Source organism: Pseudomonas sp. LBUM1660 (assembly GCF_059695935.1).
In genome coordinates this window covers 5,590,768-5,647,388 of record NZ_CP166795.1, presented here as the reverse complement: position 1 = coordinate 5,647,388, position 56,621 = coordinate 5,590,768, and the positions used below count along the sequence as shown (strand labels likewise).

Sequence of the window (56,621 nt, the reverse complement as noted above, 5' to 3'; positions counted from 1 at the left end):
TCAGGTCGTCTGAATGGGTTCGCACCAGAACGCGTTCGGCACCCGGAACACCGGCGCGCAGCAACAAGGCCACGGAGGACAGGCTTTCACCTTTGATGAAGCTCGCTTTGCCCGGCATCGGGTTTTCTTCGAGGGTGCAATCGCAAATGACGATCAGGTTGTCGTTCGAGGTTTCGTCCTGAAGCAACAACTCAATGACCCGTTCGCTGGACGCGCCTTCCCAGCCGATGAGAACCGTATGGCCGACCTTGCCGGTGAAATCGCCTTTGCCCTTCATGCCTTTTCTCCATGCATCGATGACGCTGCTGGTGGTTTTGCCGATGGCTGCCGTCAGCAGCGCAATGCCCCCGAGCATGACCCAGGTGGCCACGAAAATCCGTCCCGCCGCTGTCTGCGGCGCGAGATCGCCATAGCCGACGGTGAGTGTGGTGGTCAGATAGAAGTAAGTAAACGTGGCGGGGGCGGTGAGGTGTTGTTCGCCCAGTAACACCAGGCCCAGATACGCCGTGATCAGGTGTACGCCCAAGGCAATGACCAGGCCTGCCCAGCCGAAACGGTGGAAGAGGGACGAGGCATACATGCGCAATAAAAGGAAAATCGACATTTCGTCCCTGACTCCGTGGGTACTTGTTCCTGGCGACTTCATCGCCTCGGCGTCTGAATGCGCAAGTGCGTTCAACCGGCGGCATTAAACCTGCTGCGCGGCGCCGAGAAAAGTACCTTGGCTGCAATTAATCCGGCGAGTGCACCAAACAGATGGCCTTCGAAGGAAACACCCTGGCGAGGCAGGAAGCCAAAAATCAGACCGCCGTAGAGCAGGGCCACGACGCCGGCCGTTATCAGGTTGCCCCAGCTCCTGTGGAACCAGGCGCGGGACAGGAGGTACGCCCATAGCCCGAATACCCAGCCGCTGGCGCCGATGTGTACGCCTGTAAAACCGAACAGCCAGACCAGCGAGCCGCCCAGCAGAATAATGATCGCACTGACGGCAATGAACCGGTTGAGCCCTTCGACAATGACCAGGGTGCCCAGGATCAAAAAGGCAACCAGGTTCGCGCTCAGGTGTGCAAAAGAAGCGTGCAGGAAAGGCGAAGTGATGATGCCGAGCAGTCCGTGCACGGTTCTCGGGATCAGTCCGAAGGACATAAGGCTGTAGCCGGTCGCGACGTTGAACAGTTGCAACGCGACCATGAAAAGCGCCAGGCCTGCGATTGTCTTGAAACCCTTCAGGGCATCCATCCTTGACCTCGATTCACTGAAAACTGAAACGCAATCTATTGTGGGAGCGAGCCTGCTCGCGATGGGGGAGTGTCAGTCGACATCAATGTTGTCTGACAAACCGCAATCGCTAGCAGGCTAGCTCCCACAGGTTATGCGTTCGACCCGAGAGTCGGTTATTCGGCCGATTTTTGCTTCAGGCGTTCCAGGATTGCATTGGCGCTGCCTTCGTTCGGCGTGATGCCGGCATCGCGCAGTTTGCGTTCCAGGTCAGTTCCCGTCGACGCATCGGCCAATTGGTCCTGGGCTTCCAGTTCAGCCGCGCGTTGCTGCTGCTTGGCCTGCAGGCGGTTCAATGTACCGACGGCGGTTTCCAGCTTGCCGTTGGCGCCGCCACTGGCGATCGAAGCGCTGACCTGGGCTTTCTGCACGCTTTCGCGGGCCTTGGCCATGTCCACTTGCTGGCGCAGGCTTTTGATGCGGTTTTCGGCCTTGGTGATGTCTTTGCGCATGTTTTCCGCATAGCCGCCAAATTCGGTGGCCTGCTTTTGCTCGACGTCCAGCTCGTTGGTCAGGGTCGAAATGGCTTCGGCCACTTCCAGGGCCAGGTCTTCGCGGTTGGCCTGGATGGCGGCAAGAGCCTTGGATTCCAGGTCCTTGATCTTGGCGTTGTACTCGCTGACGCGATCAGCCGACAGTTTGTGCTTGGCCATGATGGTGACCAGCTCACGCTTGGCGTTGGCCAGGGCGCTGTCAGCATCGCGAATTTCCTGGTCGAGGATGCGCAGGGCCTGTTGGTCGACGATCGATTCGCCGACTTCGTTGGCACCGCCACGCAGCGCGGTGAACAATTTGCTCCAGATGGACTGAGTCATTGGATATTTCCTGTTACCGAATAATTAATTGAAGAAACGTTCGAAGGCTTCGCTGGCGCGCTGGACGTTGTCGACCAGGGTTTTCACCTCGGTCACGATGTTCGTCAGGCTGGAGTCGGAGCTCAGGGCGCCGAACATGTTGTAGACAATCTGCCCGTTCGGCATGGACTCGATACCGATCGAGGACAGCGGGAACATTTCCCGGCTGCGCAGCACGGCGTCGTTGAAGGCCGGTACATCGTTGATGGACTCGATGTCGACCAGAACGGTATCGACGATGATCTGTTCACCCACCACCGCGATGTAAATCGGCAAGCCACCGAAGTCGTTCATTTCCAGCTTGATGCTGGACTCGGAGCCTTGAACGAGAGAAAGCGTGATGTCGTTTGAAACCACTTCGTCCAGGGCTTGAAGGGCGCTGAAGAGGCGATCGATGTTCCAGTTTGTACCTGCGCTCATGTAATTCTCCGACATGAATGAGCCAGCCAGAATCGGTTGGCGAAGCTGTTTCTCCATCTGCTTGAGCAGGCTTCGGTTTTCGGGAAGCACCCAAGTCTCGTGTTTCACATAACCGGCGGCACCCAGGCCCGCGCGCATCTGCTTCATGTAGAAGCTCGATGGTTTTTTCGCGGACGGTTTCGAGCGCTCTCCCTTGCGGCTTGCTGAATCGTTATCGAGCCCCGTGGGAGGACTCGATGGAGAGCTGCTTTTCATGGGGCTGACCTCGTTGTGAAAAACTCACGCGTGAGAAACACTACAGGCAATTTTTGCCATGCTCAATAGCTCACGCGTGAGATTTTTTGTCATACATTTTTCGCTCCACGAAAAAGGCCCGCGGCGCTCAAGCGCGGCGGGCCCTTTTTGGAATTTGATCAATACGTTACGTGGTTAGCGGTTAGCCGCCAGGAATTCGTCAGTGGAAATCACGCTCGCGTAGGCGAAACCCAGGGCCGACATGAAGGCGGCGTGAACGTGGGCGGCGGGTACCGTGACGCCGTTGAATTCCAGATCGCGTGAGGCACAGGCGTCGTGGATCACGGTGACGGTGTAGCCGAAATCAGCTGCGGCGCGGGTAATGCCGTCGACGCACATATGGCTCATGCTGCCGACGACCACCAGTTCCTCGATGCCTTGCTCGTCGAGGATCGATTTCAGTTCAGTTTCACGAAACGAGTTGACGAAGTGCTTGAGCACCACCGGCTCATCGGCACGGTTCAGAACTTTGGGGTGCAGCTTCGCGCCTTCGGAACCCGGGGTGAAGAAGGGGGCTTCTTCGGAGGTGAACTCGTGGCGGATGTGCACCACCGAATCACCGGCGTCGCGAAAGGCTTTGAGCAGACGGACGGCGTTGTCGGCAGCGGCATCTGCGCCGACCAGCGGCCACTTGCCTTGAGGGAAGTAGTCGTTTTGGATATCGACTACGATGAGTGCTTGCTTGGCCATGACTGTTTCCTCGAAATAGGTGTGTTGGGTGTGGAACGAAGTATTGGCTGTGGCGGGCCTTCCGAGGATTGGCTGCACCGACAATAGAAGGGGGAAAACTGACAATGGATGCAGAAAGGGCAATCGTCGAACTCGGCGTGCTGATTTATCCCGGCGCGCAGATGGCAGCGGTGCATGGGCTGACGGACTTGTTCGGGGTGGCGAACCGGATAGCCGCCGAGCATCAGGCCGCGCAGTTGCCGCTGCTACGGATCAGCCATTGGCAGGTTGAGGGCGAGCAGACGCCCGAGCGGGTGTACGACAGTCATCCGGGGCCAGACCGCGCCTTGGTGGCGGTGTTGATTCCGCCATCGATTGTCGGATTCTCCGAGGGCCAGGCACCCCGGGGGTTGATCCACTGGATGCGTCAGCAACATGCGCAGGGCGCGACCCTCGGCGGGGTCTGCGTGGGCTCGATTCTGCTGGCGGAAAGCGGCTTGCTCGACGGCCGCAGCGCCACCACCCACTGGACCTCGGCCAAAACCTTCGCCGAGCGTTACCCGGCAATCAAGTTAAAAGCCGATACCCCCATCGTCGACGACGGCGACCTGATCACCACCGCCGGGCTGATGGCCTGGTCCGAGCTGGGGTTGCGCCTGGTAGACCGTCTGCTCGGCCCGAGTATCGCCACCGGCACCGCGCGTTTTCTGGTGGTGGAGCACAGCGACAGCGCGAGTGAATGCGGCAGCAATTTTTCACCGATTCTCAGCCACGGCGATGCGTCGATTCTCAAGGTTCAACATTGGCTGCAAAGCACCGGGGCCACCGATGTATCGCTGACGGCGATGGCCGAGCGGGCAGGGTTGGAAGAGCGCACGTTCCTGCGCCGATTCCGCGCGGCGACCGGGTTGAAACCCACCGAGTACTGCCAGCACCTGCGGGTCGGCAAGGCGCGGGAAATGCTTGAGTTCACCAACGGCACCATCGATCACATTGCGTGGACGGTGGGGTATCACGATCCGGGCGCGTTCCGCGCGACGTTCAAGAAAATCACCGGGCTGGCGCCGAGTGATTACCGCTCACGGTTTGGCGTGACGCCCACTGCCGCCGTCGCGCGGTAGCTGAATCGACACAGCCCGCGCCCCCAGTGGATCTGAGTCAGTCGTGCAAAATGCATGGAGTTAGTACTCTGTCGTGCAGAATCAAGCAGGCCTGGAGCCATCACGCTTTCCATAACTGACTGATTTGGAAACCGTTTCATACCAGCGCTCCTTGGCTTGATCTCTGCAGCCCTCTAACGACATTCATCAAATGCAGATTGAAGGGGGACGCATGACCCCAACAAACCGCAAGAAACTGGTAGTCGCCCACTCGGTCCGCCCCGAGGCGCCCCAGCACGAAGTCGAAACCAATCGCGCGCTGGCCCGCTGGCTGGCGCAAATCCTGGGGCTCAAGTTCGGCGGCAGTTACGACCGAGAACTTCATAACGGCCGGGACCTTTATCTATTGCCGACTCAGACCTTGGTCGGCGTCGCTGCCGCCCAGGCTTTGGGCGTCACAGGGCCAGAGGATCTGTGGGGCGGTTACGTCGACCACGATTTCATCTGCACCAAAGCCATCAGCCACGGGTTGCGCAACAAAAATGCGCACGCCCCGCAAGGTTGGTCACCATTGTTTTCCGAACGCGTGCGCGACGTCGTGCTCGATGGCCTCAGCGTGTTCTCGCTCGACGATGCGCGGCCGGCCGCAGAGCATTTGCTCTACACCGGCCCGATCCGCATCAAGCCGATTCATGCCTGCGCCGGACGCGGGCAGGAAGTGATCAAAAGCCTCGACCAGTTCGACGCCGTTCTGGCGCGCCCCGATGCCAAGGCACTGTTCACTGAAGGCGTGGTGCTCGAGCAGGATCTCGACAAAGTGATCACCCACAGCGTCGGCCAGAGCTTTATCGGCGGCAAGGTGCTGAGTTATTGCGGTGATCAATACTTGACCGAAGACAGTCAGGGCGAGCAGGTTTATGGAGGTTCCAATCTGTTGGTGGTGCAGGGGTATTACGAAGACCTGCTGAAACTGGACCTGCCTGACGACGTGCAACTGGCGATCCGGCAGGCGCAAGTGTTCGACAGCGCAGCGGACGAGGCCTATCCCGGTTTCTACGCCTCGCGCCGCAACTACGACATCGCCCAAGGCCTGGACAGCAGCGGCAAACAGCGCAGCGGGGTGCTCGAACAGTCCTGGCGCATGGGCGGTGCCAGCAGTGCCGAAGTGGCCGCGTTGCAGAGCTTCGTCAACGATCCGGGGATGCGCGCGATTTGCGTGTCTTCGGTGGAAACCTACATCGACCAGCCGCTGCCGCCGGACGCCATCGAGGTGTATCGCGGGCCGGCGGAGAACAGCGATTTTCTTCTCAAGTACGTAACGGTCAAATCCTATGACGGCTAGAAGCGAAACCATTCAGATCGACATCGACGATGAACAGATGATCGGGACCTTTCTGAGCCCCAAATCGAAAGTCCCCGGCGTGTTGTTTGTGCACGGTTGGGGCGGCAGCCAGGAGCGGGACCTGGAACGGGCCAAAGGCATCGCCGGTTTGGGGTGCGTGTGCCTGACATTTGACTTGCGCGGGCACACCGGCGGGACCGGCATCCCGCTGACTCGGGTGACGCGTGAAGACAACCTGCGCGACCTGCTGGCGGCATACGACCGCTTGCTAGCCCACCCGGCACTCGACACCTCCGCCGTTGCGGTGGTCGGCACCAGTTATGGCGGTTATCTGGCCTCGATTCTGACTTCATTGCGTCCGGTGCGCTGGCTGGCGCTGCGGGTGCCGGCGTTGTATCGCGACGATCAATGGCATACGCCCAAGCGTGAACTGGACAAGGCTGATTTGCGCGATTACCGCAACACGCTGGTGCGCGCCGACAGCAATCGCGCCCTGCATGCGTGCTCGCAATTCACTGGGGATGTGCTGCTCGTGGAGTCCGAGACCGACGACTATGTGCCTCACTCGACGATCATGAGCTACCGCGCTGCGTGCCAGCAGACACATTCGCTGACGCACCGGATTATCGATGGTGCTGATCACGCGTTGAGCGAGCCGGTTTCGCAGCAGGCCTACACCTCGATTCTGGTGGACTGGATTACCGAGATGGTGGTGGGTGAGCGGTTGAGCATTATTCAATCGAAGTAGATCGGCGTTGAATTCTTCGCGGGCAAGCCTCGCTCCTACGGATTTATGTGTGTCGCAATATCGTGGTCGACGCCCAATCTGTAGGCGCGAGGCTTGCCCGCGAAAGCGTCATCAGCCTCACCAAAAATCTCAAGAAGGTTTCTTGGCAATCCGCAGCGACTTCGCCTTGGCCTCCACCACCAAATACATCACCAACGTAATCAGCAACGGCAAGATGAAATAGATCGCGCGATAAGCCAGCAATCCCGCCACCAGGCTCCCCCGCGAAGCCTCGTGCTGCAGCAACGCCACAAACACCGCCTCCAGGACCCCAAGCCCGGCAGGAATGTGGGTAATCACCCCGGCAATCGCACTGATCAACAACACGCCCAGTACCAGCGGGTAATCCAGCTTGCTCGGCAGCAACGTGAAAATCACCGCCGCCATCAGCGACCAGTTCAGCGCCCCGAGGGCCAGTTGCAGTACCGCCATGCGCAAGGACGGCAGGTTGATTTCCACCCCGCGTATCGCCCATTCCCGACGCTTGGAGAACTGGCATGCCGCCAGATACCCCGCGCTCACCAGCAGCAACAACACCCCCACACCTTGCAAGGCACCGCTGCTCAACTTCCAGCCCGGTGGCATTCTGACCATTCCGCTGCTGAACACGGCGCCCGCAATGACCATGTAGCCGAACCAGTTGGTCGCCAGGCTCAGCCCGAGGATTTTCGCGATGTTGCTTTTGCTCACGCCGAGTCGCGAATACAGGCGATATCGCATGGCAATGCCGCCGACCCAGGCACTCAGGTTGAGGTTGAAGGCGTAGCTGATGATTCCTACCGGCAGGATCTGTTTCCAGGTCAGGTCCTGGCGGATGTAGGTGCGGCCGATCAGGTCAAAACAGGCGTAGACCAGAAAACTCAACAGCGTCAGACCGGACGCAATGATCAGCGTGCGCACCTTGAAATTGGCCAGGGTGTGGAACACTTCATCCCATTCGATGCGCTGGGCAAGCATCGTCAACAGCACGATCAACGCCAGGAAAAACAGCATCGTCAGCGGTTTTTTCCAGCGATTCCAGCGTGTTTTATCTACCGGGGCGGGTGTTGCACTGTCGTCGTGAGGTGCCGAGTGCGTTTCAACGCGGTCCATGGTGGTCGCTCCCGGCGGGATGAGTGAAGGGTTTCAGACGAGGTTTATGCGCCGGCAGCCAACCGGCCCATGCCGGGAAGTGACTCAGGAAGTGAAACACCAGAAAGCCGACGGTCATGTGCCAGATCCGTCCGCGTGGTGACTTGTCCACTGACATGGCCTTGCAGTGGTTATTGCTCAGCACCTCAAGCCGTTCGAACAGATCGTGGTTGAAGGCTCGGTCGCGGATCAGCACATTGGCTTCCAGGTTCATGGACAGGCTCAAGGGGTCGAGATTGCTCGAACCGACAGTGCTCCAGTCCTCATCCACCAGGGCGACTTTGCCGTGCAAGGGACGGTCGCAATATTCGTAAATCTTGACCCCGGACTTGAGCAAATAATCGTAAGTCATGCGCGCCGCAAGTTTGGCCACCAGCATGTCCGGCTGACCTTGCAGAATCAGCCGCACGTCCACGCCACGGCGAGCGGCATTGCGGATTTCGCGCAGCAAGCGGTAACCCGGAAAGAAGTAGGCATTGGCGATTACGACGCGGCGCCGGGCACTGCGCAGCACCTGGCGGTAAACCTCTTCGATATCCGTCTGATGGTCGCCGTTGTCGCGGTACACCAGCCGAACCTGGCCGTCGTGGTCGCTGAACGCCATTTCCGAACGCCGCTGCCGGCGGCGCTGCCACCAGTACTTGGCGCGGGCCGGGCGGCCACTTTGCAGCAGCGCGAAGTGGTGAATGTCGGCCACCGCAGGGCCTTGCACTTCAACGGAGTAATCCTGCTTGGCCTCGGGGCCGAAGTCGGCCAGGTGGTCGGCGGAAAAGTTGATCCCGCCGATGAACGCAATCGTACCGTCCACCACCACGATCTTGCGGTGCAGACGGCGGAACCAGTTGGTGCGGATGCCCAGGTGCTTGGGTGCAGGATCGAACATTTGCAGGCGCACGCCGGCCTGGCTCAACGCAGTGAGGTACCCGTTGCTCAACTCGCCGCAGCCAAACCCGTCGAGACTGGCGCTGACCCGCACACCGCGTTGGGCGGCTTCGATCAGCACTTGTTGCAGCTCATTGCCGACCTTGTCTTCGAACACAATGAAGGTTTCCAGGAGGATTTCAGTCTTGGCCTGGCGCATGGCCTCGAACACCCGCGGGAAATAGGCTTCGCCGTTTTCCAGCATTGCCACAAGATTGTTGCCCTGCCAGCCGTATTCGACGTCGACCACGCCGGGTTCACGCACCGGAGGGGTGGTGGACAGGTGTTCAACGGATTTTTCCATCGGGGCGCTGCTCATAGCTCGATCTCCACCGATAGCGGTGCGTGGTCGGAAAGGTGTGACCAGGGGCGCGCCGCCAGCACTTGTGGACGGCTGGCCTTGAGGTTGCGCACATAGATGCGGTCCAGGCGTAACGCCGGCAACCGCGCTGGAAAACTGCGCGCTGGTTTACCCAGATGCTCGGCAAACACCTCGCGCAGGCCACAGGGTTTGAGCAATGCATCGGCCCGCAGGCGCCAATCGTTGAAATCGCCGGCGACAATCACCGGGGCGTCGGCCGGAAGGTCTTCGAGGCGCCGCGCCAGCAACTTCAGCTGCTCCGTCCGGTGGCTTTCACGCAGCCCCAGATGCACGCAAATGGCGTGCACTTCACGGCCATCGCCCGGCAGGCGAAGCACGCAGTGCAGGAGGCCGCGGTTCTCATGGCCGCTGATCGAGACGTCGAGGTTCTCATGGCGAATGATCTGGAATTTCGACAACAGCGCATTACCGTGATCACCCGCGGGGTACACCGCGTTGCGACCGTAGGCAAACTGCGGCCACAGGGTGTCCGCGAGGAATTCGTATTGCGGCATCGTCGGCCAGTTGCTGTAACGCTGCGGATGATGCTCGTGGGTGCCGTGGACTTCCTGCAAAAACACCACATCGGCAGACACGCTGCGCACCGCTTCGCGCAATTCCGGCAGGATGAAGCGCCGGTTGAGCGCGGTGAAACCCTTGTGGGTATTGACCGTCAGCACGGTGAAACGGCGCACGGCGGTGATGATGGATTGCTGTTCGTCGGTACGGCCGACCGGTTCGGAAATGCTCATGACAGCACGCCTTCGGCGACTGGTTCACCGGGACAGGTGGCTTTGACGCTGAACATGAAGTCCGCTGGGGTTTCGGCATGCCACTGGGCATAACGTTCAGGCCGTTGCAGGGCATAAAACGATCCATTGATTTCGATGCTGTTGACCGCCCGTGACGCGAATTCCAGTTCGCACTTCTGGGTCAGCCCCTTCGGGTAGAAACCTCCCCACCAGGGTGTGTAGCACCAGCCTGAAATACCGATGTGAATCGTCGCCATGTCGCCTCCCGTCTAATGGTCCTCGGTTACCCCTGTCTTTTGATGACCGTGGGGCAACCGAGAAAGTTTCGACGGGGCTACGGATGGTCTGCGCTCCGGAAAACAACACCGACCTACTGTGGGAGCGGGCTTGCTCGCGAAGAGGGAGTGTCAGTCGACATTAATGCCGCTGACACACCGCTTTCGCGAGCAAGCCCGCTCCCACAGGGTTTAGTGTCCGGCGACGATGCGGGTTGAGCTCTCGGCGTAGACCGGGCCGAGTCGATCAAGGCGCCCACTCCACGCGGTCAGACCCAGCGCCACCAACACCACCAGTCCGCCAATCCACGCCGTGTGGATCAAACCCATATGCGCAACGATCAAGCCACCACCCCACGCACCACCGGCGATGCCGAGGTTGAACGCCGCGATGTTCAGTCCCGACGCCACGTCCACCGCGTGCGGGGTGTGATGCTCGGCCTGACGCACCACATACACTTGCAGCCCCGGCACGTTACCGAATGCCACTGCGCCCCAGACCAGCACGGTGGCCAGCGCCAGCCATGGGTTGCCGGCGGTAAAGGTCAGCACGAATAGCACGGCAGCGAGTAGGGCGAAGATGATTTTCAGGGCGCTGATCGGGCCGCGCTTGTCGGCCAGTTTGCCGCCCCAGATGTTGCCGACCGCCACCGAGATGCCGTAGACCAGCAACACCAGGCTGACAGTGCCGGCGCTGAAACCGGAAATGTCCTGAAGAATCGGCGCCAGGAAGGTGAAAGCGATAAACGAACCGCCGTAACCCACTGCGGTCATGGCGTACACCAGCAGCAGGCGCGGCTGCTTGAGCACCTGCAATTGCTGCAAGAGCGAAGCGGGTTTGCTGTGGGCGATGTTTTTCGGCACGTAGAGCAGGCTGCCGATAAAGGCGATCACACCCAATGCGGACACGGCGAGGAAGGTTTCACGCCAGCCAAAATGCTGACCGATGAAGGTCCCCAACGGCACACCGGTGACCAGCGCCACGGTGAGGCCGGTGAACATGATAGCGATCGCGCTGGCGGCTTTTTCCTTCGGCACCAGGCTGGTGGCGATGGTTGAGCCAATCGAGAAAAACACCCCGTGGGCGAGGCCGGTGACGATCCGCGCCAGGATCAGCGATTCATAGCTTGGGGCTTTCCACGCCAGCAGATTGCCAAGGGTGAACAGCACCATCAGTGACAACAGCAGCAATTTACGCGGGACCTTGCCGGTGAGGGCGGTCAGCACCGGGGCGCCGATGGCAACACCCAGGGCGTAGAGGCTGACCAGCAGGCCGGCGGACGGCAGGTTGACGCCGAGGTCAGCGCCGATGGTAGGTAACAGGCCAACGATGACGAACTCGGTCGTCCCGATGGCGAAGGCGCTGAGGGTCAGCGCGAGCAAGGCAATGGGCATGACTGCAACTCCGGTGGGTTTGATTGATGGAGCGCAGTGTCGGGGTTTGGGTTGTGCGGAAAAATAGAGGGGTGGGCATTTGATATTTGCGTGCAGATCAAATATCGACAGAGCACTACAAAACCCTGTGGGAGCGGGCTTGCCCGCGAATTGGCCAGCAGCTTCACCATACTTGTTGACTGACACACCGCTTTCGCGGGCAAGCCCGCTCCCACAGGGACCTGTGTTGTAGGTTATATGCGGGCAAAACCGAACTTGCCCGCCATTTCCCGATCAGTTCCTTACAGACCCTTCCCAAGGAGCTTCCCGTTTTGCTCAAGTTCAAGGCCGCGATACTGCTGGGGGCGTTGCTGTTTCTTGGCAGCAACGAGTTGGAAGCCGTCACGCTGCCGGGTGTTCCCGCGGCTGCCGAGGAGCCTGCCAAGCCTGAACCGCTGGTGCAGGGTGGTCTGCTCGGGGCCATCAGCTCCAGCATCGACGACGTTCAGGACAAGCTCGACCTCAACGAAAACCTGGTCGACGCCTGGCGCCTGCGGGCCGATCGGGCGGCGAATGAGGTGGACAAACTGGTCAATCGACCCTCGAGCCGTTCAGGCTGGAGCGTGATTGGCGACTTCCTGATGTTGTCCGGCGTCTGGCTCGGCAGCTTTGCCTTGCTCACCGTGCTTGGCGGGATCCTCGCCAAACGCTTGAATCAGGGCCGCTTTCTGCGAAGCCGTCAGCGTAGCCAGGATTTACTCAACTATGTGTTGCCTTACACGCTACCGGCCCTGATCTGTCTGCCGTTGACCCTCTATGTCAGCCATTTCCTGCCTGCCTCGGTGGGCCGTGCGCTGGCGCTGTGTTTCGCCTACGCCACCAGCAGCGGCATTTTCTCGACCTCGATGCTGCTCTGCGTCATCGTCATGTTCAACACCGGCCACAAGCGCACCGCGGTGCAGATCATCCGCGACTACTGCCCCCGGCCGCTGTTCCTGATCGGCTTCCTCGCCGCGCTCAGCGATGCGTTGACCAGCCCGCAGATCGCCCGGCAACTGGGCGGCAACATCACCAGCAGCGCTGCTGTGCTCACCGGCTTTTTCGTCTCGATCATCTTCGGCTTATTGGTGATTCGACTGAGGCGCCCAGTGGCGCATCTGATCCGTAACCGCCCCCTGGCCCAGCGCCTCAAACAGCCGTCGCTGCAAGAATCCCTGCGGATCTTTTCCGGGCTCTGGTACTGGCCGATCCTGCTGATGGTGATGGTCTCGGCGATCAACCTGCTCGGCGTCGGCGATGACAATCAGAAAGCCCTGCGCTGTGCGTTGTTCACCACCATCCTGCTGATCGCCACGGTGTTTCTCAGCACGATTTTCCAGCACATGTTCAAGTCACGCCAAGTCGCAGCGATCCAGCACAGCAGCGCCTACAAAGAGCGTTTTCTCAGTCTGCTGCATGCGTTGCTGCGAATCATCATGGCCGTTGCCTTCATCGAAATCCTCGGGCGGATATGGGGCGTGTCGCTGTTCGAATTTGCCGAGCAAAACTCGGTAGGGCGGGCGATCAGTGAGTCGTTGAGCAGCATGGGGCTGATCTTTCTGGTGACCTGGTTGCTGTGGGTGGTGCTGGATACAGCGATCCAGGAAGCGCTGAAACCACCGGTCAACAAACGCACGACGCAGCCGAGTACGCGGGTCAAAACGATCCTGCCGCTGCTGCGCAATGCGATCAAAATCATCTTGGTGGTGATCTGTGCGATTACCACCATGGCCAATCTGGGGATCAACGTCGCGCCGTTACTGGCCGGTGCCGGGGTGGTCGGCCTGGCCATCGGTTTCGGTTCGCAGCAATTGGTGCAGGACGTGATCACCGGGTTGTTCATCATCATCGAAGACACGCTGTCGATCGGCGACTGGGTGGTGCTCGACTCCGGCCATGCCGGTACGGTCGAGGGCCTGACCATCCGCACCTTGCGCCTGCGTGACGGCAAAGGCTTTGTGCACTCGGTGCCGTTCGGCCAGATCAAAGCGGTGACTAACCAATCACGGCAATTCGCTTATGCGTTTTTCTCGGTGCAGTTCACCTACGACACCGATGTCGACAAAGCGATTGAGTTGATTCGCGAGGCGGGGGATTCGATCCGTGAGGACGCATTTCTCAAGTACAACCTGCAAGGGCCGCTGGATGTGTTTGGCGTCGACAAAATGGACCTCAACGGCGTGGTGCTGACGGCGCAGTTCCGCACGGTGTCAGGTGGACAATATGCGGTGAGCCGGGCGTTTAACCAGCGGTTGAAGAAGCTTGTGGATAACAGCCCGTGGGTGCATTTTGCGCAGACTTATCCACAGCAGGTTTTGATGCCGAGGCAGGCGATGAGCGGACCGGAAGACGAGGGGCTGGCGCCTGAGAGTTCGCCGGTGTTGCTGCCGGAGCAGCCGCGTACTCAATGATTTTGTGTTGTTGCTCATGGCCTCATCGCGGGCTTGCTCGCTAAGGGGCCGAAACAGGCACTACAAATCCCGTAGATCTACACTTTACGGATGACGGTTGCGCACTAAACCCGCAAAATGCAACGATTCCGGCAACTATCAACGACATCGCCCATGGGCGCTGTCGATAAAGCCATCGTTCCAATCAGACTGGGCCTGCTGACTCTATGCGAATGCGCCTTATGTTACTGGGCGGCGGAAATGCCCTTGGGCAGGCGCTGATTCGCCTCGGTGCGGAGGAAGACATCGGTTTCCTCGCCCCCCGCCCACCGCAAGACGGCTGGGATGCCGCGAGCCTGACGCAACTGCTCGACGACACCCGCCCGGACGCGCTGATCAATCTCGCCTACTACTTCGACTGGTTTCAGGCGGAGACAGTGAGTGAACAGCGTCTGGCCGGGCAGGAACGGGCGGTCGAGCGTCTGGCCGAACTGTGCCAGCACCACAACATCGTGCTGCTGCAACCGTCGAGCTATCGGGTGTTCGACGGTTCCCGGGCGACCGCCTACAGCGAAAAAGACGAACCGGTGCCGTTGGGCTTGCGCGGTCAGGCCTTGTGGCGGATCGAACAAAGCGTGCGCGCCACCTGCCCGCAACATGTGCTGCTGCGATTCGGCTGGCTGCTCGATGACAGCCCCGACGGCACCCTCGGGCGGTTCCTCGGTCGCGCCGAACAGCCGGAGGAATTGCTGATGGCCGACGACCGCCGGGGCAACCCGACACCGGTCGACGACGCGGCGCGGGTGATCATTTCGGTGCTCAAGCAACTCGATTGCTCAGCGCCGCTGTGGGGCACCTACCATTACGCCGGGCATGAGGCGACCACGCCGCTGGCGCTGGGTCAGGCGATCCTGACCGAAGCCCGCAGCCTGCACCCGCTGGCCATCGAAGCGCCGACCGCCCAGGCTCACGCCGCGCGCCCGGACGCCGCCGAAGAGCCGCAACACGCGGTGCTGGCCTGCAAGAAAATTCTGCACACTTTCGGGATCAAGCCCCGCGCCTGGCGCGCGGCACTCCCGGGCTTACTGGATAGGTTTTATCGCCATGGCTGACGGCCCTGTTTTAATCACCGGCGGCGCCGGTTTCATCGGCTCGCACCTGACCGATGCCTTGCTCACCAAGGGGCATTCGGTGCGCATTCTCGATGACCTGTCCACTGGCAAACGCAGTAACCTGCCGCTGGACAATCCCAGGGTCGAACTGATGGTGGGCGACGTCGCCGATGCTGCGCTGGTGGCCCAGGCCATGGTCGGTTGCAGCGCCGTGGCGCATCTGGCGGCGGTGGCCTCGGTGCAGGCCTCGGTGGACGATCCGGTGAAGACCCACCGGAGCAATTTCATCGGTTCGCTGAATGTCTGCGAAGCCATGCGTCAGGCCGGTGTCAAGCGCGTGCTGTACGCCTCCAGCGCCGCGGTCTACGGCAACAATGGCGAAGGTGAGTCGATCGATGAAGAGACGCCCAAGGCGCCGCTGACGCCGTATGCGTCGGACAAGTTGGCCAGCGAGTATTACTTCGATTTCTACCGTCGCCAGCATGCCCTGGAGCCGGTGATTTTCCGCTTCTTCAACATTTTCGGCCCGCGCCAGGATCCGTCCTCACCGTATTCCGGCGTGATCAGTATTTTCAGCGAGCGCGCGCAGAAGGGCCTGCCGATCACCGTGTTTGGCGATGGCGAGCAGACACGCGATTTCGTCTACGTCGAGGACTTGGTGGGCTTGCTGGTGCAAGCCATCGAGCAACCTCAGGTCGACGTCGGCGCGGTCAATGTCGGCTGGAATCAGGCGACTTCCCTCAAGCAAATGCTTGGAGCACTGGAGGTGGTGGTCGGTCAATTGCCCCCGGTGAGTTATGGCCCGGCACGCTCCGGTGACATCCGCCACTCGCGTGCGAACAATCGGCGGTTGTTGGAGCGCTTTACTTTTCCGGAGCAGACACCGATGAGTGTCGGGCTTGCGCGGTTGTTGGAACGCTGAGATTTTCGCAGTCATGAAAAAGGCGCCTTTCGAGGCGCCTTTTTTCGTTCTCCTACACCCTTACGGCTGCGGTTCTTAGAACTTGTAACCCAGACCAACCATGTAGATGAACGGATCAACATCCACATCGACCTTGGCTCGAGTGCCTGGAGCCACCGCGTTGTTTTCCACGGTCGCCGTGGTGTCGATGTCGATGTAGCGCACTTGGGCGTTGATCATCACGTTATCGGTCAGCATGTAGTCAGCCCCGACCTGAAACGCCATGCCCCAAGAGCTTTCCGCCTTGAAATTACTGAAGCCGTTGGCCTGCGCTTCGCTGCCGACGTGCTCGTCGTAGATCCAGGTGTAGTTGATGCCGGCGCCGACATACGGCTGGAACGCGGACTTCCCGTCCAGCGGGTAGTACACAACGCTCAAGGTTGGCGGCAGGTGTTTCAGGGTGCCGAGTTTGCCGTTGGCTGCGCCCAGGGCGGTGCCTTTGATCTTCACGTCATGCTCGAAGGGCGAGGCGGCCAGCAGCTCGATCCCCCAGTGGCTGTCGATCATGTAGGCGAAGTTCAGACCCAGCTGCGTGTCGCTGCTCATGGTGGCCTTGCCACCCAGGTCTGCGCCGGCCAGCGGGCCTTGATCGACCTTGACGCTGGAGCTGTCGGCTTTCGGGTTGACGGTGATTGCACCGGCACGAACGATGATGTCGCCGGCTTCGTGGGCGTAGGCGAGCGGGGCTGCGAGCGCGAGGGCGAACAGCGAAGCGCTGAGCAAGGACTTGTGCATGGGTGCTCCAAAGGACGTTAAAAGTATTCGATGTCCAATGGTACGGAGGCGTCTGATACGGTCTTTTGATTCAGCTCAATGAAACAGTGATGGGCCTGATTTTTGCGCAGCCTTTGAGGGCCTCTTCGCGGGCAAGCCTCGCTCCTATCAGGGGCTACGCATGACCTGTAGGAGCGAGGCTTGCCCGCGAAGAGGCCCTCACTGTCAAAACAAAACTGCCGGATTCACTCCGGCAGCTCATACGCATAAATCTTCTCCGCCTCCATCTGATAACCCGCATCCGCCAGCTCACTGGTCGACGCTTTGACCTGCAACGCCCCCTCGATCCAGTACGGCTGATACAGCTCATCCAGTTTCACGCCCACTTCGCTTTTCACATGCACGATCTGGTTCGACGGCGGTGGCGGCACATGGATGCAGGCGCCGAAATACGGCACCAACAAAAACTCCGTGGTGCGACCTTCTTCACTTACTTCCAGCGGCACGATGTAGCCCGGCAAGCGAATGTTCTGCCCGTCGAGGTTTTTCACCACGGGCGCGTTGGGCATGTCTTGTTTAGCGGCGGGCGCCGACTCAAGGGCGCTGCTCATCTGCGACAGGTCGTGCAGCGGTGTCATGTTCGGCACTTCCGGTGCAGCGTCCGGCGGGATCATTTCCGACCAGGTCAGCTCTTTCGGCTCGGCCGCCCACAGCGGCAGGGCGACAAGCATCAACAGCGCAAGCAGAGCGCGGGGCATCATTAACGTCCTCATAGTCGGATCGACAGGCCATCGGCCAGGGATTGGCGATACGCGCGCCAGGCCGGCACGCTGCCCATCAGCAATGCGGCGATCAGGATGCCACCGAGCAGCGTCCATTCATATTCACTGGGCCAGGCGAGCGGCAGATACAAGCCGTAATTGGCTTGCACATACCCTTGGGCCAGGGCGATGCCCACATACAAAAGACCCAGCCCGGCAATCACGCCGGACAGCGCCAAGGCAAACGCCTCCAGCACCAGCAATGTCGCGATGTGCCACGGCCGGGCGCCGACCGAGCGCAGAATCGCCATCTCGCGGCGTCGTTCGTTGAGGCTGGTGAGAATCGCCGTGAGCATGCCGATCAACCCGGTCAGCACCACAAACAGCGAGACCACGAACAAAGCTTTTTCCGCCGTGCTCATCAAACTCCACAACTCTTGCAGCGCCACACCGGGCAGGATCGCCAACATCGGCTCGCCACGGAATTCGTTGATCTCGCGCTGCACGGCGAAGGTCGAAATCTTGCTGTTGAGGCCCAGCATGAACGCGGTGATCGCTTGCGGCGTCAGGTCCATGTTGCGTGCCTGATCGGCACTGATCCGGCCCTTGCCCTGGGCCGGCACGCCGTTGTGCCAGTCGACGTGGATCGCTTCCATACCGCCGAGGCTGATGTGCAGCGTGCGGTCCACCGGGGTGCCAGTGCGTTTGAGAATGCCGACCACGGTGAACGGTTTGTCGTCGTGCTTGACCAGGCTGATCACCGCCACGCCGTGGGCCAGCACCAGTTTGTCGCCGAGTTTGTAGTGCAGGGCGTCGGCCACTTCGGCGCCGAGCACGACTTCGAATGGGTCGGTGGTGAAGGCGCGACCGTCGGCCACTTCCAGGTGTTGCTGGTGACCATATTGGTAGTGCTCGAAGTACGCCTCGGTGGTGCCCATCACGCGGTAACCACGATGGGAATCGCCGAGGGACATCGGGATCGCCCACTTCACTTTCGGGTTGTTGGCGAAGTGTTCGAAGCTGTCCCAGCGGATGTTGTTGGTGGCGTTGCCGATACGGAACACCGAGTACAGCAACAGGTTCACCGAACCGGAACGTGCGCCGACGATCAGGTCGGTGCCGCTGATGGTGCTGGCGAAACTGGCCTTGGCTTCGGTGCGCACCCGTTCCACCGCCAGCAGCAGGCAGACCGAGAGGGCGATGGCGAACGCGGTGAGGATCGCGGTGAAGCGGCGGTTAGCCAGGCTGGCCATGGCTAGACGAAACAAATACATCTCAGACCTCGAACGGGGTGGCGGCGCGATTGAGTTCAGCCAGCGACAGATGGCGATCGAACAGCGGCGCGAGGCTTTGGTCGTGGCTGACAAACAACAGGCTCGAACCGGCCTCACGGCATTCGGCGAACAGCAGGCGAATGAAGTTTTCCCGAGCGTCGTAGTCCAGGGCCGAGGTCGGTTCGTCGGCGATCACCAGTTCCGGCTGACCAATTAACGCGCGTGCGGCAGCGACCCGTTGCTGTTGGCCGATGGACAGCGAATCGGCGCGACGGCTGAGGAGGCTTTCATCCTTTAGGCCCAAGTGAGCCAGCAAAGTGGCGGCGGCCTGGTCGACGCTGCCGTGGCGCTGTTTCGCACGTTGGGCGCGCAACCTGGAGAAGTGGCAGGGCAATTCGACGTTCTCGCGCACCGAGAGGAACGGCAGCAAGTTGAACTGCTGGAAAATGTAGCCGGTGTGATCGACCCGGAAGCGGTCACGCGCACCGGCGCCGAGTTCGGTCAGTTCCTGGCCCAGCAAGCGAATGCTGCCGCGATCGGGCTTTTGTACACCACCGAGCAGGCCGAGCAGGGTGGTCTTGCCACTGCCGCTGGGGCCTTTGAGGAACAGGGTTTCACCGGGTTCCAAACGAAACGCCGGGATGTCCAGCAACGGCGGATGGCCGGGCCAGCTGAAGCCCAGGTCGGACAGTTCGATGAGTGCTTGGGTCATGTGAAACCGGTCAGGTTGGTGGTGAACCCTGTAGGAGCGAGGCTTGCCCGCGAAGAGGTCATCACGTTCAACAGAGATGTCGACTGTAACGACGCCTTCGCGTGCAAGCCTCGCTCCTACAGGGGCGGGGCTGGATCAGAACTTGAGGGCGGCAGCCTTGGCCGTCACTTCAACCCCTTGCTGCCCGCTCGGGCTGATCAGTTGTACCTGAAGCTTCTGGGTGGCCGGGAAGGTGTTGAAAATATTTGCCAGGTCCAGGGTTTTCAGCGCGCCTGGGGCTGAGCAGGTGAATTGATAGTGGGCGTGGATTTCGCTGTGGTCGTGGTGATGTTCGTCCTTGGCTTCTTCATCGTGATCAGCGTCTGGCTTGTCACCGAACAGCGGGCTCTCCAGTTCCTGTGTCGCCATTACGCAACCTGCGGCTTTCGGAAGGTTGAACAGTGCCAGTGGTTTCTCAAGCTGCGCACGAGCTGCGGCCACTTTGGCCTTGTCGGCGTCAGTGGTGGCAGCGTGTTCGAAACCCACGAGGTTCATCGCCGGGCTTTCCAGCTCCAGCTCCAGGGTCTGACCGTCCAGCGCAGCATTCAGGCGACCGACGCCATGTTCGTGGGCGCTGAGGCTGCCGTGTTCATGGTCGTGGCTATGTTGATCAGCAGCATGGGCGACGGCCAGCGGCAACAGGGCAAACGGCAGAGCGAGCAGCAGACGGCGCATGGCGGGTCTCCGAAAGTAAAATGAAGAGTCTGTTATGTAATCTTATAACGAAAGTGCGGGGAGTTTGACCGCCTGCTTGGCGTTGCGCAAGTCACATGGGAGCATGCACGTCAGAAATGTGCAGGAGCAGACGTATGTTGCGAATTCGCGGAAGCATCGGCAACTGGCCGGTGGATTTGACGGTGGAGATGGATGACGGCGACTGGGTGCGCCTGGGCGCACAGCTGCAGGTGGTCCAGCCTGAGGCCGGCGTCGCGCCGGCTAAACCGGTGAATCAGGATGATGCGCTGTGGCAGGTTGCCAAAGACCTGTTGCGCAAGGCCGGGCAATTGAGCGGGCCGGATCTGCTGGAGCAGTTGGAAGGACTGACCGGCAGCGCGTCGTCGGGAAAACGTCTGCTGGTGCGCTTGCGCCATTGCGCCGATGTGAAGGTGGTGAGCGGCGGGGATACGCCGCTCTACAGCTGGATCGAACCAGATTTGTAGGAGCAGAGCTGGCTCGCGAAGGCGATCTCAAGGACGCCTTCGCCGGCAAGCCGTGCTCCTACAAGGTTGCGGTCAATACAGCGCGGCGAACAGTTTGCGGCGGTAGGTGGTCACCAACGGGTGATCGTTGCCCAGCAGTTCGAACACCTGCAGCAAGGTCTTGTGCGGCAAGCCTTCGCTGTAGCTGCGATTGCGGATGAACAGTTTCAGCAGCGCATCCAGCGCGGCGTCGTATTGCTGGCGAGCCAGTTGCTGGATCGCCAGTTGATACACCGCTTCATCGTCCTGCGGATTTTTCGCCAGGCGCGCTTTCAGGTCTGCGGCATCCGGTAAATCCTTGGCTTGGCCAAGGAACTGGATCTGCGCCTTGGCGCCAGCCAGCGCCGCTTTGTGCTCATCGCTTTTCACTGCGTCGAGCACGGTTTGCGCTTCGCCCAGTTCGCCACGCTCAGTCAGGCAACGGGCGTAGAGGATCAACGCGCCGGCGTTGGTGTTGTCTTCGCCCAACAGCACTTTGAGGGTGGCTTCGGCGTCGGCAAAGCGGTTGTCATCAAACAGTGCCTGAGCCTGTTCGAACGGGTCGGCAGCAGCCGGTGGCGGCATTTGCACGTGAGGCTCAAGCAGCGCCCGTACGGCGGATTCCGGCTGTGCACCGGCAAAACCGTCCACCGGCTGACCGTCCTTGAACAACACCACGGTCGGCAGGCTGCGAATGCCGAAACGCGAAACAATGTCCGGCTCGACGTCGCAGTTGACCTTGGCCAGCAGCAACTCGCCCTGGTAGCTCTCGGCGATGGTTTGTAGCATCGGCATCAGCGCTTTGCACGGCGCACACCATTCGGCCCAGAAATCCACCAGCACCGGTTTGTGGAAAGAGTTCTCGATCACCGACTGGTCGAAATCGGCAGTCGTGGCGTCGAAGATGTACGGCGTTTCCTGACTCATGGGGGATCTCGTAAAAGCGTGAATGGGGCAACTATAAGGCTTGATGGGGGGCGGCCGGAAGCGGGGAGGCGGTTGATAGGTGTGTTGCCTGACCGGACGCCTTCGCGGGCAAGTCGGATCGCCGCACCGCTCGCTCCTACAGGTCCGGCGTCGTTCTTCAAATCGGCGCGGACTTGTAGGAGCGAAGCTACTAGGAGCGCCGCGCGTGGTACAGGCTCACATGCCGAAACTCTTCAGGCTCGGCCAGATCCGGCAAGGTCATCGCCTCCAGCATTTCGATACGTTGATACAGCGGATGCCTGAAATCCCTCACCCGCGAATCGGCCACCAGCGCCTCTTGGCCGCGACTCAAGAACTCATCGAGCAACGGCAGGTTCGCCCGGTCGTAGAGCACGTCGGCCACCAGAATCAGATCAAACCGATCTGCCTCGGCGAAAAAGTCTGTCGAGTATTCAAGGTGTACGCCATTGAGTTCAGCATTCGCCCGACACGCGGCAATCGCCAGCGGGTCGAGGTCACAGGCCACCACTTCCAACGCCCCGGCCTTGACGGCCGCGATCCCTGCCACCCCGGAACCGGCGCCAAAATCCAGCACCCGTTTGCCTTTGACCCACTCAGGGAATGCGGCGAGATAGCGGGCGACCGCCAGGCCGCTGGCCCAGCAGAAACTCCAGTAGGGCGGTTCATGCAGAATCCGTCGGGTTTCTTCCGGGCTGAAGGCGCGGTCCATATTGTCGCCGTCGATCAGCCAGAGTCTCAGCTCGGTATCGGGCAATGTGACCGGCACAAGCTGCGCATCGCCGAGCAGTTCACTTAATGCCTGTTGCAGGTCGAGCGGTGCAATCATGGCGCTTTGACGAATTGCAGCTGACCCAATACCTGGGTCGTCGGCTGGGTAATGACCTGCGAAGGCAGGTGCAAAATCAACTGACCCGACTGGCTGGCGCGACCGCGCAATTCAACGCGAACGCCGGCCGGGAACGATTCCGGGTTGAAGCGCAGGTGAAACGGCAGAACCTGATTGGTGCCGATCAGGCTGGAACTGGCGAGCAATTGCTGTGGGCGGTCCTTTTCATCAATCACTAGCAACGCCAGTTCGACTTCAGCGCCGGCCGGCACGCCTTGCAGGGTGCCGCTCAATTCGCGCTGATAAGCAGGCAGCGGGCCGAGGTTGGCGGACTCCTTGGCTTTCTTCTGTGCCGCTTGCGGGGCGGGTCCTGGCGCTGGCGGCTGGGGCTTGGGCGCATCGCTGCTGCAGGCCACCAGCAGGCTGAAAACACTGAGCAATACGAGCGGTCTTAGGTGCATTTGCGGCTCCAGCAAGGTGAAATCCATGGATCAAGCTCTATAGCCAGTCTGTATACCGCAAACCCTATGTCTTGTCTTGCCGCGGGGATGCGCTACCATGGCCCTCCCTTTTTTTGTTGCCTGCCACCATGCACTGTCCCTTCTGCGGTGCCAACGACACCAAGGTCATCGACTCGCGTCTGGTCGCCGAGGGCGAACAGGTGCGCCGCCGGCGTGAATGCCTGGCCTGCGGCGAGCGTTTCACAACGTTCGAGACGGCCGAACTGGTGTTGCCGCGCCTGATCAAAACCGACGGTAGCCGTCAGCCCTTCGACGAAGAAAAACTTCGCGCCGGCATGCAGCGTGCGCTGGAGAAGCGCCCGGTGAGTGTCGAGCGTCTCGAATCGTCGCTGGTGCACATCAAGCACAAACTGCGCGCCACCGGCGAGCGCGAGGTCAAGTCCCTCGTGGTCGGTGAACTGGTGATGGCCGAGCTGCAAAAGCTCGATGAAGTCGCCTACATTCGTTTCGCCTCCGTGTATCGGCGCTTCCAGGACCTCAATGAGTTCCGCGAAGAGATCGATCGCCTGGCCCGTGAGCCGATGAAAGAATGACCACCTCCCCAGAACAAGTCATCCTCGACGCCCATTACATGGCCCGCGCGCTGGAACTGGCCCGCAAGGGGCACTACACCACTCACCCCAACCCGCGAGTTGGCTGCGTGATCGTGCGTGACGGGCAGATTGTCGGCGAAGGCTGGCATGTGCGTACCGGCGAACCCCACGCTGAAGTCCACGCCCTGCGTGCCGCGGGCGACAAGGCCCGAGGCGCCACCGCTTACGTGACCCTCGAACCGTGCAGTCACCACGGCCACACGCCGCCTTGCGCCGATGCGCTGGTGAATGCCGGCCTTGCCCGGGTCGTCGCGGCGATGCCGGACCCTAATCCGTCAGTGGCCGGTCGCGGCATGCAGCGCCTGGCCCAAGCCGGCATCGCCATCGAAAGCGGCGTGCTGGAAGGCGAAGCGCGCAAGCTCAATCAAGGCTTCCTCAAGCGCATGGAACATGGCCTGCCGTTCGTGCGGGTCAAGCTGGCCATGAGCCTGGACGGTCGCACGGCGATGGAAAGCGGCGAGAGCCAATGGATCACCGGCCCCGCCGCACGTTCGGCGGTACAGCGCCTGCGCGCCCAGGCCAGTGTGGTGCTGACCGGCGCCGACACGGTGCTGGCGGACAACGCCCGATTGACCGTGCGTGCCGATGAACTGGGACTGGACGCTGAGCAAACGGCCCTGGCCATGAGCCGTCCGCCGCTGCGCGTATTGATCGACGGCCGTTTGCGGGTGCCGCTGGATGCACCGTTCTTCAAGGCCGGCCCGGCGTTGGTCGCCACGTGCATGGCGATCGAAGAGCAATATGCCAATGGCCCGGAGTGCTTGATCGTGGCGGGCGAGGATGGTTTGGTCGACCTGCGCAAACTGCTGGTCGAACTGGCCAATCGCGGGGTCAACGAGGTGCTGGTCGAAGCGGGGCCGCGTCTGGCCGGGGCTTTCGCTCAGCAAGGGCTGGTGGACGAATTCCAGATTTTCATCGCCGGCAAGTTCCTCGGCTCCTCGGCACGGCCGCTGCTGGACTGGCCGCTGGCGCAAATGAAGGACGCGCCCGAGCTCAAAATCACCGAAATTCGCGCGGTTGGCGATGACTGGCGAGTCATCGCCATTCCTGCGCCAGCGGCGAGCGTATAATTCCCGGCCTGCGCCACGCGACGGCTCTGTTCTCGAGGAGGACTCCATGTTTACCGGCATCATCGAATCCATCGGCAGTATTCGTGCATTGACCCCAAAAGGCGGAGATGTACGGGTGCACGTAGAAACCGGCAAGCTCGACCTGAGCGACGTCAAACTGGGCGACAGCATTGCAGTCAACGGCGTGTGCCTGACCGCGGTTGAATTGCCGGGCAACGGCTTTGCGGCGGACGTCAGTCGCGAAACCCTCGACTGCACCGCCATGAATGATCTGAAAAGCGGCAGCCCGGTGAACCTGGAAAAAGCCCTGACCCCGACCACTCGCCTCGGCGGGCACTTGGTCAGCGGTCACGTCGATGGTGTGGGCGAGGTGGTTGCCCGTACCGAGAATGCTCGCGCCGTGGAATTTCGCATCCGCGCGCCGAAAGAACTGGCCAAGTACATCGCCCATAAAGGCTCGATCACTGTCGACGGCACCAGCCTGACCGTGAACGCGGTCGATGGCGCCGAGTTCATGCTGACGATTATTCCCCACACCCTGAGCGAAACCATCATGGCGTCGTACCAGCCAGGTCGCCGGGTGAATCTAGAAGTCGACTTGCTGGCACGTTATCTGGAGCGCCTGTTGCTGGGCGACAAGGCCGCAGAGCCGACATCCGGGAACATCACTGAAAGCTTTCTGGCCGAGAACGGCTACCTCAATTCCTGAAACTCAATTTTGAAAGAAGGGGGGTGCCTTGTGGCGCTCAATAGCATCGAAGAACTGGTTGAAGACATCCGCCAAGGCAAGATGGTCATCCTCATGGATGACGAAGACCGCGAGAACGAAGGCGACCTGATCATGGCCGCCGAGTGCTGCAAGGCCGAACACATCAACTTCATGGCCAAGCACGCCCGTGGCCTGATCTGCATGCCGATGAGCCGCGAGCGCTGCGAGCTGCTCAAGCTGCCCTTGATGGCACCGCGCAACGGTTCCGGCTTCGGCACCAAGTTCACCGTGTCCATCGAAGCGGCTGAAGGCGTGACCACCGGTATCTCCGCTGCCGACCGCGCGCGCACCGTGCAAGCGGCTGCGGCGAAAGACGCGAAGGCGGAAGACATCGTCAGCCCCGGCCACATTTTCCCGCTGATGGCCCAGGCCGGCGGCACCCTGGCACGCGCTGGCCACACCGAAGCGGCGTGCGACCTGGCGCGCATGGCCGGTTTCGAGCCAAGCGGCGTGATCTGCGAAGTGATGAACGACGACGGCACCATGTCCCGTCGCACCGAACTCGAAGCTTTCGCGGCCGAACACAACATCAAGATCGGCACCATTGCCGACCTGATTCACTACCGAATGATCCACGAACGTACCGTTCAGCGGATTGCTGAGCAGCCTTTGGACAGCGAACTGGGCCAGTTCAACCTGGTGACCTATCGTGATTCCGTGGAAGGCGACGTGCACATGGCCCTGACCCTGGGCACCGTGTGCGCGGAAGAACCGACCCTGGTTCGTGTGCACAACATGGACCCGCTGCGCGACTTGTTGATGGTCAAGCAACCGGGCCGCTGGAGCCTGCGCGCTGCCATGGCTGCGGTGGCCGAGGCGGGCAGCGGCGTGGTGCTGCTGCTCGGTCACCCGCTCGATGGCGACGTATTGCTGGCGCACATCCGTGAAACCGCGGATCAGACCGTCGTGAAAAAACCGACCACCTACAGCATCGTGGGTGCCGGTTCGCAGATCCTTCGGGACCTGGGCGTGCGCAAAATGCGCTTGATGTCTGCGCCAATGAAATTTAATGCGATATCCGGTTTCGATCTGGAAGTTGTAGAATACGTGCCCTCCGAATAATGACCGGTTGTTTCCAGTCCTTGATTCGCGGCTAACACATCACCGAGGGATGCGTAGAAAACGCGTCCCGGCTCTTTAAGAGATCTAACGAATGACCCTGAAGACCATCGAAGGTACCTTCATCGCCCCTAAAGGCCGCTACGCTTTGGTAGTGGGCCGTTTCAACAGCTTCGTCGTTGAAAGTCTGGTCAGCGGTGCAGTTGATGCCCTGGTTCGCCACGGCGTGAGCGAAAGCGACATCACCATCATCCGCGCGCCTGGCGCCTTCGAAATCCCGCTGGTTGCGCAGAAAGTCGCTCAGAAGGGCGAATACGCGGCAATCATCGCCCTGGGCGCGGTCATTCGTGGCGGTACTCCGCACTTCGAATACGTGGCGGGCGAATGCACCAAGGGCCTGGCCCAGGTGTCCATGGAGTTCGGCGTTCCGGTCGCTTTCGGCGTCCTGACCGTTGATTCCATCGAGCAAGCCATCGAACGTTCCGGCACCAAGGCCGGTAACAAAGGTGCCGAAGCTGCCCTGTCCGCTCTGGAAATGGTCAGCCTGCTGGCGCAGTTGGAGGCCAAGTGATTAGCGACGAAAGTGATCGTTTCAACCCGCGCGATCCAAAGCCTGCGGATGCCGGTAAGCCATCGAAAAGCGTCAAGCGTCGCGAAGCCCGTCAGCTCGCGACTCAGGCGCTGTACCAATGGCACATGGCCAAGCAGTCGCTGAACGAGATCGAAGCGCAGTTTCGGGTCGATAACGATTTCAGCGATGTCGATGCCGCTTACTTCCACGACATCCTGCACGGCGTTCCGGCGCACCGCACCGAAATCGATACTGCTCTGGCGCCATGCCTGGACATCACGATCGAAGAGCTGGACCCGGTTGAACTGGCCGTTCTGCGCCTGTCGACCTGGGAACTGCTCAAGCGCGTCGACGTGCCGTACCGCGTTGTGATCAACGAAGGTATCGAGCTGGCGAAAGTCTTCGGTTCCACCGACGGCCACAAGTTCGTCAACGGTGTACTCGACAAGCTGGCCCCGCGTCTGCGTGAAGCTGAAGTGAAGGCGTTCAAGCGCTGATCGGCGTTTGAATCTGCGATGGGTGAGTTTGAGCTGATCCGCAATTTCTTCGCCGCCGCGCCCTGTGCGCAAGGCGGCGAGGGCGTTGCCCTTGGGATCGGTGATGACTGCGCCTTGCTGGCTGTTCCCCCCGGGGAGCAGTTGGCCATTTCCACCGACACGCTGGTTGCCGGTGTGCATTTCGCAGATCCTTGCGACCCTTTTCTGCTCGGTCAGCGTTCGCTGGCTGTGGCCGTCAGCGATCTGGCTGCCATGGGCGCCACTCCCGTTGCCTTTACCCTTGCTCTGACTTTGCCGACGGTGACCGCCGATTGGCTGGACGCCTACGCCCGTGGTTTGAACCTCATGGCGCAGAGCTGTGGCGTGGCGTTGGTGGGCGGCGATACCACGCGCGGGCCGCTGAGCCTGACCATGACCGTGTTCGGGCGTGTGCCCACCGGGCAGGCGTTGATTCGCAGCGCCGCGCAACCGGGCGACTTGCTGTGTGTCGGTGGCGAGTTGGGCAATGCCGCCGGCGCCTTGCCGCTGGTGCTCGGTCAACGAGCTGCGGATGAAGCTGTCGCCGATCCGTTGCTGCGTCATTACTGGTCGCCGCAACCGCAACTGGCCCTCGGTCAGGCATTGCGCGGCAAAGCCTCTTCGGCACTCGATATTTCTGACGGTTTGCTCGCCGATTGCGGGCACCTGGCGCTCGCATCGAAGGTCGGCATTCAGGTAGAGCGGAGTAAGCTGCCCCTGTCCCAGGCGTTGGTGACCTTTCTCGGTCAGTCTGGCGCTGAAGACGCTGCGTTGAGCGGTGGCGACGACTACGTGCTGGCTTTCACCTTGCCGCCCGTCGAATTGCCTCAGCTGCTGGCGGACGGCTGGCCGATCCATGTGGTCGGGCGGGTCGTGACCGGGCAGGGCGTGGTACTGCTGGACGCCGATGGACAGGACATCACCCCGCAAACCCGGGGCTATCAACATTTTCGGGAGACACCGTGACAGATCATCCCAAACAGGTCCCGGCGGAATTTGTACCGCCTTCGGTCTGGCGCAATCCATGGCACTTCCTGGCGTTCGGCTTCGGCTCGGGCACCTTGCCAAAAGCACCGGGCACCTGGGGTTCGTTGGTTGCGCTACCCTTTATCCCGTTGTGGCAGATGCTGCCCGATTGGGGTTACTGGCTGATGCTCGGCATCACCATGCTGTTCGGCTTCTGGCTGTGCGGCAAGGTCGCCGACGATTTGCGGGTACACGACCACGAAGGCATCGTCTGGGACGAAATGGTCGGGATGTGGATCACCCTGTGGCTGGTGCCGGAAGGCTGGTACTGGTTGTTGGCGGGGTTCTTGGTGTTCCGCTTCTTCGACATTCTCAAGCCCTGGCCGATTCACTGGATCGACCGGCATGTGCACGGTGGCGTCGGAATCATGCTCGATGACGTATTGGCAGGCGTGTTTGCGTGGTTGGCGATGCAAGGGCTGGTGTGGATTTTCGCCTGACGGGCGAGACAGGGGATTAGGGATGGCTCGGCACTCGTTGGCTGTGATGATGTTCGCCACGTTTTGCTCGTTCGCCCAGGCGGGCGATGCCGCGATGACGCCGTCCGTGATCCACCTGGCCAGCGAAGACTGGGAAGACTACACCGCCGCTGACGGTCATGGCCTGGGCTGGGACTTGCTGCGCGAAGTGTTCGAGCCGGCCGGCGTCAAACTGGACATCCGCACCGAGCCTTACACGCGCTCCGTGGGCCTGGCCCAGCGCCGCGAAGTGGACGCCTGTGTCGGCTCTTACCGCGACGAGAACAGCGATGTGCTGTATCCGCGCTGGAATTTCGATACCGATCACATTTATGCCTTGGGTCTGGCGAGCAATCCGGCACCGACCCCGGAGACGCTTGGCAACTATCGACTGGCCTGGGTCCGCGGCTACGACTACCAGAACTATCTGCCCAACGTGCAGCGCTATAACGAAGTCATCCGGCGCACCGGGATTTTGTCGATGCTGACCCACAACCGCGTCGACTATTACATCGATGCGCTGACCGAAGTCGACTATATCCTCAAGTGGGCCAAGGACCCCGCGCAGTTTCGTCGCACTCACATCGCCGAATTGCCGCTGTACCTGTGCTTCTCCGATACGCCCAAGGCTCGCACCTTAATGGCGCTGTTCGATGAGCGCATGGCGTTGCTGGTGAAAAGCGGCCGGTTGAAACCGATCTTCGAACGCTGGAAACAACCGTATCCATTCAACTCAAACTGAACACGGTTAATGTGGGAGCGGGCTTGCTCGCGAAAACGCTAGTTCAGTCAACATTTCAGTCAACTGACAGTCCGCATTCGCGAGCAAGCCCGCTCCCACAGGGGTTGATGCTGGGCCTGAGATCTAACTTTTTGATCGTTATGCCCCATAATTCAGCCTAAGCGTCTGTAGGAACCTGCTGTTACAATGCCGCCTCTGCGAATCTCCAGTACTTATTGATCAGGAGCACACAGGTGCCTGTCGTTTTTGTCGCCGCTTCCAAGCTGCCAACGCCTTTTGCGCAATTCACCATGCACGGCTTTCTCGATGAAGAGAACGGGCGCGAGCACGTGGTGCTGAGCCTGGGTGAGTTCGATGACGGTGCCCCGGTACTCGGCCGGTTGCACTCCGAATGCCTGACTGGCGATGCCTTGTTCAGCCAGCGTTGCGACTGCGGCTCGCAACTTGAGGCCGCCTTGCAGGCCATCGCCCGTGAAGGCCGTGGCGTGTTGCTTTACCTGCGTCAGGAAGGCCGTGGCATTGGCCTGCTGAACAAAATCCGCGCTTATGAATTGCAGGATGGCGGTGCCGACACCGTTGAAGCCAACGAGCGTCTGGGCTTCGCCGCCGACCAGCGTGACTACGCCATGTGCCTGCCGATGCTGCAGCACTTGGGCGTGAAATCCCTGCGCCTGATGACCAACAATCCGCGCAAGGTCAAAGCCCTGACCGACATGGGCATTGTGGTCGCCGAGCGCGTGCCGCTGCACACCGGGCATAACCCACACAACAAACTCTACCTGGCCACCAAGGCCAGCAAGCTCGACCACATGATGGGCAACGAGCATCAGGGCGAGGCAGACCGGGCGTGACGCGTGGTCAAGTGCGGCGACGATTGTCCTTCAGCTGGTGGCAATACCTGGCCCTGGCCTTGCTGCCGCTGTTCGTGATCAATGGTGTGTTCGGCCAGGGCGAAGCTATCCTGCCGGTGCTGGCGATGCCGTTGTTCATCGCCGGTGTCGCCTCGATGTTTGTCAGCCTAAAGTTTTTTGGTGGCTATAAACACGCGCTGATCGCCACCCAAAAAGCCCTCGACACCCCTGAAGAACCTGCCGCCTGGATCACCCTGGCCGCCAAGCGCCGCATGGCATTCCTGGCTGCCGGCCTGCCGGCCTGGATCGGCGCACTGGCGGTGTTCGTCGGCCTTGAAGCGGTGCCGTTGGTGCTGCTGGCGCTGTCGACCACGGTGCTGTTCTACCTCTACCGTATCCCGCGTCAACTCGGCTGATGTTTCGCTTCTGGCTGGCGCTGATGCTGCTGGCCGGCAGCGGCATGGCCTCCGCTGTTGAGCGCGTTGTCAGTCTCGCGCCGTCTCTGTCTGAAATCGTTGTCGAACTGGGCTCCGCGGACCTTCTGGTCGGCGTGCTGGATGCAGGCAATCGTCCCGCTGAGCTCAAAGACCTTCCTTCCGTTGGCCGCTATGGCCAGTTGGACATGGAACAACTGCTTAGCCTGAAACCCGATTTGCTGTTGCTCTGGCCCGGCAGCGTTGGCCCGGCCCAGCGCGAGCAGCTCAAGCGCCTGAACATCCCCACGTATGTCGCCGAACCTCACAACCTCAACCAACTGACCGCGCAGATTGAAGCGATTGCCATCCAGCTCGGTCGCCCTGAGCGTGGCGTTTCCTTGGCCGCGCAATTACGCCAGCGCCTGGAGGTGCTGCGCCAGCGTTATCGCCGGGCTGAACCGTTGCGGGTGTTTTATCAGGTGTGGGATCGGCCGCTGTACACCGTTGGCGGCGGGCAGATCATCAGTGATGCACTTGAGGTGTGCGGGGCGCGCAATGTGTTCGCCGACCTGACATTGCCGGCGCCTCAGGTCAGCGTAGAGGCGGTGTTGCAGCGTAATCCCGAGGTGATTCTGGCCAGTGATCAGGCACAGCTGGAGGCTTGGAAAGCCTGGCCGCAGGTGGCGGCGGTGGCGCAGGGGCGGTTGCTGTTGGTGACGGACAAGGGGCTGGAGCGGCCGAGTGGGCAGATGATCGAGGCGACGGCCAAGTTGTGCCAAGTCATCGCGCCTGTCCGCTGATACGAAGGTGTGCTTCGCGGGCAAGCCTCGCTCCTACAGGTCCGGGGTGATCCTTGTAGGAGCGAGGCTTGCCCGCGAAGAGGCCCGCCAGAACACCTCACTTTTCAGATCAGAGCTCCGGCGTCCAGGTCACCCCAAACATCCAAGCCCGACCTTCCTCGCGATACCCATACTGGCTGCCATCATGGCTGTACAGCGCACGGCTGTAGCCTTTATCCAGCAGGTTATCGACCTTGAGGTCAAGCTTGATCTCACGATTGAGTTCCCAACTGCTGCGCACCCCCAACAAGGCGTATCCACCCAACGGCTGTTGATTGTTCAAGTCGTCATAGCTGCTGCTCACCGCTTGCCAACTGGCACCGAGGCCGAGCCGGTCGAACTGTCGATCCAGATCCAGGCTTAAGGTCCGCCGCGCACGACGGGCCAGGGTGTGGCCGCTGTCGCGATCCCTCGGGTCGATGATCGCCACGCCGAGGTTGCTCTGCCAGCCGAACAGTTCCTGCTTCAGAGCCGCTTCGAACCCGTTGATCCGCGCCGACGCCACGTTCTGTGGCCGTGAGTTGCTGCCAAAAATAATCGCGTCTTCAAGGTCCGTGCGGTATAGCGAAGTTTCGAGGCGACTGTTCTCGGTCAACTGACTGCGCCATTGCAGCTCGTAGCTTTTCGAGGTTTCGGGTTTGAGGTCCGGGTTGCTGAAATCCGGGTAGTACAAGTCATTGAAGGTCGGTGCGCGGAAACCTTCGCTGTAGGTCAGCAATACGTCGTTGTCCGGGTTCAGCGGCAGGGTGAAGGTGCCGCTCCAGCTGTTCTGGCCGCCAAACTGCTGGTTCTGGTCCCGGCGCAAACCCAGTTCCGTGGAGAAGCTGTCAGCCTGGTAGCGATGCTGGATAAACGCCGCGCGGTTCCAGCGGCTGTCCTCGTCGAACGGGGTGCTGCTGTTGATCCGGTCTTCATACCAGTCGCCGCCGAGAATCAGACTGTTGCGCTCATTGAGCGTCAAGTCGTTCTGCCAGTTCACCGAGTCACGGTACGTATTGAACACGCTGCGCTCATCGCTGAGTTTGTCGAGGGTCTTCTCGCGGTTTTCGCTATGACCGAACTCGACGCGGGTTTTCCAGAGGTCGTTGACCCGGGCATCGACATAACTGCTGATGCTGCTCACGGCAAAGTCGCTGTAAGGCTGCTGCTGGAGCGATTCGAAGGTCGTCGTGTCGAAGCGCCCGAACGGATTGTCGAACTCGCTTTTGCCGCGGTTATCCAGCAGGTTGGCGCCGAATTCGATGTCATCGGTGAGGGCGTGACTCAGGCTCAGGCTTGCCGATTTGTTGCGGTATTCGTCATGATCGCCGTCGCTGGGATAGGACTCGTGGGTGCGGTTGATCCCGGCGGTCTCATCGAGGCTGGCGCCGAGGTTGAAGCGGGTTTTCTCATCGCCGCCGGACAATCCGAGGCTGCGCTCCCAGGCCTGATTGCTGCCAAACCCCATGTGCATACGTGGCTGCAGGCCTTGTTCGCCACCACGACGAGTGAAAATCTGAATAACGCCGCCAATTGCATCACTGCCATAAATCACCGAGCGGGAGCCGCGCAGCACTTCCACGCGCTCGACCTGCTCGATGTTGATGTGTTGCAGGTTGCTGTCGCCGGAGGTCGAGTTGCCGATGCGTTGGCCGTCCACCAGCACCAGGCTCTGCGCCGACTGGGTCCCGCGAATGTAAATCCCCGGCAGACTGCCGCGCCCGCCGGTTTGCACGACCTGCACGCCGGGTACCCGACTCAGCAAGTCCGTGACGCTGCCCGGTTGCAGGCGGTCGATGTCGTCGCGGGTGAAAACGGTGTTGGCGGCGCTGCTGTCGTTACGCGCTTCGACCTGACGGTTGGCGCTGATCAACACTTCGGGCAGTTTCAGGGCTTGATCGCGTTCGAAGGTGTCGGCCAGGAGCTGGCTGGCCGGCAGCAGGGTCAGCGTCAGGGCGAGGGGGGAGAGTTTCATCGGTAATCCGTTGGGCGCTATTAAGCGAACACAAATTTTGAAAGGTACAGAAAACCAATGTGGGAGCGGGCTTGCTCGCGAATGCGGTGCATCAGTCAACATTTATGCTAATTGATACTCCGCATTCGCGAGCAAGCCCGCTCCCACAAGGGGTTTTACATTTGTTCAGATGTTGATTAGTTGCAGGCGCTCACGAACCGAAGCCTCGATCCCGGCCTCATCCAGCCCGCACTCGGCCAGCATCTGTGCAGGTTTCGCATGCTCGACGTAACTGTCCGGCAAGCCCAGGTGCAGCATCGACTTGAGGATGTTTTCACGCGCCAGGAACTCGCTGACCGCGCCACCGGCACCGCCCATGATCGCGTTCTCTTCGATCGTCACCAGCAATTCGTGGCTGTCGGCGATTTGGCGAACCAGGCCTTCATCCAGCGGTTTGACGAAACGCATGTCGACCACGGTCGCATCCAGCGTCTCGGCGACTTTCAGCGCCTCAGCCAGTTGCACACCGAACACCAGCAGGGCGACTTTGCTGCCCTGGCGACGAACCACGCCTTTGCCGATTTCAATCGGTTGCAGGTCTTTCTCGATCGTTGCATTCGGGCCAGTGCCGCGCGGGTAACGCACCGCCGCCGGGCCGTTGAACAGGTGACCGGTGGTGAGCATTTTGCGCAGTTCGTTTTCGTCGCTCGGGGTCATCACCAGCATGCCGGGGATGCAACGCAGGAACGACAGGTCGAAACTGCCCGCATGCGTCGGGCCGTCTTCGCCCACCAGACCTGCGCGGTCGATGGCGAACAGCACGTCGAGGTTTTGCACCGCCACATCATGCACAAGCTGGTCGTAACCGCGTTGCAGGAACGTCGAATAGATCGCCACCACCGGTTTCGCGCCTTCGCAGGCCATGCCGGCGGCGAGGGTCACGGCGTGTTGCTCGGCAATCGCCACGTCGAAGTAGCGCAGCGGGAAACGCTCGCTGAACGCCACCAGGTCGGAGCCTTCTTTCATCGCCGGGGTGATGCCCACCAAGCGGGGGTCGGACGCGGCCATGTCGCACAGCCATTCGCCGAACACACCGGAATACTTCGGCCCGCCGGATTTCTTCGGCGCAGCGGCCGGGGCATCAACGGGTTCAAGCTTGGTGATGGCGTGGTAACCGATCGGGTCGACTTCCGCCGGGGCGAAGCCTTTGCCTTTCTTGGTGACGACGTGCAGGAACTGTGGGCCTTTGAGATCGCGCATGTTGCGCAGGGTGGCGATCAGGGTCGGCAGGTCGTGGCCATCGATCGGGCCGATGTAGTTCCAGCCCAGCTCTTCAAACAGCGTGCCGGGAACCAGCATGCCTTTGGCATATTCTTCGGTGCGACGGGCGATTTCCCAGGCGCCGGGCAGGCGCGACAGGACCTTTTTGCTGCCTTCACGCATGCTTGCGTAAGTGCGGCTGGAAAGGATCTTCGCGAGGTAATTCGACAGTCCACCGACGTTGCGCGAGATCGACATGTCGTTGTCGTTGAGGATCACCAGCATGTTGGCGTTGACTTCCGGCGCATGGTTCAGCGCCTCGAAGGCCATGCCCGCGGTCAATGCGCCGTCGCCGATCACGGCAATGGCCTTGCGATCACTGTTCTGCAGGCGGGCGGCAATCGCCATGCCCAGCGCTGCGCTGATCGAGGTGCTGGAGTGGCCGACGCCAAAGGTGTCGTACTCGCTCTCGGAACGACGCGGGAAGGCGGCGACGCCGTCCTTCTGGCGCAGGGTGGCCATGCGCTCGCGCCGGCCGGTGAGGATTTTGTGCGGATAGGCCTGATGACCCACGTCCCACACCAGCCGGTCGTCCGGGGTGTCGAAGACGTAATGCAACGCGATGGTCAGCTCGATGACGCCCAGGCCGGCACCGAAATGCCCGCCGGTCTGACCGACCGTGTAGAGCAATTCCAGGCGCAACTCATCGGCCAGGGTTTCCAGCTCGGCTTCGCCTAACCGGCGCAGGCCGTCCGGCGTGTTGGCACGGTCGAGCAGGGGCGTGGTCGGGCGCTTGCGGGGAATCTCATGAAACGTCGTGGGCATCAGGCGAATCGTTATAGGTATAAAAGATGCGGCAGTTTACCTGATGCATCGCCCCCTGCCCACGCGTTGGTTTTAACTTGGCGGATACGCCGTCAGCTGCGCCGTTCGACGATGTAGCGGGCCAGATCGCGCAACGGCTCGGCAGCCGCGTCAAACGGTCGCAGCGCGTGCAGGGCCTGATCGCGCAGTTCCAGAGCGTAGGCCTTGGCGGCGTCGAGGCCGAGCAGGGCCGGGTAGGTCGGCTTGTCGCGCGCGATGTCGGCGCCCTGGCGTTTGCCTAGGGTTTCGGTATCGCTTTCGACGTCGAGAATGTCGTCCTGCACCTGGAACGCCAGGCCGATGGCCTGTGCATAAGTCTGCAACGACTTCAGTTCGTCCTTCTCGGCGCGGCCGCTGGCCAGGGCGCCGAGTTTGACGCTGACTTCGATCAACGCCCCGGTCTTGTGCCGGTGCATGGTTTCGAGGGCTTTTTGGTCAAGTTTCAGGCCGACCGAGCCGAGGTCGATGGCTTGGCCGCCGACCATGCCGGCCGGGCCTGCCGCCAACGCCAGGGCGCTGACCATCTGCAAGCGGATTTCGGAGTCCGACGTGCTCAGGCGTTGATCGAGCAGGGCACTGAACGCCAGGCTCTGCAAGCCGTCACCGGCCAGGATCGCGCAGGCTTCATCGAATTTTTTGTGAGTGGTCGGCTGGCCTCGACGCAGATCGTCGTCGTCCATGGCTGGCAAATCGTCATGCACCAGTGAATACGCGTGAATCAGCTCCACCGCGCACGCCGCGCCGTTGGCTTGCTCGGCCTTGCCACCGAGCGCTTCGCACGCGGCGTAGGCCAGCAGCGGACGGACCCGTTTGCCGCCATTCATCACGCTGTAGCGCATGGCTTCGTACAGGCGCGCGAGCTCAGGGCTCGGCGGGTTGAACAGGGTTTCCAGTGCCACGTTCACGCGAGCCTGGCTGGTCGCCGAATACGCTGCAATCATTCTGGCTGATCCGCGTCGAAGGGTTCCTCGGCCAGCTCGCCATCACGCTCGAGCAGCACTTGAACCTTTTGCTCGGCCTGAGCCAGCGCCGCCTGGCAATCGCGGGTCAGACCGATGCCCTGCTCGAAAGCCGTCAGCGAGTCTTCCAGCGACAATTCGCCGTTCTCCAGTCGCTCCACCAGCGTTTGCAGGTCAGCGAGGGATTGTTCGAAATCCAGTGCAGCTTTTTTGCGGGCCATGGCGGCTATTTCCGGTTGACGTTAAACCGGCGCGACACTAGCAGACATGGGGGTTATGGGCAAATGAGCGGGACCCCGTTAACTCTCTGGCACGACGAAGAGGCTAACTGATCAAACGAAGCAAAATATGGCGGAAGGGGGCTTCTCTCAGAAAATCTTTCGCAATCAATGGCTGTTCCTTCAGGAGACTGACAAAGGCGTTTATCCATTTTTCACGTTCACGAACAAGCGCAGCACTTTGAAGCCCAAGCATGTCTCTCGTTTGGCGAACCACATGCTTTTCCCTTTTGTTAAGAGTGGGCATAGGTTCGAGCGAGCCATCCGATGACAGCGAGAACCGGTCGTTACAGCCGGGTGCAGGTTCAATCGGAAGGACCCGGTCTCCTTTTCGCTTGGACTGGCCCCTGCTAAACCGGACACCAATACCCCGTTAAATTGATGCCGCTGCCAAACGCCTAAACTCCCGCGGTGAACGGTATTTTAGAGCGCTGTGCGGATGCTCCTCGTTGTAATGCTCAAAGGCAACCGTCAGGTTGCGCAAGGCGGTTTCCCGGTCAGGTTTGGGCATGTGCGCGACGTAGTCGCGCTTCATCGTTTTAACGAAGCTCTCGGCCATGCCGTTGCTCTGCGGGCTGCGCACCGGTGTCGTCACCGGCTGTAAACCGATCTGTCGGGCAAACTGGCGTGTCTGTTCAGCGATGTAGGCCGAGCCGTTATCGCTCAGCCATTGCACCGGGGTGGCAGGCGGTTCTTCACCGAAGCGTGTTTCCACCGCTTCCAGCATCAGATCGCGGATATCGTCGCCGCTGTACCCCGTCGGGCTGGCCACCCAGCCGATGGCTTCGCGGTCGCAGCAGTCCAGGGCGAAGGTCACGCTCAGCTTGTCGCCGTCTTCACAGCGAAACTCAAACCCGTCAGAGCACCAGCGGGTATCGCTGGTGGCCACTGCGATGCGGCCTTCATGGCGGCGCGCCACTCCGGGCTGTTTAATTCGACGCTCCAGCAGTAACTGATGATCGCGCATCACGCGATAGACCCGTTTGACGTTGATTGGCGCCTGACTTTGTTGTTCGCGCCGACGACGGAGCAAACCCCACACACGGCGGTAGCCATAGCTGGGCAACTCACTGACTTCAGACTGAATCTCTTTGACCAAAGCGGCATCGTCCATTCTTGGACGACGCCTTGCGGGCCGTGCAGCTGGCTTGAGTCGAACCGTTAATTGCGAGCGCGCTACACCGAGACTTTCACTGATCAGCTTCACAGGTCGTCCCCCGGCAACAAGGGTGAGTGCGCAATCCATTTTCGCGACCGAGCAATCTCCACGGCTTCCTGAAGGATCTCGACTTGCATGGTTTTCTTGCCCAGCATCCGTTGTAACTCACGGATCTGTTTGAGTGCGTCGGCCAATTCAGAAGCCGGCACTACGGTCTCTCCGGCACTGACCGCCGAGAGGCTGCCATTCTGATAAAGCTTGCGCCATTGGAAGAGTTGGTTGGCATTCACGCCATGGCGCCGGGCCACGACCGAAACACTTTGTCCTGGTTGCAGACTCTCGCGAACCATCGCCAGCTTTTGCTCTGGGCTCCAACGGCGACGACGCTCCTGGCCCAGCAGCTCCCCACCCTTATCACTACTATTAGTCATATACATAACCGTTTGCCTATCTCTTATCTTAAGGGGGAAACGGTGTCCTGTCTTTCATGGGGCTCGTCCATCGCTGTCCACACCCATCTGATCGGATACACCCGTGCGCATAGTTGGTGTAGGTGAACGTCAAATGAGGGTGCCCATCGTTGCCGCGCTTAGGTTTGATATGGTCAATTTGTCCTGAATCGGGCTCGAGTGGCGTTTCACAATAAACGCAAAGCCCGCCTTGATCGTAATGGAGGCTCGCCTTCACGATCTTTTTCACTAAGTGAAAGGCATTTCCATCGAAGTCGCCTGGCCCCGCATGTGGATGGGCCGCGTTGAAATCCACAAGCGCTTGCGGTGTTACAGGGTTATGAGCCAACTCAATCACTACGCGCCTTCCTAACTTGCGCTGCAAGGAACGTCCAGAGCGTCATATCAGCTTCGGAAATTTCATAACCTGCGTCGTCCAACTCCTTTTTCAACTGTTTCGCTTGGGGACTGGTGCCTGCGCCGTCCCGGAACAATTGTTCATATTCGTGAGCTGTTTCAACTATGTCCATAGGAGGGCGGGTGCTCACATTCATGACCCCAGCCAGTGCGTCTCCCGATTCCTGTGCCAAAGGGCTCATTGCCGGTTGTTCAGAAATCCAGCCTTGCTCATCCTTGTGAATCACGCGGATCTGTTCGCGGTTCACGGTAGTCAATACCTGTGGACTATGTGTGCTGACGATGAACTGGATCTTTGGGAATGCTTTGCGTAAGGCTGCGAGCACTTGTTGCTGCCAAGCGGGGTGAAGGTGCAGGTCGACTTCATCTATCAGAACAATGCCTTCAGTCAGCAGCGGGGCTTTATCCTGAAATTGACCATTCAAACGCGCACAACGAAATGCCATGTCGGCGGTCAGCGAGATCATCGCGCGAACGCCATCACTGAGCAGACTGATAGGTAACAGCCCGTGATCAGGGTGAGACATCGCGAGATCTTCATAGCCAAGGCTGTAATGGAAGTTGCTCCACCCTTCATTCTCCAGAACCAGATTTACGGCATTTTGAATTCCGGCGATTCTGGGTTTCAGGTCTGACTGTTCATAACCCGGTAGCTCTTGTTGTTGGAGCAGTGCCATTGTCGCCTTGCGCATCCACTGCTGCATTTGCACAAAGTTGGATGCAGAGGATAAGCAGTCTTCGTAACCCATGGTTCTGCTGGCACTCACCACCGCTTTTCGTGAACTGTTGTTATGGGTGATCCAGAGCCGTCCTGCAGGGTAGTAGCTAATTAGCGGCAAGGCAGTCGCTACTTCGGAACGCAGTAGCTCTTGTAGATTCTTACCCCAGTTGGCCAGAGGAGCCGCTTCTTTGGTTGTCGTACGGCTTTTGGGGCCATGCAGGGCTCTCTGCCACTGGATGCTTGGAGTATCAAGAGCCGCATCAATGACGACCGGAAACCTTTGCTCATTTTCAAAACTGTTGCCCAAGCGAACATAACGAGCGTCGGTACGCTCGATATGCTTGGACTTTCCCATATCGAATGCGCCCACAAAGGGGCCGAGAGCGGTGGCAATGGCTTCCAGAATGGTAGTTTTGCCTTGCCCGTTACGTGCGGCAATTACCGTCAGTTCAGGATGGAAGTCGATTTCAATGTCTTCAAATCGACGGAAATCCTTGAGTTTCAGTTTGCGCAGCTTCACAGGCTTACCTCTGGTTCTACCGTCCTTGCCGACGGTTTTTCTGGCCGTAGTTGACCATGAGATGACATTGAGCTCCAGTCAAAATCTTTGTTTGAAGCTGGAGGGCTGCTCATCATTGAATTGGGTCTGAATGATCAATTTGATAACGCGTACTGCGCCCACCTCCGGGCAAGCGTTTCAGGCAACCCTTCTCCAGCAACTCAGCCAGATGACGAGTTGCAGTGGCCTTGGATACTTTTGCAACCGCTTGATACTGTGTCGCGCTGATCCTGTCTTCTCCATCGAGCAGGCGATTCAGTACCTTGATCTGTACGGCCGACAGCGATGACATTCTGTGCGTCTGCCAGAAACGCGCCTTGCCCAGCACGCTTTCGATCCGCCCCATGGCCTGTTGCAAGCTGCGCAGCAGGGTTTGCAGAAACCATTCCAGCCACTCGGTGATATCCAGTGTGGCTTTCTGGCAGGTTTCGAGCACTCGATAATAGCCGGACCGATCTTCGAGAATGCTCGCGGACATGGCATAGAAGCGGATGGCTTGGTCTTCACCCTGAGCCAATGCCAGATCGGAGATCGTTCGCGTCAGGCGACCGTTGCCATCGTCGAAAGGGTGCAGAGTGACAAACCAGAAGTGCGCGATGCCGGCCCGCAGCAATGGATCGAGTCCCGCCTGATTTCGACTGGCGGTAAACCAGGTGAGGAAAGTGTCGAGCTGTCGCTCAAGGCCCTGACGGGGCGGGGCTTCGAAGTGAGCGGTTGGTCTGTCGAGCCGGCCGGACACCACTTGCATCGGATCATCGCCGCGTAACGCGCCGACACGGATCGGCCGGGCGGCGAGATCGGTCTCTTGCTCGGGAAACAGCCATTCGTGCCAATCGAGTAATCGCTCCAGCGTCAGCGGTTCAGCGAAATGCTGAGTGGCGTCGAGCATCAATTGCGCCAGCCCTTCACTGCGCTGGCTGACATTGTTGCCATCGACCAGCTCCAGGCCCAGACGCCGCGCCAACGAAGAGCGAACCGAGCCAACATTCAATTGCTCACCCTCAATGGCGGAGGAGGTCACGATGTTCTGCAACAGTGCATCCAATTCGCTCTGAGCGCTCAGCGAACTGCCCACTGAGCTGGCCATGCCCATCAATCGACCTTGTGCTTGGACACACTCGCGCAAAAACGGCCCCAACCGCTCTGCTTGCCAGTTGAAATTCGGCCAATCGGGCTGCTGCCAGATCCAGTGAGGTGCCATGAACTCGGTGCTCTTGGAGTGGGTGAGCCGAATAGAAATGTTATTCGGCTCATATGGTGAGCCGAATATGACGCCTGTTCGGCTCACCGTCCACCTGCCAGCGTGAATCCCACCGCAAAAATAGATGTATCCGATTGTTAAAAAACCGCCGAATGGCTAATCTTCGCGCCTTCTACGGCCCGATAGTCATGGGTCTTTCTGACGAAACGCAGTTTTTTGGATCTGTAATGCGCCGAGGATCGGGTGCAAGGTTTCGTTATGCATGGCAGGAGGCGTCACATGCGTTGTGTTCTTACGTTGCTGTTCACGCTCGTCTGCGCGACTTCGGCCTGGGCCGAGCCGACGGCCGAGGTGTCGGAACCGGTGGGTGGCTGGCGTTATTCCGGCCTGCTGGACCGCAGTGAAAACCCTCAAGTCGCCTATCCGACGCCGCCCATCGACCGGGGCGTGCAGCGCAATCGCACGATGATCCAAGGCCAGCTCAAGGCCATCGGCACTCAACGCGGGCCGCACACCCTGGCCGTCAACGGCAACCCCCTGAACCTGTACACCGACGACCAAGGGCGTTTCGCCCGGCCGTATGCGTTTGGCGCCGGTTCCAACAGCGTCGAAGTGCGCAGTGCTGAAGGCAAATCCCTCAAGCGCGTTCAATTCTATGAGGCCAATAACCTGCGCACCCCGTCTCGGATTCGCGTGGTGCTGGGTTGGGACGATCCGAAAGCCGAACTCGATCTGCATATCGTGACCCCCGACGGCCAGCATGCGTTCTGGGCTCGCCCGGCGATGAGCAACGGCGGCGGGCTGGACCCGGACGGCGTCGATGGCCCCGGCCCGGAAATGTTCACCATGACCGCGCCGATGCATGGCACCTATCTGGTTTACGTGAACTATTGGGGCAACTTCGGCAGCGGCGGCTATAACTTCGAGGAGACCAGCAACCAGAACGAGGTGATCACCTCGCAGATCAACCTGGTGCTCAACGAAAACACCGTCGACGAAAAACGCGAGACCTTCATCGTGCCCCTGCGGGCCATCGGTGACCTGCTGCTGGTCAAGACTTTCAACTATTAAGCATCCCGCTCCACGGATGAATTGCTGAGCTTTGGGAACATGAGCGTGAACATGAGCGATAACACTGTTTCTCCTGCCGCTGAGACACCGGCCGCCAAACCTTCACGCCGCTGGCCGGCTGTGCTGATCGGGCTGTGCCTCGTTGCCGGTGTTGCGGCCGGGTTGGGCTGGTTCATGCACAAACCCAAGACGCCACCAGCGGAGTTGGCCAGCGACAAACTGGGCATGAGCCGCCCGGACGGTCTGCTCGAAACCCACTCCTTGAGCCAATTGCCCAAGGACTTGCTGGCGGTGCCGTTCCTCAAGGAAACCCTGACCGAAGATTTCGTCTTCTATTACGAAGCGCATGCGGATCGACTTGGCTTGATCGGCAGTCTGAGGCGGATCATTTACGAGCATGACCTGAAGTTGCAGGACAGTTTGATCGAGCAGCTCTTCGATCAACCAGCCGATGTGGCGTTGTGGCGTGGGGCGGACGGTCGGCTGAAAGACTTTTTGTTGGTGATGGATCGCGGTGGTCTGGCCAAGGTGCTGGAGCCACTGGCGAAAGTAGCGCTGGATGATTCGCAGCTGACGCAACTCGGTGACATCAAGGTCGCCGGCGATACGGTGCCGCTGTATCAGCTCACTTACAACAACAGCAAAGCGCTGCTGTTTGCCTCTCATGGCGACAAGTTGGTGGTGCTGTCCAATCCTTCGAAACTGTACGACAACAGTAATGGCCCGATCGATGAGCTCGGCATGGTTTCGACTCAATCGCTGGAAGCACTGCTCGGCGGCCAGAAGCTGTTCCCCGAAGCCTTCGGCCTGCCACCCCGTGCGCCTGAAGTGAAACAACGTCTGTCGGTCAATTCCAGCGTTCTGGCGATGGGTTATCAGCGTTTCATCCCGAACTTTGCCGGCCTGCGCTTCGACATGGACGATAAGGGCTGGCACAGCTTCCTCGCCATGGACGAACTGGACGACCAGCCGGACTTCGATTTCAAACCGATCTGGCAAGCCATGCCGATGGGCGCCAGCGCCTGTGTCGCCTTGCCGCTCGCCGCCGAACAACAAAAACCGCTGCTGGTGAAACTCGGTGCCGAAGAGTCGGTGGCCCAGGCCCTGACCGAACACATGGCCGGTGCCGCCGGGCTGTGCTGGTACGCCGATTCGCGATTGTACACGCCGTTGCTGGTGGCCAGCCTGAACGATGATGACAGCGCCAAGCTCGACGGCGACCTGGGCAGCCTGTTCGGCTCGATGGTTGGCGCCTATGAAGGCAACGTCGAAGAACACGCGTTCCCGGTGGTCGAGAAACAGGAAGGCCAAAGCCATCAGTGGCAGCGCCAGGTCAGTTCCAACTTCGGTCCCTACAAAGCCAAGGACGCCGAGAACCCGGATGCAATCACCGGCAAGGCGTTCATGAAAGTCAGCCTGGCGCGTCACGGTTCGACGCTGCTGTTCTCCCTCGACGACAAACTCGTGGACAAGGCCCTCGGCACCCTCGACAAACGCTTCCCGCCGATGGCCGACGTGGTGCCGAAAGACCTGCTGATGCCGGTCTACTTCGGCCCGGACTCCATGGCGCAACTGATGCAACAGGAAACCCTCGACAGCCTGCCGCAGGACATGGAGCCGGTGTTCTACAACGCCGCGCAGACCTACCTGATCCCGAAACTGCGCAAGCTCGGTGGTTATGGCAAGTATGCCCTGACCTTGCCCGAAGGCAGCGAGCCGGACGGCCATTGGCAGTGGCTGCCGCTGGAATGGAAAGCCCTGTGACCGCACTTATCCGAGGCCTCGGTCTGCTGGCGATGTTGCTGGGCAGCCGCGCATTTGCCGGTGAAGCCGCAGCGCTGGATCCGCAGCAATCCCAGGTGTTCCGCGCCTGGTTCGTGCGCATCGCCCAGGAACAACTGACCCAAGGCCCGAGCCCACGCTGGTATCAGCAGGACTGCGCCGGGCTGGTGCGGTTCGCCGCCAACGAAGCGCTGAAAGTCCATGACGACAAATGGCTGCGCAGCAATGGCCTGTCCAACCGCTACCTGCCGCCGGAACTGCAATTGAGCGAGGCCCAACGCGGTCTCGCCCAGCAATGGCAGCAGGGCGGCGGCAAGGTCGGGCCCTACGTCAACGCGATCAAGTTGATTCAGTTCAACAGCCATCTGATCGGTCGCGACCTGGCGCAAGCCCGGCCCGGCGACCTGATGTTTTTCGATCAGGGCGACGACCAGCACCTGATGATCTGGATGGGCCGCTTCATTGCCTATCACACCGGCACCACCACCCCCACTGACAACGGCATGCGCTCCGCAAGCCTGCAGCAACTCATGACATGGAAGGACACCCGATGGATACCCGACGCAGCCAACCCCAACTTCATCGGCGTCTATCGACTGAACTTTCTCTCCCAATGATCGGTGCCCGCATGTTGCGTTTCCTGCCTCTGCTGTTGGTTTTGGTGCTGCCGTTTTCGGCGGTCAACGCCGAAGACACGGTCGAGCCGAGCGGCTACACGCCGGTGGCCGGTGAAAGCTTTTTCCTGCTGGCCGACAGCAGTTTCGCCAGCGACGAGCAGGCGATGGTTCGCCTCGAAGCGCCGGGCCGCGATTACCGTCGGTTCCGCATGGAGCCTTACGGCGGCGCCGACATTCGGGTGTATCGCATCGACAAGCCGCTGGATTTCCTCAAGCGCCAGAAGAACCTGCACCGGGTGGTCAGCGACGGTCAGTTCAAGGGCGAAGGCCTGTCGAACACCCTCGCGTACCTGTGGGACAACTGGTACCGCAAATCCCGTCGCGTGATGCAACGGGCGTTTTCCTACGAATCGCGTAAACAAGTCACCGAGGAAGTGCCGGAACTGAAGATGGGCAGCGCGATTGCCGCGCCAACGCCTTACGACGCTCATCCGCAATTCGCGCTGATTCCGGGTTTGCCGGTGGTCAGTCAGTTCCGTTATCCGCTGTGGCAAGCCAAACCGATCCAGCCGCCTACCGGTGTGAACCTGGCCGGTTCGTCCAGCGAGTTCGTCAGCGTTGCACCGGGTAACGTGTACATCCCGTTGGGCAACCTCAAACCCGGTCTTTATCTGGTGGAAGCGCTGATCGGCAAGTACCGTGCGACCACCATGGTCTTCGTTTCCAACACCGTCGCCGTGAGCAAGATTGCCGGTGATGAATTGGTGGTCTGGGCTGCGCGCAAGCACGAGGGCAGTTCGGTGCCGAAGGTCAATGTGTTGTGGACCGATGGCCTGGGCGTGATGAGCAGCGGCGCCACCGATACCGATGGTTTGCTGCGCCTGAAACACGTCAGCCCCGAGCGTTCGTTTGTGATTGGCGAGGACGAAGAGGGCGGGGTGTTTGTCTCCGAGAACTTCTATTACGACAGCGAAATCTACGACACCAAACTCTATGCCTTCACCGACCGGCCGCTGTATCGGCCGGGGGATTGGGTGTCGCTGAAAATCGTCGGTCGCGAGTTCAAGAACGCCCGGGATTCGGTGTTGCCGACCGCTGCCGACGTCAACGTGACCGTGCTCGATGCCACCGGCACCGCGCTGCAATCGCTGGCGCTGAAGCTGGATTCCAAGGCCGGCACCCAAGGCCGATTCCAGTTGCCGGACAACGCCGTGGCCGGTGGTTATGAACTGCGTTTGAGCTACAAGGATCAGGCCTACAGCAGCGCCTTCCGCGTTGCCGAATACATCAAGCCGCACTTCGAGATTTCCCTGAACCTGGCCAAGCAGGATTACCGCACCGGCGAACCGGTCAAGGGCAGCCTCGTGCTGCTTTACCCGGACGGCAAACCGGTGGCCGATGCCAAACTGACCCTGAGCCTGCGCGCCCAGCAATTGTCGATGGTCGACAACGAGCTGCAATACCTCGGGCAATTCCCGGTTGAACTGACCAGCACCGAACTGACCACCGACAGCAAAGGCAACGCGACCCTCGACCTGCCGGCCGCCGACAAACCGAGCCGCTACATGCTCACCGTGTTCGCCAGCGACGGCGCGGCGTATCGGGTCAAGACCACCAAGGAAATCCTCATCGACCGTGGCGCCGCGAGTTTCCGCTTGAGCGCTCCGCAGCGGTTCAGTGCAGTGGGCGACAAGGTTGCGTTCAGCTATTTGAATGAAGGTGGCAGCGAGCAGACCAAAGCAGTCACGCCGGGCAGTTACGGTTGGGTGCGTCTGGAGGATCAGAGCACCGGCGAAGGCAAACTCGCTGCGACGGATAAAGGCTTCACCTTGGCCTTCGACCGTCCGGGCACCTACAACCTGACGTTGAAGGATGACCATGGCCGAGTCGTCGGCGCCACCGGCCATTCGGTGACCGGCGACGGTGTCAAAGCCGTGCCTGGCACCGTGGAAATCGTCCTCGACAAACCCGAGTACAAGGCGGGCGACGAAGCCTTGGCGTTGATCACTTTCCCCGAGCCGGTCAGCGATGCGCTGCTGTCCCTGGAGCGGGACAAAGTTGAGGCCACGGCGTTGCTGTCCAAGGGCGGTGACTGGCTGAAGATGGAAAAACTCAGCGACACCCAATACCGCGCGCGCATCCCGGTGAAGGACACCTTCGCGCCGAACCTGACGTTCTCGGTGCTGTACACCAAGGGCGGTTTATACAGTTTCCAGAACGCTGGCATCAAGGTGATTGCGCCGCAGATCGACGTGGCCATCGTTACGGACAAAGAGGCGTATCAGCCGGGCGATACCGTGTCGGTGGACCTGACCACCCAGTTCGCCGGCAAGCCGATTCCGGCACACCTGACGGTCAGCGTGGTCGATGAAATGGTCTACGCGCTGCAACCGGAAGTCGCGCCGACCATCGACCAGTTCTTCTACCACCCGCGCCGCAACAACGTGCGCACCAGCGCCAGTCTGTCGTTCATCAGCTACGACGTTGCGTTGCCGGGTAGCCCCGGTGCACCGGGCAAAGCCAACCGCAGCGAGCGGGGCGTGAAAGTGTTGGAGCGGCCGCGCCGTGAAGACGTCGATACCGCCGCGTGGGAACCGGAATTGATCACCGACGCCAACGGCAAAATCCGCTTCACCTTCAAGATGCCGGATTCGCTGACCCGCTGGCGCATCACAGCCCGGGCCATTGCCGATGACGGCCAGGTCGGGCAGAAGAAGCAATTCCTGCGCTCGGAGAAACCGCTGTACCTGAAATGGAGCGGTCCGACCCAATTCCGCAATGGCGACAAACCGGATCTCGGTGTGTTCGCGTTCAGCCAGGCCGAAAAACCGGTCAAGGCCGAGCTGGTGATTCATTACGGTGGCACGGAACAACGCGTTCCAGTAACGCTGAACAATGGCATCAACTACATCGCGCTGCCGGCGTTTGCGTTGACCTCCGGCGAGTGGACTGCCGAACTGGTGCAGGACGGCAAAACCGCCGACGCCCTGGCCGTGCGCCTGACCGCGACCGGCGAAGGCTGGCAGGTCACGCAAAGCCAAAGCCTGGACGTGGCCAGTGGTGACATGCCGCTGACCTTGCCGGCGGACGCGACGGATATTCGCCTGCGTCTGGATGACAGTCCGCAAGCGCTGTTCCGTTCGGCGCTGGATGATTTGCTGAGCTATCCATACGGCGGCGTCGAACAAACCGCGAGCCGTTTGCTGCCGTTGAGCATTGCGTATCCAACCTTGTCGTCGAACCCGCAGATCCGCGATCGCTTGCGCCTGATCATGCAAAACAGCCGTCTGCGCCTGGTGCAAATGGCCGGGCCGTCGGCGAGTTTCACTTGGTGGGGCATGGACGGCGAGCCGGATGCATTCCTCACTGCCTACGCCTATTACGCCGACTGGCATGCCAGCAAAGCACTGGAACTGAGCCTGCCGCCGGAGCATTGGCAGCGGGTGCTGGAGGTGTATTCCAAGCAGGCGCAAAACACGCCGCTGTTGCAGCGGGCGCTGATTCTGTCGTTCGCCAAGCAGATGCAATTGCCGGTCAACACCTTGCTCAGTGGCTTGATGGATGACCTGGCGAAAGCGGGCGAGGGCAATGCGGCGAACCTGATGGAGGATGGAGAAGACAGCATCGTCATGAGCGATCCAGATTCCGCGCTGGGTCTGGCGGCTGCTCGTGTGTTGACTGCCTCTTTGGCGAAGCAATCGAAGGTGACGCTGCCTGACGCATTCAATCGTCAACTGCCGGATGCGCAACAGCGTCTGGCCGTAAGTTCCCAACCGTTTGCCGAAGCCTTGAACCTGTCGCTGCAACCCTTCGATCAGGCTCACGCGCAAGCGTTGTTGCAACGTTTGCTGCCACAGCAATCGACCCTGGAACGCGCTCTGGCGCTGACCTGGTTGCAACGCAGCATCGAGCAGGCATCGCCCACTATCGCACTGGCCCCAGGTGAAGGCTGGAAAAAACAACACGGTGACACCGGTGAAATGTACTGGACGTGGCAGGGTGCTTCGGCGGTGCCGGCCGTGTTGTCGCTGACCGGGACGCAAGAACGTCCGTTGCGCGCCGCGTTGAGCTTCCAGACCCGGCAGCCATTGGTTGATCCGATGGCGGTGACCATCACCCGTCGCCTGTCGCGTCTGGTGCCGGGTGACGAAGCCTTCACCTTCAAGCTGGAAGCGATAGGCAGCAAGCCGTTGTCCAGCGACAGCCTGTACCTGGACGAAGTGATCATCACCAGCAAAGCCGCGAAACCGCTGCGCTACGGCATGCTCGAAGTGCCGCTGCCGCCGGGCGCCGATGTCGAACGCACCACGTGGGGCATCAAGTTGATGGGCAAGGCCGGTACTGAGCCGACCGCGCTGGAGAAAGCGCGTTTCGAACCGGGCCAGATGGCTTACGCGATTCCGGTCGATGCCTTGAGCGGCGAACTGCGCCTGCGGCACTTGGTGCGCTTCTCGCAGAAAGGCCAGTTCAACCTGCCGCCGGTGCGTTTCACTCAGGTCTACGCGCCGCAGCACCAGGCTCAGGAACAGAAACCCGCCCTCGGCCAAGTCACGGTCAACTGACATGCCACGAGCGCTGGTCTGGTGGCTGCTGTGTTTGATTCCTGCGCTGGCGACAGCGCAGGAGGAGCCGCTGCGCCTGGGTTTCAAGGGCGAGTTGATTTCGTTGAGCCAGACACAGGTGATTTCACGCGAGCCATTGCCCAGTGATTTGCAGGCGCCGTTGGGCAGTTTGTGGAAGTTGTTTGTGTACGGCTGGTTGGTGGATACCGGCGCCCGCGAGCCGGCTTACGAGTGTCGCGGGCAGTCGAAAGAGGAAGTTTATTGCTGCACGGCGGGCGGCAAGATCGAACGCGATCAGGCGTTGGTGAAGTCGTGCGGGTTGTATTTCGAACCTGCGCGGCTGGGTATTTCTGAGGCTGGCTGGCGGGAGTATTGGCAGGTACGGCAGGCGCCGGAATGGTTGCAGAACTTGCCTTCGATGCAGCCTTCTACGCGAGTGTCGGTGGCGCAATTGCTGAAAGTGCTGGCCGTGATGCCGGCGCAGGATCAGGCGCGCCGGGTGTTGCTCGATGTGGTGTTGAGCGCCGCTGACGGCAATGTCGTGGGCGAACTCGGTGGCCGGTTGCGGGTGAAAACCTGGAGCTGGTTGGGCGATCAGGATCCTGCGTCGCGTCAGGGCGGGTTTGCGGGTTGGATGGCGGACGGCACGCCGATCTGGGCGGGCGGGCGCGGGACCAGTCAGATGGTGCTTCGTCATTACGGTGTTGCGTTGGCTTCGGTGTTGCCGGTGGATTGGCCCGTGGACGCGGGACGATGTGTCGAGGTCGGTCTGTTTTCCCGTTATCCGATCGGGCGTGTTCTTGCGGGGGATCGGGTTGTTTCTTCCGGGCCTCTGCAGGGCGACTATCGCGTCGAGTTCGCCAATGGCAATCAGCTGGATATCCACAGCGATGGCGAACTGTTTTTGCTTAAGGACAAACTGATCGCCCGTCTGGACCGCGAAGAATACGTCGCCCGTGTCCTCCAGCGCGAAGCCAAACCCGAACCCGCTGAAGCCGCCAAAGCCCTGGCCGTCGCCATCCGCACTTATCTGCTGCAAAACGCCACCCGCAATGGCGACTGCCTGAGCATCGACGACAGCAGCAACCGTCAACGCGTCGCCCCACGCCCAGCCACCGCTGAATCACGCTACATCGCCGCCTGGACCAGCGACCTCGTCATGGCCGGCAGCACCGTCACCTACCACTCCGACCAACCCGGCCCGGACAAACTCTCCTGGCAGCAAGCCGTCGAACAAGCCAACGCCGGCCAGCGCTACGACGCCATCCTGGTGCACGCCTACCCACGCGCCAGCCTCAGCCGCTGGGACAATCCCGTCGCCTCCTGCGAAGCACTGCCCGCCGCGCAAGACTGGCTACAAAAGCAACGCCGCGGCTGGCGTTTGCGGTTGGAAAGCGAGGTCGGCTACAACGACGTCAGCACCTTCGCCGTCTGCCGCCTGGTCTTCGGCCGCCCCTACGTCGACCGCGAACGTCAACGCATCTACGTGCGCGGCGTGCTGTCACTGCAAGACCGCCTCGACCTGACCCACGAATACCTGCACCTGGCCTTCGAAGCACATCCCAACGGCCAGGATGAAACCTACATCGAAGGGCTCGCCCGCCACCTCTTGCTGGAATAGGCCATGAAACTCCGTTATCCACAGGTCCTCCTGTTCCTTTGTTCTTTTTGTGTATTGCCGACGGTGTTTGCGGCTGAGAGCGGCGTGAAACTCGATACGCCCGTTGGCGGTTGGCGCACCGGCGCGGCTGAGGGGGAAGGTGAAAACTTTCGCCAGACGGTTAATTACCCGGCCTCTTCGGTGAATACCCCGGTGGGACAGGCCAACACTGCACGGATTACCGGCCAGATCAAAGCTGCGCCCAAGTCAGGTCAGCCCGGCAGGTTGATCGTCAACGGCGTCAGCATGCCGCTGAAAATTGATGCGGCCGGGCGCTTTGATCGACCGTTCTCGTTTCCCAATGGCAGCAACAGCGTTGAAGTTCGTAGTGCTGATGGACAGCAACGGTCTCGGACGCAGTTTCTTAATGCCAGTGGTGGGGCTACGCCGGCCAAGTTGCGGGTGCTGTTGGCCTGGGACAGCGATGGTACGGATCTGGACCTGCACCTCATCACGCCCGACGGTGCGCATATTTGGTATGGCGACCGTGTTGCACCGAATGGAGCGGCGCTGGATGTGGATGTGACGACGGGATACGGCCCGGAGATTTTTGCCATGCCGGCGCCGATCAAGGGGCAGTATTTGGTGTATGTGAATTATTTTGGCGGTGGGTATCGCAGTGATGAGGAAGGGCAGGAGGAGGCGGTTCAGGCGCTGACCACGGCGCAGGTGACGGTGATTACGGAGGAGGGGACGCCGAACGAGAAGATGGAGACTTTTCTGGTGCCGATGCGGGCGGTGGGGGAGTTGACGTTGGTAAAGGGGTTTAGTTATCCGTGATGGCCAATTGTCTGATGGCTGTTGGACAATTGAATTGGGCAGCGGCTTGCTGCCCAATATCGGAAGCTCAGATGTTTTCCGAGACATTGCCTGAGCAGTCGAGATCATCCGGGCTTACCTTTACTCGCTGAGGCGATACAAGCCGCTCTGTAACCACCGCTACCAGCGCCTCATCCGCTTCGATGAGTGTCTTGTATTCAAGCGTTGAGCGTCGTCGAGATTCTCTATCGGCAGGAGTCTTGGACACGGTCATGAAGAGGCGCCTCTGATAATGGCCTTTTGGACATTAGAAATGATGATGATTTGTGGTTGGTTTTCAATCAATTTATCTATAAGAAACATAATGTTTGATTGATTTTTTAAGGATCTGAAATCCCATGCCGGCCACCATTCTCTTGCCGTTCGAGACCGGTTTTTAACAGATTTTTAGCGGTCTACAAGCCCAGACTTTACGTTTTTGATCCAGTACACTTGCCCCATCTCTAGCCTGCCAGCGGTGCAGGCGACCGAATAGTTGCTCAAGATTTTTCGAGAAAAAATGACCCTGATTACATTAAACGACCTTGAAGCCCACCTATGGAGCGACGTGCAGAAGGTGCTGCTGGTCAAGGAAGGATTTTAGCTATGAGCACGGATGGTGCCGACAGCAACACTTCACAGTTCATCATCTACCAGAGCGAAGACGGGCAAACCCGGCTGGATGTGCGCTTTGTCGACGAGTCTGTATGGCTGACCCAAGCCCTAAGGCGGAACTGTTCAGCACCACGCCAGAGAACGTGCTGATGCACCTGAAGAACATCTTCAGCGAGGCTGAGCTTGATCAAAATGCAACCACTAAGGATTTCTTAGTAGTTCGCCAAGAAGGCACACGCCAGGTAAAACGCAGCCTCAAACACTACAATCTGGACGCCATCATCTCGGTGGGGTATCGCGTACAGTGTAGTGGTCTAATGAAACCGGACACCCATATAGGCGAGAATGCTCGCCAGATCGAGGTGTCAGATGACCAAACAACGCCGTTCCTTTTCCGCTGAGTTCAAGCGCGAGGCTGCCGACCTCGTGCTCAAGCAAAACTACAGCTACATCGAAGCCAGCCGTTCACTCGGCGTCGGCGAGTCGGCCCTGCGCCGTTGGGTTGACCAGGTTCAGAAGGAACGCCAAGGCGTTACTCCGCAGAGCAAAGCGCTGACATCAGAGCAGCAGAAAATCCAGGAGCTGGAAGCCCGGATCGCCCGCCTTGAACGGGAGAAATCGATACTAAAAAAGGCTACCGCGCTCTTGATGTCGGAAGATCACGAGCGTACGCGCTGATCAATCAGCTGAGCGTCCACGAGCCGGTTGATTGGCTGTGCCAAGTGTTTGAAATCAACCGCTCAAGTTACTACGCCCACCGCCTCAAGCGTCGAACGCCTGATGTCGAACGGCTTCGGCTACGCAGCCGGGTGAGCGAGTTGTTTTCGCAAAGTCGCAGTGCTGCCGGCAGCCGTAGCATTCTCTCGTTGATGCGTGACGATGGTGAGCAACTCGGTCGGTTCAAAGTACGCAGCTTGATGCGTGAGCTTGACCTCGTGAGCAAACAGCCAGGGTCTCATGCTTATAAACGGGCGACGGTTGAGCGGTTGGATATCCCGAACATCTTGAATCGGGAGTTCGATGTCCCGGCACCCAACCAAGTGTGGTGCGGCGACATCACCTACATTTGGGCTCAGGGGAAATGGCATTATCTGGCTGTCGTGATGGATCTTTGCGCGCGCCGGGTGGTGGGCTGGGCGTTGTCGGAAAAGCCGGACGCCGAGCTGGTTATCAAGGCGCTGGATATGGCCTACGAACAACGAGGAAGGCCTCAGGGCCTGCTGTTTCACTCGGATCAAGGGTCGCAGTACGCGAGTCGTTTATTTCGCCAGAGGCTGTGGCGTTATCGCATGCGCCAGAGCATGAGTCGCCGGGGAAATTGCTGGGACAATGCGCCGATGGAGCGCGTGTTCCGCAGTTTGAAAACCGAATGGATACCGACTCTGGGTTACAGAACGGCCCAAGAAGCCCAGCGCGATATCAGCCATTTCTTGATGCATCGGTACAACTGGATTCGACCCCATCAATTCAACGGTGGGCTGGCGCCAGCTCGGGCCGAAGAAAAACTTAACGTCGTGTCCGGGATTAGTTGACCACTACACAGAGCCATACGGCAACCCGCTTCCGCCAATGGGCCACCCGGCAGCTGCGCGAATACATCGTCAAAGGCTTCGTGCTTGATGATGAGCGTCTGAAAAACCCCGACCAGCCCTTCGATTACTTCGAAGAGCTGACGCGGCGCATTCAGGATATTCGCACCAGCGAAAAGCGCTTCTACCAGAAGATCACCGATATCTACGCCACCAGCGTGGACTACGACCCAACCCAGGATGCCAGCATCGGCTTCTTCAAAACCGTGCAAAACAAAGTGCACTGGGCAATTACCGGGCAAACCGCTGCCGAGCTTACTCACCACCGCGCTGACAGCAGCAAACCCCATATGGACCTGACCAACTGGCGCGGTGCTAAGGTGCGCAAGCAGGATATCGCCAACGCCAAGAACTACCTCTCGGCAGAAGAACTCAGCGCCTTGAACAACCTGGTCGAGCAATACCTGGTGTTTGCCGAGGGTCAGGCCATGCGCCGCATCCCCATGTCCATGGCTGACTGGGTGAAAAAGCTAGATGGCTTCCTTACTTTGAACGACCGCGACATTCTCGACAATGCCGGCAAGATCTCCCACGACATGGCCAAGCAATACGCCGAGTCGCAGTACGAGCAGTTTCACCAGCAGCGCCAGCATGCAGATGCCATCGATGCAGACAAACACCTTGCCAACTTGAGCCAGATTGCTCATCAGTTATCAGGCAATACGTGTAAGAAAGATTAAGTACCGGTCAAGCTAACACCAGAAACTTGGTGTGGGTCAGATATGGCGCTTTGCATCAAGCCCGCATTCTGCTTGTCTTTCAGGCATTAAAAAGCCGGCTTGTGGCCGGCTTCTCGGGGACTGGCTTGGTTCATTTTTGGTAAACCGCGCCAGCCTTCAAAACGTACACCCGGATCTTGCGTCCGGCTGTGGGACTCGGCGAGAAAGTCATCTGCCTTGTCGGTGCGATCAGCGCCGCGGGGCGGGGTGATGCGCAAATGTGGGGCGCAGCATACTGATTTTTTGGGGGGATTCCCAGTGTGGTGTGCGTCTTAGGGCTATCGGAGGCTTGGGATCAAGTAACCCATCCGGATTTGAGGGTGACTGTTCCATTGCTTTCGCGGGCGAGCCCGCTCCCACAGGGATTGTGTGATGCCTGTGGGAGTGGGCTCGCCTGTAAAAATGCCCGGGAGCTACAAAAACGGCACCGCCGGCCGCCGTTTGTTCAGCGTCGACCACCAGAACACCCATCCCAATACCCTGATGTTCTGCTTATCAATCTGCTCGGCATTGAAGATCTCATCCGGGTGTTCTGCCTTGTTGTAGCTGCGCAACCTCAGGGCGTTGCCCGGCATACGGTGCAGGTATTTGATTCGCAGCATCCCGTCATGCTCGATCGCATAGATTTCCCCATCAATCACTTTGGTCAGTCCGCGGTCGATGGCGAGTGTCGAGCCGTCCTCAATCCGCTCGCCCATGCCGTTGCCGATCATGTGGACGCAGAAGACATCCGTGTATCTGATTTCCAGGGAGTCGAGGTGGCTTTTGGGCAGGCGGATGAATTGGCCGGGGTCTTCGACGACGTGGGTTTTGCAGGACCCCGGGGTGACGGGTATTTCCTTGTAGAGAGGCAGTTCCACATCGGTGGGCTCGACCACCGTGTAGATGCCGCGAATGGCCTGGGCGTCGAAGGTGTTGCCAGACTCATCGAGCAGGCGCAGGTGTTTGGAGTCTTGTGGGCCTTCGCCGGTCTTGAGCCAGTCGCTGTTTACCGACAGTAGTCTGGAGACCTCTTCCATACGGTAGGCGGGCACACCGCGGGTGTACCAGTTGTGGATATTTTGCGGCTCCGTGTCGAAGAAAGCGGCAAATCCTGTCGTCGTTATTTTCGCTTTTTCGAGGAGCGCTTTAAACCGTGGGCCGCTAGTGTTCTTTTTCATAAACACGAGTCTACGGGCGCTGGGGCGGGCTTTGAATAAACGAACCGTTCAAATTTCGAGGGAAATTTACGACCGGATGTAAGACGTATTTGGAACAAATTAAACAAGAAAAAACGTAGCGCTCTGAAACTAAACGCCCTGTTTAAAAGGCACTTAATAGGCGCCCACAAAAAACCCCGGATCAACCGGGGTTTTTTTCAAGTCGTCACAGGCACGAGGCCCATGGCGTCTTAGCCTTTGTAGGCAGCAACCGACTTCATGATCTCGGTGCGAGCGGCTTCTGCGTCGCCCCAACCTTCGATCTTC

General features: G+C 60.1%; 55 protein-coding genes and 1 pseudogene (2 of these 56 only partly in view). 28 read left to right on the top strand and 28 right to left on the bottom strand.

Features of this window, described 5'->3' with window-relative positions; translation table 11 throughout:
- The 5 genes from ACA068_RS26235 to ACA068_RS26215 all read right to left on the bottom strand — a co-directional run.
- Positions 1–604: the 5' portion of an ion channel gene (locus ACA068_RS26235; protein ID WP_109635242.1), read on the bottom strand. It extends 431 nt beyond the left edge of the window; only the first 604 of its 1,035 coding nucleotides appear in the window; it begins with the start codon at positions 602–604; its stop codon lies off the left edge, out of view.
- Positions 605–675: 71 nt separating this feature from the next.
- A complete protein-coding gene (locus tag ACA068_RS26230; RefSeq protein ID WP_497305834.1) occupies positions 676–1,239 on the bottom strand; it encodes a rhomboid family intramembrane serine protease in 564 nt (187 codons plus the stop codon).
- Positions 1,240–1,394: 155 nt separating this feature from the next.
- A complete protein-coding gene (locus ACA068_RS26225) occupies positions 1,395–2,093 on the bottom strand; it encodes a PspA/IM30 family protein (RefSeq protein ID WP_497305832.1) in 699 nt (232 codons plus the stop codon).
- A gap of 24 nt (positions 2,094–2,117) precedes the next feature.
- Positions 2,118–2,699: a YjfI family protein gene (locus ACA068_RS26220; protein ID WP_010467297.1), complete on the bottom strand. Its 582-nt coding sequence runs from the start codon at positions 2,697–2,699 to the stop codon at positions 2,118–2,120.
- A 282-nt stretch (positions 2,700–2,981) separates the two neighbouring features.
- Positions 2,982–3,536 carry a cysteine hydrolase family protein gene (locus tag ACA068_RS26215; RefSeq protein ID WP_497305830.1) on the bottom strand — a complete coding sequence of 185 codons (555 nt, stop codon included), beginning with the start codon at positions 3,534–3,536 and terminating at the stop codon, positions 2,982–2,984.
- Positions 3,537–3,640: 104 nt separating this feature from the next.
- Here ACA068_RS26215 and ACA068_RS26210 point away from each other — a divergent pair, with 104 nt between their 5' ends.
- The 3 genes from ACA068_RS26210 to ACA068_RS26200 all read left to right on the top strand — a co-directional run bounded on the left by ACA068_RS26210 (position 3,641) and on the right by ACA068_RS26200 (position 6,705).
- Complete coding sequence (locus tag ACA068_RS26210) at positions 3,641–4,636, top strand: GlxA family transcriptional regulator (protein WP_497305828.1); 996 nt, start codon at positions 3,641–3,643, stop codon at positions 4,634–4,636.
- 211 nt (positions 4,637–4,847) lie between these two features.
- A complete protein-coding gene (locus tag ACA068_RS26205) occupies positions 4,848–5,957 on the top strand; it encodes a DUF3182 family protein (protein ID WP_497305826.1) in 1,110 nt (369 codons plus the stop codon).
- On the top strand, positions 5,947–6,705 hold the full coding sequence (locus ACA068_RS26200; RefSeq protein ID WP_497305824.1) for an alpha/beta hydrolase family protein: 759 nt from the start codon (positions 5,947–5,949) through the stop codon (positions 6,703–6,705). The genes ACA068_RS26205 and ACA068_RS26200 overlap by 11 nt, the downstream gene beginning before the upstream one ends.
- Positions 6,706–6,834: 129 nt before the next feature.
- Here ACA068_RS26200 and ACA068_RS26195 read toward each other — a convergent pair whose 3' ends face one another.
- From ACA068_RS26195 to ACA068_RS26175, 5 genes and pseudogenes are all read right to left on the bottom strand, one after another.
- Complete coding sequence (locus ACA068_RS26195; RefSeq protein ID WP_497305822.1) at positions 6,835–7,836, bottom strand: lysylphosphatidylglycerol synthase domain-containing protein; 1,002 nt, start codon at positions 7,834–7,836, stop codon at positions 6,835–6,837.
- Complete coding sequence (clsB, locus tag ACA068_RS26190) at positions 7,823–9,115, bottom strand: cardiolipin synthase ClsB (RefSeq protein ID WP_497305821.1); 1,293 nt, start codon at positions 9,113–9,115, stop codon at positions 7,823–7,825. Before clsB ends, ACA068_RS26195 begins: the two co-directional genes overlap by 14 nt.
- Positions 9,112–9,909, bottom strand: coding sequence for an endonuclease/exonuclease/phosphatase family protein (locus ACA068_RS26185; RefSeq protein WP_497305819.1), 798 nt, complete (start codon positions 9,907–9,909; stop codon positions 9,112–9,114). Before ACA068_RS26185 ends, clsB begins: the two co-directional genes overlap by 4 nt.
- A 38-nt stretch (positions 9,910–9,947) precedes the next feature.
- Positions 9,948–10,166, bottom strand: a pseudogene (locus tag ACA068_RS26180) (DUF72 domain-containing protein); the annotation flags it as partial.
- 210 nt (positions 10,167–10,376) lie between these two features.
- Positions 10,377–11,579: an MFS transporter gene (locus ACA068_RS26175; RefSeq protein WP_497305817.1), complete on the bottom strand. Its 1,203-nt coding sequence runs from the start codon at positions 11,577–11,579 to the stop codon at positions 10,377–10,379.
- Between the two features lie 311 nt (positions 11,580–11,890).
- Between ACA068_RS26175 and ACA068_RS26170 the strand changes: the two genes are divergently transcribed.
- From ACA068_RS26170 to pgnE, 3 genes are all read left to right on the top strand, one after another.
- On the top strand, positions 11,891–14,008 hold the full coding sequence (locus ACA068_RS26170) for a mechanosensitive ion channel family protein (protein WP_497305815.1): 2,118 nt from the start codon (positions 11,891–11,893) through the stop codon (positions 14,006–14,008).
- A gap of 206 nt (positions 14,009–14,214) precedes the next feature.
- Entirely contained in the window at positions 14,215–15,099 is an 885-nt protein-coding gene (locus ACA068_RS26165) for a sugar nucleotide-binding protein (RefSeq protein WP_497305813.1), read from the top strand.
- Entirely contained in the window at positions 15,092–16,021 is a 930-nt protein-coding gene (gene pgnE, locus ACA068_RS26160) for a UDP-N-acetylglucosamine epimerase PgnE (protein ID WP_497305811.1), read from the top strand. Before ACA068_RS26165 ends, pgnE begins: the two co-directional genes overlap by 8 nt.
- 75 nt (positions 16,022–16,096) lie before the next feature.
- On the opposite strand, the gene ACA068_RS26155 is transcribed toward pgnE, so the two are convergent.
- The 5 genes from ACA068_RS26155 to ACA068_RS26135 form a co-directional block, all read right to left on the bottom strand.
- A complete protein-coding gene (locus ACA068_RS26155; RefSeq protein WP_497305809.1) occupies positions 16,097–16,795 on the bottom strand; it encodes an OmpW/AlkL family protein in 699 nt (232 codons plus the stop codon).
- Between the two features lie 224 nt (positions 16,796–17,019).
- A complete protein-coding gene (locus ACA068_RS26150) occupies positions 17,020–17,532 on the bottom strand; it encodes a DUF3299 domain-containing protein (RefSeq protein WP_497305807.1) in 513 nt (170 codons plus the stop codon).
- Positions 17,533–17,543: 11 nt separating this feature from the next.
- Positions 17,544–18,809 carry an ABC transporter permease gene (locus ACA068_RS26145; RefSeq protein ID WP_497305805.1) on the bottom strand — a complete coding sequence of 422 codons (1,266 nt, stop codon included), beginning with the start codon at positions 18,807–18,809 and terminating at the stop codon, positions 17,544–17,546.
- Position 18,810: 1 nt separating this feature from the next.
- On the bottom strand, positions 18,811–19,521 hold the full coding sequence (locus ACA068_RS26140) for an ABC transporter ATP-binding protein (RefSeq protein ID WP_497305803.1): 711 nt from the start codon (positions 19,519–19,521) through the stop codon (positions 18,811–18,813).
- Positions 19,522–19,656: 135 nt separating this feature from the next.
- The gene (locus tag ACA068_RS26135) at positions 19,657–20,235 is read right to left on the bottom strand and encodes a DUF2796 domain-containing protein (protein WP_497305801.1); all 579 of its coding nucleotides are present in this window, start codon (positions 20,233–20,235) and stop codon (positions 19,657–19,659) included.
- A 134-nt stretch (positions 20,236–20,369) separates the two neighbouring features.
- On the opposite strand from ACA068_RS26135, the gene ACA068_RS26130 reads away from it, so the two are divergent.
- Positions 20,370–20,720 carry a hypothetical protein gene (locus ACA068_RS26130; protein WP_497305799.1) on the top strand — a complete coding sequence of 117 codons (351 nt, stop codon included), beginning with the start codon at positions 20,370–20,372 and terminating at the stop codon, positions 20,718–20,720.
- Between the two features lie 72 nt (positions 20,721–20,792).
- Here ACA068_RS26130 and trxA read toward each other — a convergent pair whose 3' ends face one another.
- The 3 genes from trxA to ACA068_RS26115 all read right to left on the bottom strand — a co-directional run bounded on the left by trxA (position 20,793) and on the right by ACA068_RS26115 (position 22,973).
- Positions 20,793–21,665, bottom strand: coding sequence for a thioredoxin (gene trxA / locus ACA068_RS26125; RefSeq protein ID WP_497305797.1), 873 nt, complete (start codon positions 21,663–21,665; stop codon positions 20,793–20,795).
- 190 nt (positions 21,666–21,855) lie between these two features.
- Positions 21,856–22,512, bottom strand: coding sequence for a class I SAM-dependent methyltransferase (locus ACA068_RS26120; protein ID WP_497305795.1), 657 nt, complete (start codon positions 22,510–22,512; stop codon positions 21,856–21,858).
- Positions 22,509–22,973 carry a YbaY family lipoprotein gene (locus ACA068_RS26115; RefSeq protein WP_497310670.1) on the bottom strand — a complete coding sequence of 155 codons (465 nt, stop codon included), beginning with the start codon at positions 22,971–22,973 and terminating at the stop codon, positions 22,509–22,511. The genes ACA068_RS26120 and ACA068_RS26115 overlap by 4 nt, the downstream gene beginning before the upstream one ends.
- 128 nt (positions 22,974–23,101) lie before the next feature.
- Here ACA068_RS26115 and nrdR point away from each other — a divergent pair, with 128 nt between their 5' ends.
- From nrdR to ACA068_RS26055, 12 genes are all read left to right on the top strand, one after another.
- A complete protein-coding gene (gene nrdR, locus ACA068_RS26110) occupies positions 23,102–23,566 on the top strand; it encodes a transcriptional regulator NrdR (RefSeq protein ID WP_497305793.1) in 465 nt (154 codons plus the stop codon).
- On the top strand, positions 23,563–24,696 hold the full coding sequence (gene ribD / locus ACA068_RS26105) for a bifunctional diaminohydroxyphosphoribosylaminopyrimidine deaminase/5-amino-6-(5-phosphoribosylamino)uracil reductase RibD (RefSeq protein WP_497305791.1): 1,134 nt from the start codon (positions 23,563–23,565) through the stop codon (positions 24,694–24,696). Before nrdR ends, ribD begins: the two co-directional genes overlap by 4 nt.
- A 46-nt stretch (positions 24,697–24,742) precedes the next feature.
- The gene (locus ACA068_RS26100; RefSeq protein WP_497305789.1) at positions 24,743–25,405 is read left to right on the top strand and encodes a riboflavin synthase; all 663 of its coding nucleotides are present in this window, start codon (positions 24,743–24,745) and stop codon (positions 25,403–25,405) included.
- A 30-nt stretch (positions 25,406–25,435) separates the two neighbouring features.
- On the top strand, positions 25,436–26,527 hold the full coding sequence (gene ribBA / locus ACA068_RS26095; protein WP_461977106.1) for a bifunctional 3,4-dihydroxy-2-butanone-4-phosphate synthase/GTP cyclohydrolase II: 1,092 nt from the start codon (positions 25,436–25,438) through the stop codon (positions 26,525–26,527).
- A 91-nt stretch (positions 26,528–26,618) separates the two neighbouring features.
- Positions 26,619–27,095, top strand: a complete 477-nt coding sequence (gene ribH, locus ACA068_RS26090; protein WP_003185938.1) for a 6,7-dimethyl-8-ribityllumazine synthase — start codon at positions 26,619–26,621, stop codon at positions 27,093–27,095.
- Positions 27,092–27,592 carry a transcription antitermination factor NusB gene (gene nusB / locus ACA068_RS26085; RefSeq protein ID WP_462002902.1) on the top strand — a complete coding sequence of 167 codons (501 nt, stop codon included), beginning with the start codon at positions 27,092–27,094 and terminating at the stop codon, positions 27,590–27,592. Before ribH ends, nusB begins: the two co-directional genes overlap by 4 nt.
- An 18-nt stretch (positions 27,593–27,610) precedes the next feature.
- Positions 27,611–28,576, top strand: a complete 966-nt coding sequence (thiL, locus tag ACA068_RS26080) for a thiamine-phosphate kinase (RefSeq protein WP_497305787.1) — start codon at positions 27,611–27,613, stop codon at positions 28,574–28,576.
- On the top strand, positions 28,573–29,076 hold the full coding sequence (locus ACA068_RS26075) for a phosphatidylglycerophosphatase A family protein (RefSeq protein WP_008033735.1): 504 nt from the start codon (positions 28,573–28,575) through the stop codon (positions 29,074–29,076). The genes thiL and ACA068_RS26075 overlap by 4 nt, the downstream gene beginning before the upstream one ends.
- A 22-nt stretch (positions 29,077–29,098) precedes the next feature.
- Positions 29,099–29,836 (top strand): substrate-binding periplasmic protein, encoded by a 738-nt coding sequence (locus ACA068_RS26070; RefSeq protein ID WP_497305785.1) that lies wholly within the window; start codon positions 29,099–29,101, stop codon positions 29,834–29,836.
- A 233-nt stretch (positions 29,837–30,069) separates the two neighbouring features.
- Positions 30,070–30,687, top strand: a complete 618-nt coding sequence (gene ribA, locus ACA068_RS26065; RefSeq protein ID WP_497305783.1) for a GTP cyclohydrolase II — start codon at positions 30,070–30,072, stop codon at positions 30,685–30,687.
- Positions 30,684–31,103, top strand: a complete 420-nt coding sequence (locus tag ACA068_RS26060) for an MFS transporter (protein ID WP_497305782.1) — start codon at positions 30,684–30,686, stop codon at positions 31,101–31,103. Before ribA ends, ACA068_RS26060 begins: the two co-directional genes overlap by 4 nt.
- A complete protein-coding gene (locus ACA068_RS26055; protein WP_497305780.1) occupies positions 31,103–31,903 on the top strand; it encodes a cobalamin-binding protein in 801 nt (266 codons plus the stop codon). The genes ACA068_RS26060 and ACA068_RS26055 overlap by 1 nt, the downstream gene beginning before the upstream one ends.
- Before the next feature lie 109 nt (positions 31,904–32,012).
- Here ACA068_RS26055 and ACA068_RS26050 read toward each other — a convergent pair whose 3' ends face one another.
- From ACA068_RS26050 to ACA068_RS26020, 7 genes are all read right to left on the bottom strand, one after another.
- The gene (locus tag ACA068_RS26050; RefSeq protein ID WP_497305778.1) at positions 32,013–33,896 is read right to left on the bottom strand and encodes a TonB-dependent receptor domain-containing protein; all 1,884 of its coding nucleotides are present in this window, start codon (positions 33,894–33,896) and stop codon (positions 32,013–32,015) included.
- A 165-nt stretch (positions 33,897–34,061) separates the two neighbouring features.
- On the bottom strand, positions 34,062–35,960 hold the full coding sequence (gene dxs, locus ACA068_RS26045) for a 1-deoxy-D-xylulose-5-phosphate synthase (RefSeq protein WP_497305776.1): 1,899 nt from the start codon (positions 35,958–35,960) through the stop codon (positions 34,062–34,064).
- Positions 35,961–36,052: 92 nt separating this feature from the next.
- Positions 36,053–36,940 carry a (2E,6E)-farnesyl diphosphate synthase gene (ispA, locus tag ACA068_RS26040; RefSeq protein WP_497305774.1) on the bottom strand — a complete coding sequence of 296 codons (888 nt, stop codon included), beginning with the start codon at positions 36,938–36,940 and terminating at the stop codon, positions 36,053–36,055.
- The gene (locus tag ACA068_RS26035) at positions 36,937–37,179 is read right to left on the bottom strand and encodes an exodeoxyribonuclease VII small subunit (protein WP_007894317.1); all 243 of its coding nucleotides are present in this window, start codon (positions 37,177–37,179) and stop codon (positions 36,937–36,939) included. Before ACA068_RS26035 ends, ispA begins: the two co-directional genes overlap by 4 nt.
- Before the next feature lie 430 nt (positions 37,180–37,609).
- A protein-coding gene (locus tag ACA068_RS26030) for an IS3 family transposase (protein ID WP_497304932.1) occupies positions 37,610–38,826 on the bottom strand; the annotation gives its coding sequence in 2 pieces (ribosomal slippage) (positions 37,610–38,481 and positions 38,481–38,826; 1,218 coding nt in all).
- Positions 38,827–39,194: 368 nt separating this feature from the next.
- On the bottom strand, positions 39,195–40,502 hold the full coding sequence (locus tag ACA068_RS26025; RefSeq protein ID WP_497305772.1) for an AAA family ATPase: 1,308 nt from the start codon (positions 40,500–40,502) through the stop codon (positions 39,195–39,197).
- A 112-nt stretch (positions 40,503–40,614) separates the two neighbouring features.
- Positions 40,615–41,742: a Fic family protein gene (locus tag ACA068_RS26020; RefSeq protein ID WP_497305770.1), complete on the bottom strand. Its 1,128-nt coding sequence runs from the start codon at positions 41,740–41,742 to the stop codon at positions 40,615–40,617.
- 279 nt (positions 41,743–42,021) lie between these two features.
- Here ACA068_RS26020 and ACA068_RS26015 point away from each other — a divergent pair, with 279 nt between their 5' ends.
- Genes ACA068_RS26015 through ACA068_RS25990 form a run of 6 tightly spaced genes read left to right on the top strand, consistent with a single transcriptional unit; the run spans position 42,022 to position 52,214 of the window.
- Entirely contained in the window at positions 42,022–42,813 is a 792-nt protein-coding gene (locus ACA068_RS26015; protein ID WP_497305769.1) for a YfaP family protein, read from the top strand.
- Positions 42,814–42,864: 51 nt separating this feature from the next.
- Entirely contained in the window at positions 42,865–44,577 is a 1,713-nt protein-coding gene (locus tag ACA068_RS26010) for a DUF2138 domain-containing protein (RefSeq protein ID WP_497305767.1), read from the top strand.
- Positions 44,562–45,212, top strand: coding sequence for a DUF1175 domain-containing protein (locus ACA068_RS26005; protein WP_497305765.1), 651 nt, complete (start codon positions 44,562–44,564; stop codon positions 45,210–45,212). Before ACA068_RS26010 ends, ACA068_RS26005 begins: the two co-directional genes overlap by 16 nt.
- Complete coding sequence (locus tag ACA068_RS26000; RefSeq protein WP_497310669.1) at positions 45,209–49,774, top strand: alpha-2-macroglobulin family protein; 4,566 nt, start codon at positions 45,209–45,211, stop codon at positions 49,772–49,774. Before ACA068_RS26005 ends, ACA068_RS26000 begins: the two co-directional genes overlap by 4 nt.
- 1 nt (position 49,775) lies before the next feature.
- Positions 49,776–51,395 (top strand): DUF2300 domain-containing protein, encoded by a 1,620-nt coding sequence (locus tag ACA068_RS25995; RefSeq protein WP_497305763.1) that lies wholly within the window; start codon positions 49,776–49,778, stop codon positions 51,393–51,395.
- 3 nt (positions 51,396–51,398) lie between these two features.
- Positions 51,399–52,214, top strand: a complete 816-nt coding sequence (locus ACA068_RS25990) for a YfaP family protein (RefSeq protein ID WP_497305761.1) — start codon at positions 51,399–51,401, stop codon at positions 52,212–52,214.
- 67 nt (positions 52,215–52,281) lie between these two features.
- On the opposite strand, the gene ACA068_RS25985 is transcribed toward ACA068_RS25990, so the two are convergent.
- The gene (locus ACA068_RS25985; protein ID WP_497305759.1) at positions 52,282–52,467 is read right to left on the bottom strand and encodes a hypothetical protein; all 186 of its coding nucleotides are present in this window, start codon (positions 52,465–52,467) and stop codon (positions 52,282–52,284) included.
- 472 nt (positions 52,468–52,939) lie between these two features.
- Between ACA068_RS25985 and rhuM (ACA068_RS25980) the strand changes: the two genes are divergently transcribed.
- The 3 genes from rhuM (ACA068_RS25980) (at position 52,940) to rhuM (ACA068_RS25970) (ending at position 55,116) form a co-directional block, all read left to right on the top strand.
- Positions 52,940–53,248, top strand: coding sequence for a RhuM family protein (gene rhuM, locus ACA068_RS25980; RefSeq protein WP_497305757.1), 309 nt, complete (start codon positions 52,940–52,942; stop codon positions 53,246–53,248).
- Positions 53,217–54,379, top strand: a protein-coding gene (locus ACA068_RS25975) for an IS3 family transposase (protein WP_497302891.1) whose coding sequence is annotated in 2 segments (ribosomal slippage) — positions 53,217–53,472 and positions 53,472–54,379 — 1,164 coding nt in all. Because the reading frame shifts where the segments join, the coding sequence is not laid out codon by codon here. The genes rhuM (ACA068_RS25980) and ACA068_RS25975 overlap by 32 nt, the downstream gene beginning before the upstream one ends.
- Entirely contained in the window at positions 54,376–55,116 is a 741-nt protein-coding gene (rhuM, locus tag ACA068_RS25970; protein ID WP_497305755.1) for a RhuM family protein, read from the top strand. The genes ACA068_RS25975 and rhuM (ACA068_RS25970) overlap by 4 nt, the downstream gene beginning before the upstream one ends.
- A gap of 452 nt (positions 55,117–55,568) precedes the next feature.
- Here rhuM (ACA068_RS25970) and ACA068_RS25965 read toward each other — a convergent pair whose 3' ends face one another.
- Entirely contained in the window at positions 55,569–56,315 is a 747-nt protein-coding gene (locus ACA068_RS25965; protein WP_497305754.1) for a S24 family peptidase, read from the bottom strand.
- 230 nt (positions 56,316–56,545) lie between these two features.
- Positions 56,546–56,621: the 3' end of an inorganic diphosphatase gene (gene ppa / locus ACA068_RS25960; protein ID WP_282379152.1), read on the bottom strand. Its footprint extends 452 nt past the window's final position; only the last 76 of its 528 coding nucleotides appear in the window; its start codon lies off the right edge, out of view; its stop codon occupies positions 56,546–56,548.

What these genes read in the sequence shown, in the direction of transcription:
- ACA068_RS26230 (WP_497305834.1), bottom strand. Translation starts at nt 1,239, where the DNA reads ATGGATGCCCTGAAGGGTTTCAAGACAATCGCAGGCCTGGCGCTTTTC.
- ACA068_RS26225 (WP_497305832.1), bottom strand. Translation starts at nt 2,093, where the DNA reads ATGACTCAGTCCATCTGGAGCAAATTGTTCACCGCGCTGCGTGGCGGT.
- ACA068_RS26220 (WP_010467297.1), bottom strand. Translation starts at nt 2,699, where the DNA reads ATGAAGCAGATGCGCGCGGGCCTGGGTGCCGCCGGTTATGTGAAACAC.
- ACA068_RS26215 (WP_497305830.1), bottom strand. Translation starts at nt 3,536, where the DNA reads ATGGCCAAGCAAGCACTCATCGTAGTCGATATCCAAAACGACTACTTC.
- ACA068_RS26210 (WP_497305828.1), top strand. Translation starts at nt 3,641, where the DNA reads ATGGATGCAGAAAGGGCAATCGTCGAACTCGGCGTGCTGATTTATCCC.
- ACA068_RS26205 (WP_497305826.1), top strand. Translation starts at nt 4,848, where the DNA reads ATGACCCCAACAAACCGCAAGAAACTGGTAGTCGCCCACTCGGTCCGC.
- ACA068_RS26200 (WP_497305824.1), top strand. Translation starts at nt 5,947, where the DNA reads ATGACGGCTAGAAGCGAAACCATTCAGATCGACATCGACGATGAACAG.
- ACA068_RS26195 (WP_497305822.1), bottom strand. Translation starts at nt 7,836, where the DNA reads ATGGACCGCGTTGAAACGCACTCGGCACCTCACGACGACAGTGCAACA.
- clsB (WP_497305821.1), bottom strand. Translation starts at nt 9,115, where the DNA reads ATGAGCAGCGCCCCGATGGAAAAATCCGTTGAACACCTGTCCACCACC.
- ACA068_RS26185 (WP_497305819.1), bottom strand. Translation starts at nt 9,909, where the DNA reads ATGAGCATTTCCGAACCGGTCGGCCGTACCGACGAACAGCAATCCATC.
- ACA068_RS26175 (WP_497305817.1), bottom strand. Translation starts at nt 11,579, where the DNA reads ATGCCCATTGCCTTGCTCGCGCTGACCCTCAGCGCCTTCGCCATCGGG.
- ACA068_RS26165 (WP_497305813.1), top strand. Translation starts at nt 14,215, where the DNA reads ATGCGAATGCGCCTTATGTTACTGGGCGGCGGAAATGCCCTTGGGCAG.
- pgnE (WP_497305811.1), top strand. Translation starts at nt 15,092, where the DNA reads ATGGCTGACGGCCCTGTTTTAATCACCGGCGGCGCCGGTTTCATCGGC.
- ACA068_RS26155 (WP_497305809.1), bottom strand. Translation starts at nt 16,795, where the DNA reads ATGCACAAGTCCTTGCTCAGCGCTTCGCTGTTCGCCCTCGCGCTCGCA.
- ACA068_RS26150 (WP_497305807.1), bottom strand. Translation starts at nt 17,532, where the DNA reads ATGCCCCGCGCTCTGCTTGCGCTGTTGATGCTTGTCGCCCTGCCGCTG.
- ACA068_RS26145 (WP_497305805.1), bottom strand. Translation starts at nt 18,809, where the DNA reads ATGTATTTGTTTCGTCTAGCCATGGCCAGCCTGGCTAACCGCCGCTTC.
- ACA068_RS26140 (WP_497305803.1), bottom strand. Translation starts at nt 19,521, where the DNA reads ATGACCCAAGCACTCATCGAACTGTCCGACCTGGGCTTCAGCTGGCCC.
- ACA068_RS26135 (WP_497305801.1), bottom strand. Translation starts at nt 20,235, where the DNA reads ATGCGCCGTCTGCTGCTCGCTCTGCCGTTTGCCCTGTTGCCGCTGGCC.
- ACA068_RS26130 (WP_497305799.1), top strand. Translation starts at nt 20,370, where the DNA reads ATGTTGCGAATTCGCGGAAGCATCGGCAACTGGCCGGTGGATTTGACG.
- trxA (WP_497305797.1), bottom strand. Translation starts at nt 21,665, where the DNA reads ATGAGTCAGGAAACGCCGTACATCTTCGACGCCACGACTGCCGATTTC.
- ACA068_RS26120 (WP_497305795.1), bottom strand. Translation starts at nt 22,512, where the DNA reads ATGATTGCACCGCTCGACCTGCAACAGGCATTAAGTGAACTGCTCGGC.
- ACA068_RS26115 (WP_497310670.1), bottom strand. Translation starts at nt 22,973, where the DNA reads ATGCACCTAAGACCGCTCGTATTGCTCAGTGTTTTCAGCCTGCTGGTG.
- nrdR (WP_497305793.1), top strand. Translation starts at nt 23,102, where the DNA reads ATGCACTGTCCCTTCTGCGGTGCCAACGACACCAAGGTCATCGACTCG.
- ribD (WP_497305791.1), top strand. Translation starts at nt 23,563, where the DNA reads ATGACCACCTCCCCAGAACAAGTCATCCTCGACGCCCATTACATGGCC.
- ACA068_RS26100 (WP_497305789.1), top strand. Translation starts at nt 24,743, where the DNA reads ATGTTTACCGGCATCATCGAATCCATCGGCAGTATTCGTGCATTGACC.
- ribH (WP_003185938.1), top strand. Translation starts at nt 26,619, where the DNA reads ATGACCCTGAAGACCATCGAAGGTACCTTCATCGCCCCTAAAGGCCGC.
- thiL (WP_497305787.1), top strand. Translation starts at nt 27,611, where the DNA reads ATGGGTGAGTTTGAGCTGATCCGCAATTTCTTCGCCGCCGCGCCCTGT.
- ACA068_RS26070 (WP_497305785.1), top strand. Translation starts at nt 29,099, where the DNA reads ATGGCTCGGCACTCGTTGGCTGTGATGATGTTCGCCACGTTTTGCTCG.
- ACA068_RS26055 (WP_497305780.1), top strand. Translation starts at nt 31,103, where the DNA reads ATGTTTCGCTTCTGGCTGGCGCTGATGCTGCTGGCCGGCAGCGGCATG.
- ACA068_RS26050 (WP_497305778.1), bottom strand. Translation starts at nt 33,896, where the DNA reads ATGAAACTCTCCCCCCTCGCCCTGACGCTGACCCTGCTGCCGGCCAGC.
- dxs (WP_497305776.1), bottom strand. Translation starts at nt 35,960, where the DNA reads ATGCCCACGACGTTTCATGAGATTCCCCGCAAGCGCCCGACCACGCCC.
- ispA (WP_497305774.1), bottom strand. Translation starts at nt 36,940, where the DNA reads ATGATTGCAGCGTATTCGGCGACCAGCCAGGCTCGCGTGAACGTGGCA.
- ACA068_RS26035 (WP_007894317.1), bottom strand. Translation starts at nt 37,179, where the DNA reads ATGGCCCGCAAAAAAGCTGCACTGGATTTCGAACAATCCCTCGCTGAC.
- ACA068_RS26020 (WP_497305770.1), bottom strand. Translation starts at nt 41,742, where the DNA reads ATGGCACCTCACTGGATCTGGCAGCAGCCCGATTGGCCGAATTTCAAC.
- ACA068_RS26015 (WP_497305769.1), top strand. Translation starts at nt 42,022, where the DNA reads ATGCGTTGTGTTCTTACGTTGCTGTTCACGCTCGTCTGCGCGACTTCG.
- ACA068_RS26010 (WP_497305767.1), top strand. Translation starts at nt 42,865, where the DNA reads ATGAGCGATAACACTGTTTCTCCTGCCGCTGAGACACCGGCCGCCAAA.
- ACA068_RS26005 (WP_497305765.1), top strand. Translation starts at nt 44,562, where the DNA reads ATGGAAAGCCCTGTGACCGCACTTATCCGAGGCCTCGGTCTGCTGGCG.
- ACA068_RS26000 (WP_497310669.1), top strand. Translation starts at nt 45,209, where the DNA reads ATGATCGGTGCCCGCATGTTGCGTTTCCTGCCTCTGCTGTTGGTTTTG.
- ACA068_RS25995 (WP_497305763.1), top strand. Translation starts at nt 49,776, where the DNA reads ATGCCACGAGCGCTGGTCTGGTGGCTGCTGTGTTTGATTCCTGCGCTG.
- ACA068_RS25990 (WP_497305761.1), top strand. Translation starts at nt 51,399, where the DNA reads ATGAAACTCCGTTATCCACAGGTCCTCCTGTTCCTTTGTTCTTTTTGT.
- ACA068_RS25985 (WP_497305759.1), bottom strand. Translation starts at nt 52,467, where the DNA reads ATGACCGTGTCCAAGACTCCTGCCGATAGAGAATCTCGACGACGCTCA.
- rhuM (WP_497305757.1), top strand. Translation starts at nt 52,940, where the DNA reads ATGGCTGACCCAAGCCCTAAGGCGGAACTGTTCAGCACCACGCCAGAG.
- ACA068_RS25965 (WP_497305754.1), bottom strand. Translation starts at nt 56,315, where the DNA reads ATGAAAAAGAACACTAGCGGCCCACGGTTTAAAGCGCTCCTCGAAAAA.